The sequence below is a fragment of the Phocaeicola faecium genome (assembly GCF_014837055.1).
Classification (GTDB): domain Bacteria; phylum Bacteroidota; class Bacteroidia; order Bacteroidales; family Bacteroidaceae; genus Phocaeicola; species Phocaeicola gallinarum.
Window position 1 is genome coordinate 67,346 of the sequence record NZ_JACSPQ010000005.1, and the last position, 57,671, is coordinate 125,016.

Below are 57,671 nucleotides of genomic sequence, written 5' to 3' on the forward strand. Positions count from 1 at the left end.
AACCAAGTGAAGAGAAGCATTGCTTCTCTTTTTTTATTCCTACCCAATATACCCTAAAAAGGGTATTGCCGCAGTATCTGCTTTCCCGTACCTTTGCTTCCAGATAAATTAAAAATAAAAGTTATGGCAAACATTAAAAAACAACTGACCGAACTTATCGGTAATACTCCTTTGCTGGAGTTGCAGAATATGTCAAAGTTACATCAGGCTCAGGCCACGGTAATAGCTAAGTTAGAGTATTTCAATCCGGGCGGAAGTGTGAAAGACCGCATTGCATTTGCGATGATTGAAGATGCCGAACGCAGAGGTATCCTGAAACCCGGATCGGTGATAATCGAACCTACCAGCGGAAATACCGGAGTGGGATTGGCGTGGGTTTCTACCGTAAAAGGTTATAAAACCATACTGACCATGCCCGAAACGATGAGCCTCGAACGTCAAAACCTGTTGCGTGCAATGGGTGCACAGCTTGTTCTTACTCCCGGAGCGAAAGGCATGAAAGGAGCCATCGAAAAAGCCAACGAACTGCGTGATGCTACTCCCGGAGCGGTTATCTTGCAACAATTTGAGAATCCGGCAAATCCGGCGGCACACGTGCGTACCACAGCCGAAGAGATCTGGAGAGATACCGATGGGAAAGTAGATGTGTTCGTAGCCGGAGTAGGTACGGGCGGTACGCTGAGCGGCGTAGGCGAAGGGCTGAAGAAGCATAACCCGAATATCGAAATCGTAGGTGTAGAACCGGATGCTTCGGCAGTGCTTTCGGGAGAAGCTCCGGGATTACATAAGATACAAGGAATTGGAGCCGGATTTGTTCCGAAAACTTATAATGCCGGTGTGGTAGACCGTATTATTCGTGTGACGGACAATGATGCCATCCGTACGGGCCGCGAGCTTTCGTTGAACGAAGGACTGTTGGTGGGCATCTCGTCGGGAGCTGCAACTTATGCAACCTTGCAGTTGGCGCGCCAGCCCGAATACGCCGGAAAGAACATCGTAGTCTTACTGCCCGATACGGGAGAACGATACCTCTCTACGGTGCTTTACGCTTTTGAGGAATATCCACTTTAACCCCATAAAACAAATACAACTTATGAGAACGAATGATTTACATTTTGAGACATTGCAACTTCACGTAGGACAGGAGGCGGCAGACCCGACTACCGACGCGCGTGCCGTACCTATTTATCAGACTACTTCGTATGTGTTTCACAACTCGGAACACGCGGCGGCACGCTTTGCCTTACAAGACCCCGGCAATATTTACGGTCGTCTGACCAATCCCACGCAGGAGGTGTTCGAGAAACGAATGGCTGCGCTTGAGGGCGGGGTTGCCGCTCTTGCCGTGGCTTCGGGAGCAGCTGCCATAGCCTATACATTTCAGAACATTACACGTGCGGGAGACCATATCGTGGCGGCAAACACCATTTACGGCGGAACGTATAACCTGCTGGCGCATACCTTGCCGGTTTCGGGCGTAATCACCACGTTTGTCGACCCCTCGGCTCCGGCAAATTTCGAGGCAGCCATCCGTCCGGAGACCAAACTGATTTTCATCGAAACCCTCGGTAATCCGCATTCCAACATTGTGGATATGGAAGCCGTGGCGGAAATAGCGCATCGGCATCACATTCCCCTTGTGGTGGACAACACGTTCGGAACTCCGTACTTGATTCGTCCCATCGAACACGGTGCAGACATCGTGGTACACTCTGCCACGAAGTTTATCGGCGGACACGGAACCAGCCTCGGCGGAGTTATCGTAGACGGCGGTACGTTCGACTGGCAGGCTTCGGGCAAGTTTCCGCAACTCACCGAACCCGACCCCTGCTATCACGGCATCCGTTTTACGGAGGTGGCAGGAAAAGCAGCCTTTGTAGTCCGCGTGCGGGCCATCTTGCTGCGCGATACGGGGGCAGCCATCAGTCCGTTTAACGCCTTCCTGCTTTTGCAGGGATTAGAAACCCTTTCGCTCCGTGTGGAACGCCATGTGGAAAACGCACTGAAGATTGTTGATTTCCTGAAGAGTCACCCCCGGATAGAAGCCGTTCATCATCCCGTCCTGCCCGAACACCCCGACCACGCGCTCTACTTGCGCTATTTCCCCAAAGGGGCAGGTTCGATTTTTACAGTGGATGTAAAAGGCGGAATACGCGAGGCACAGAAGTTTATCGATGCGTTAGAAATCTTCTCGCTTTTGGCTAACGTAGCCGATATGAAGTCGCTGGTCATCCATCCCGCTACCACAACCCACTCGCAGCTTACCGAGCGTGAGATGGAAGAGCAACATATCAAGCCGGGAACGGTTCGCCTCTCCATCGGTACGGAGCACGTAGACGACCTGATAGCCGACCTCGACCGCGCGCTGTCTCAAATATAATACTCCATTGCATCGACAATGCCGGCACGAAGCGCGTAACGAACCGCTTCGTGCGCATTGTTTACTTGCAGTTTCCGGAAGATGTTCTTGCGGTGAGTCATTACCGTATATACACTCAAGAAACGTTCCGATGCTATCTCCTTCGTGGTCTTGCCCATTGCCATTGCTTTCAGTATCTCTTTTTCAGTGGCAGTAAGTGGTGAATCATCCTCTTGGGTTTTCGTCTCTTTCTCCAACAGGGCAGAGGCTTTGGCGCATATAAACGGAATGCCGTTTTTAGCCTTCTCTAAACACGATTCGATTTCATCGAGCGATGAATCCTTCATCAAGATGCTGAATTTCGGATTACTGAATACCATGCGCCGGATGAACTCCTCGCTCAGTGCGTCGCTGAAAAGAATAAACAGCGAGGCAGGAAAACGCTCTTTCACCACAAGCAGCTGTTCGGCAGTGCAGTCGAAAAGCGTATAGTCGATAACCGCAACCGCCCTTTCTTCCGTCAGCAGCTTTTTAGTCAGTACATGGATGTCGTCAGCTTCCAAAACCTTGTCGAAACGTGTTATAGCGATAGTCTTCATACCCATACGGGTTATAGCTTGATTGTCGGAGAGGATTAAAGTATTCATTTTGTTCTTTGTTACGGATTGGGAAACTCGTAATCTATTTCGCGGAGCAGGAAGAAACCTTTTATGTTGGTATTTTGCGGCAGAGGCTGTCCGTTTTCGCTCATCACATCCTCCAAAAGGCGGTAAGCCTCTTTGAGGTCTTGCAAATACATGGAATCCATTAAGTCCATATATCGTCCTAAATCAATGATTGCGCCTATCACGCTCGGATTTTTAACTGACGAATACTTACGCTTGGTCGTTTTTTCAGCATATTGCAAGGCTCGCGTTGCGTTATTCTTCCAGAAATAGACTCCGTGTCCTAACCAATCATAATCATTGGTGCTTGTAGTGAGGATGTCATCACCGGATAAAACTTTGTCTACAACGGACTTATCGCATCCGTGAAAGCCTATTATCAACCCCGGACGACGGGAATATATAGTATCTTTCATGGATAATAGACTTTGGAGAGCTGATTCTTATTATCCAGCAAACCGATTTCTCTCAAGAATTTAGCGGACTCTTCCTTTGAGGACAGAATCTTCTTTCTCGCTTTCCTCATGCGTTTTTCGCGCGGGGTGAGCGATTTGCGCGCCTTTTTTGAGGAGGTTCCTTTGATAGGAGTGGTTGTTGCTGTCATGCGTTATCGATTTCTTTTCACAAAGATACTAATTTCTATGTCACTATCAAATGATGGTAGAGATTATTTCATACGGAAAGACAAACAGAAATCCTTACTGATATTTCAATATCCGTTGAGATGTTTAATAATGAATGTGTGGAAAAACTTATATTAGGAAGTGGGCGTTGACGGATTCGAACCGCCGACCCTCTGCTTGTAAGGCAGATGCTCTGAACCAGCTGAGCTAAACGCCCGAAGGGGGAAATTTTTCAAATTTACTTTTGGACTGTGGGCGTTGACGGATTCGAACCGCCGACCCTCTGCTTGTAAGGCAGATGCTCTGAACCAGCTGAGCTAAACGCCCCAAAAGCTATGTGCTTCCGAGAACAAGTTTTCGTTTTTGAGTGGGCGTTGACGGATTCGAACCGCCGACCCTCTGCTTGTAAGGCAGATGCTCTGAACCAGCTGAGCTAAACGCCCGAAGGTCTTGTTCTCATTTGCGGTTGCAAAGGTACAGCTTTATTTTAAATCTCCAAACATTTGCGGTAATTTTTTTACGTTTTTGCTGCAATTTTTTCGCGAAGGCGGTTGCGGATGCCCGCTTTCCGGTGGGTATTTTACCGTTTTTGCCGAAGATTTTTATAACCCGGCTTGGTGGGTTGTACGACTCACCTTAGCGGGTTATATAACTCATCAGGGTGGGTTGTATAACTCTCCATGCCGGGTTATAGAATGGTTGAGAAAGAAATGAGGAACAGTTGCCGACAGGCGGAGGTTTTTATGGGGATGAAGAAGAAAGAGGTCGGTATAAATGTCTGGAAGCGAGTATAAAAAATACGGATTCTTATAGAGATGTGCCGGCTCTTTGGGGTAGAACCGGAGGTGTCTGTAAGAATCCGTATCGGTATATGAAGGCTTCCCGCAGCGGCGGGAGGCTTTGCGGGATTACTCGGCAAAACGTTTGGCTTGTTCGGCTATCAGCGCTTCGTCATCGAAATAGTTAATCTTCATTGCGCGGCGCACCTCACTCATGGTTTGTGCGGCAGCTTCGCGCGCCACTTCGCAGCCCTTCTTCAGCATATCGTAGATGGCAGGGATGTCTTTTTCGTAGGCTTTGCGGCGTTCGCGGATGGGCGTAAGCTCTTCCTGCATAATGGCGGCAAGGAATTTCTTTACCTTCATATCGCCCAGTCCGCCGCGCGTATAGTGAGCCTTCAGTTCGTCCAAGTTCGGATAGTCGGGCAGGTAACGCTCGAAGTGTTCGGGGCGGCAGAAAGCGTCGAGATACGTAAACACGGTGTTTCCTTCCAGTTTTCCGGGGTCGCTCACCTTGATGTGGGTGGGGTCGGTATACATGCTCTTTACCTTCTTTTCCACCTCGTCGGCAGTATCCGACAGGTAGATGCAGTTGCCCAATGACTTGCTCATCTTTGCCTTTCCGTCTGTTCCCGGTAGGCGCAGGCAGGCAGCGTTATCGGGCAGAAGGATTTCCGGTTCTACCAGCGTTTCGCCATAAATGTAGTTGAAGCGGCGCACGATTTCGCGCGTCTGCTCAATCATCGGCTCTTGGTCTTCACCAACGGGTACGGTGGTAGCCTTAAATGCCGTGATGTCTGCCGCTTGGCTGATGGGGTAGGTGAAGAAGCCCACGGGGATGCTTGATTCGAACTTGCGCATCTGTATTTCGGTCTTTACCGTAGGATTGCGCTGGAGGCGCGATACGCTAACCAAGTCCATGAAGTAAAAAGTCAGTTCGCAAAGTTCCGGAATCTGCGACTGGATGAAGATGGTAGACTTGGCGGGGTCGAGCCCTACGGCAAGATAATCCAACGCTACTTCGATTACGTTCTGACGTACCTTTTCGGGATTTTCTATATTGTCGGTCAACGCCTGTCCGTCGGCCTCAAAAATAAATATCTTATCATACAATCCTGAGTTTTGAAGTTCTACGCGACGGCGTAACGAACCTACGTAATGTCCGATATGTAGTTTGCCGGTCGGACGGTCGCCGGTCAAGATAATTTTTTCTTTTCCCATAGTCAAATATGTTGTTTACTTTTAAATTGCAGCAAAGATAACTAAATACTTTGTTTTCTTCAAAATAAATTGTTTCTTTGCATAAATGAGGAGATGACGAATCGGCAGTTGTCCGACGGGCTATCTACCGATAGATATTGGTAACCGGAAGAAAACTTGGTATCTTCATATCCTGAAAACATACCTTTGCAGAAACCATAACAAAACTATCTATAACGATGAAAAAAGAATTAAAGAAAGTCTTAGTCTTAGGTTCAGGGGCACTGAAAATCGGACAAGCAGGTGAATTTGATTATTCGGGTTCGCAAGCACTGAAAGCTTTGCGCGAAGAAGGTATCCGCTCTGTATTAATTAATCCCAATATTGCTACTATCCAAACCTCGGAAGGCATCGCCGACCAAGTTTATTTCCTTCCCGTTACTCCTTATTTCGTGACGGAAATTATCAAGAAAGAACGTCCGGACGGCATTTTGCTGGCGTTTGGCGGACAAACAGCGTTAAACTGCGGTACGGAGCTTTATCGTAACGGAGTGTTGAAAGAATATGGTGTAGAGGTGTTGGGAACATCGGTAGAAGCCATCATGTATACCGAAGACCGCGACTTGTTTGTGAAGAAGCTGGACGAAGTGGAACTGAAGACTCCGATAAGCCAAGCGGTGGAAAACATGGAGGATGCTTTGACGGCTGCCCGCCGCATCGGTTATCCGGTCATGATTCGTTCGGCGTATGCGTTGGGCGGTTTGGGTAGCGGTATCTGCCCGAATGAAGAAAAGTTTATCGAACTGGCGGAAAGCGCATTTACCTTCTCGCCGCAGATTTTGGTGGAAGAATCGCTGAAAGGATGGAAAGAAATAGAGTTTGAGGTGATTCGCGATGCGAACGACCACTGTTTTACGGTGGCAAGCATGGAGAACTTCGACCCGCTGGGTATCCATACGGGCGAATCCATCGTGGTGGCTCCCACCTGTTCGCTTACCGCAGCGCAGGTTACCATGCTGCAGGAACTCTCCAAACAGTGCATCCGTCACCTCGGAATCGTGGGAGAATGTAACATCCAGTATGCATTCAATGCCGATACCGACGATTACCGTATCATCGAGGTAAATGCCCGCTTGAGCCGTTCATCTGCATTGGCATCGAAAGCTACGGGGTATCCGTTGGCGTTTGTGGCGGCTAAGATTGCGTTGGGCTATACGCTGGACGAAATCGGCGAAATGGGTACGCCCAACTCGGCATACGTAGCTCCGTCGCTCGATTACCTGATTTGCAAGATTCCGCGCTGGGACTTGACGAAGTTCGTAGGCGTATCGCGCCGCATCGGTTCGAGCATGAAATCGGTGGGCGAAATCATGTCTATCGGGCGCACGTTCGAAGAAATTATTCAGAAAGGGTTGCGTATGGTAGGACAGGGTATGCACGGCTTTGTGGGTAACGACCATACGAGATTCGATAATCTGGACGATGAGCTGGCTAATCCTACCGACTTGCGTATTTTCGCCATCGCTCAGGCGTTGGAAGAAGGATACAGCATTGAGCGTATCTTTGAACTGACGAAGATTGACCCGTGGTTCATTGGCAAGCTGAAGAACATCGTCGACTATAAAGCCAAGTTACAGACTTATAACTCGCTGGAAGAACTTCCGGCAGATGTGCTTCGTGAGGCAAAGGTATTGGGCTTCTCCGACTTCCAGATAGCACGCTTCGTGCTGAAGCCGAAGAGCGGAAACATGGAGAAAGAAAACCTTGCCGTGCGCGAGTATCGTAAGAAATTAGGTATCCTTCCGGCTGTGAAGCGCATCAATACCGTGGCTTCGGAACATCCCGAACTGACGAATTACCTTTACATGACATACGCAGTAGAAGGGCATGACATTAATTTCTACAAACATGAGAAATCGGTAGTGGTACTCGGTTCAGGAGCATACCGCATCGGTTCGTCGGTTGAATTCGACTGGTGTTCGGTCAATGCCATCCAGACTGCCCGTAAGTTGGGCTATAAGTCCATCATGATTAATTACAATCCCGAAACCGTATCTACGGACTACGACATGTGCGACCGTCTGTATTTCGACGAACTCTCGTTCGAACGTGTGTTGGATGTAATTGATTTGGAACAGCCTCGCGGTGTCATCGTTTCGGTAGGCGGACAGATACCGAATAACCTCGCCATGAAACTCTACCGCCAGTCTGTACCTATCCTCGGAACCTCGCCCATCTCTATCGACCGTGCCGAAAACCGTAATAAGTTCTCTGCCATGCTCGACCAATTAGGCATCGATCAACCTGCTTGGCAAGAGCTGACCAGCCTTGACGATGTAAAAGAGTTCGTAAAGAAAGTAGGCTATCCGGTATTGGTACGTCCGTCGTACGTACTGAGCGGTGCGGCGATGAACGTCTGCTACGACCAAGAAGAGCTGGAACGCTTCTTGCAGATGGCGAGCGAAGTATCGAAGGAATATCCGGTAGTGGTATCGCAGTTCATGCAGGAGACAAAAGAAATAGAGTTCGACGCTGTGGCACAAAACGGTGAGGTAGTGGAATACGCCATCTCCGAACACATCGAATACGCCGGCGTACATTCGGGCGATGCAACCCTTGTATTCCCGGCACAGAAGATTTATTTCTCTACCGCCCGCGAAATCAAGCGCATCAGTCGCCGCATAGCTAAGGAACTGAACATCTCCGGTCCGTTTAACATCCAGTTCCTTGCCAAGAAGAATGAAGTGAAGGTAATCGAATGTAACCTCCGTGCTTCGCGCAGCTTCCCCTTCGTATCGAAGGTATTGAAACGCAATTTCATAGAAACGGCTACCCGTATCATGCTCGACGCTCCGTATGCTAAGCCCGACAAATCAGCCTTCGATATCGACCGCATCGGCGTAAAAGCCTCACAGTTCTCGTTCGCCCGCTTACAGAATGCCGACCCGGTATTGGGTGTCGACATGTCATCGACCGGTGAAGTAGGCTGTCTGGGTGATGACTTCAACGAAGCCCTGCTGAATGCGATGATTGCTACCGGTTACAAGATACCTCAAAAATCAGTATTGTTCTCTTCAGGTGCAACGAAATCGAAAGTCGACTTACTCGATGCCAGTCACATGCTGAGTCAAAAAGGATATACGCTTTACGCTACGGCGGGAACAGCCGCATTCCTTAACTCGCACGGCATTCCTACCACACCGGTATTCTGGCCCGATGAACGTCCGCACGCCGAAAACAATGTAATGAAAATGATAGCCGGTCATAAGTTCGACCTGATAGTAAACATCCCGAAAAATCATACCAAGCGCGAATTGACCAACGGTTATCGCATTCGTCGCGGTGCCATCGACCACAACATTCCGCTGATAACCAATGCCCGTTTGGCAAAAGCCTTCATCGAAGCCTTCTGTCAGATGAGTCAGGAAGATATCCAGATTAAGAGTTGGCAGGAATATAAATGAAAAGTTGATATAATGTAATAAAAAGTGAGAGACCGTTTCCGAATAGGGAGATGGTCTCTTTTGTTTTTATGGGAGTATTTAAATTTTTACTTCTTAATTCTTAAATACTTCCGCACCCCATTCACTAACTTTCTGAATGCTTTTTCACCTAACAAGTCGATTAACAGTTTTCTCAGCCGATACTGCCAAGTGTTGCTTGCCTCCATCCACGTGTATGAGAAATAATGGATGGCGACAGTGTTTGGGGTGAGGGTGATGAAGCGGGACTGAAAACTCATGGGGCAGAAGTAATCGTCAGGATAGATGGTGAGATCGGGCAGATAAAGGGGAGAGCCATCTATTGTAAAACCTTTCTGCCGCAGGTCGTCAGCTATCAGATGGCTGTTTATATACTCGGTAATTCGGTCAATATGGAATGTCATGCCATCGTATCCTTTCAGCCAAGACGCAACCCATGTACCGTGTGCTTCCGAGCCTATCAGTGCAGTTTGAATAACCTTTTTACCTTTTGCGTTTATGTCTTTTTCATACCCAATAAATGCCTGATGATGTAAAAACGGGGTTAATGGTTTTAGCAACTCCACATCGGTATCCAAATAGATGCCTCCTTCGGTGTACAAGGCGTAAAGGCGGATTACGTCGGCAACGAAGGCCCACTTTTTTTCTTCCAATGCTTGTTGGGCAAAGGGGAAAAGATGGAGCGGAGAGTTGGTTTCGTTCCATTCTTTTATCTCGAAGTCGGGGCAATGTTTCTTCCACGAACGGATGCACTGTTTGGTTAGTTTGGGAAGCGGAGCTTTGCCGAACCAGCAGTAATGGATAATTTTAGGAATCATGGCGGTAAAGTGTTTGGGGCTTGCCGTTTATATATAGGTAAAAGAAGAGTCATTCCGAGGACGAACCGGAACAACTCTTCTCTTTACTTGCTATTCAAAAAAATGTTTAATTAAAACTGTTTTAACTGCCTTATTGAGCCGGATGTTCATACCAGTCTTTGTTCGTTGTTTTGTCGCTTTCTACCCATTTTACGAAATCGGGATAGAATTGATCAATTGTCATTTGCTCGGTTACAATCTGGTAATTCTGCGTCGGGATGTCTGCTGCATACGGGTGTTTATCATCTGTTGCCAATACATAGTTCAAAGCCGCTTCATCCAGCCCGTCCAATTTGGCATTTTGAGAGGGTTTCTGTTTTGTCAAATGGATTTCATAACCTTTTTCGTTTGTGGTGATAAACGGATTGAACATAGCGCCTATCGTATGGTTTTCAGCATCAGCATCCAATTTTGTTCCTGAAGGCCGGCAATCCGTGGCATCTCCTTCTCCATAACGTTCCCATGTAAATCCTAAGTCTACCGTACCCGTAATGGTTTCTTCACTCAAGCCTCCCATCGTTTGGTTCGAAGCCAAGTCGTACACATGAACCGGAGTTTCATGTACATCGTTCAGCATGAAGTCGAATGAACAGCCGTACCATGCACCGTCCCATTTCGGAGTAAAGGCGTAATCTACTGCACCTAAGTAGAGAGGAGGTGTTGAAGTACCCGTATTCGGATCGAAGTGGATATATGTTACACGTCTTAATGCATAAGTAGCTACAAAGTCGTTCATATCGTAGTCTCCAGCTTCAGGGTAATTGTCTTCGAACAACAGCGTTCCAGTCACAGGATTTTCTGTGTTTTGCAAATAGTAAGGAGGTATAGGCAGAGGCGGAACATCCTCATGGTCTATTGCTTGTTGCGGGTCGGTGGTTACAACAAATGTGAAGTCGTTGAAGTCACTTTCGTTATATTCCCAATGGCCTTCTTCCCACCACGGCCAATATGGCCAGCCTTCTTCCCAAGTATAAACAGGCTGGTCTTCAAAGGTATACACAAGCGCTCTGTTTTCGTGTGTAAAGACTGCAGATTGGCCAAGTCTGTCTTCATAAGCCTCTTGGCTTGTAAAGTAATAGTTCACACCGTTGTCATTCTCACTTTTCAATACGAAACCGATGCGGTCTCCGCTTACGAAATCAATAGGAGTGCCGTCTGCATTGCATAATTCCTTTGTTTCGTTTATATGTGGGTTCGGATCGTATCGCTTATCGTTGGTTGAATAAGGACCAAACAACTTATGATCTTCATTTACAAAGTTGCTGCGAATCCAATCTTCTGTAATGTTGTTTTGTTCTCCGTCTTTGTAAGTATAATAATACAATGTGTTATAATTCCATCCTTGTGCGTCGACAAATGTTACGCTTACATGGGCTTTAGGATAATTTTCATTGGTCTTTATACGAGTATCAATATTTACACCGTTTGTATATTGTGCAAACTGTTCCCGGTTGTCCTGATTATCAGGAAGCGCTTCTAATATACCTCCTCGGATTATGGTCATTTCATTATCAGAGAAAGGAGACTCTGTTTTTACTCCTAAACGAGAGCCTTCTGCTTTCAGTTCCAACCCATTTTCAGTCAGTGTTGCTTCTTGCCAAAGCGGACAGTTGATACCTGTTGACTGTACATATACAGTCTTTCCGATGTAAGCGGAAGGGAACGTGCTGACAGTTTGCAACTTACCGTTAGCGCCGGTAAATGAACGGAACAATAAGCGTGCGCTATTTCCTTCGCTTGGCAATTGGTCGTACACGCTGACTTGGGCGAATGACGGATAATCAATTTTCACCGGAAGGTCAGTTGTCATCTTAAAGTCAAAAGCAGCTTCGATTTCCGGATTAGTCGGTTCGTCTGTACCCGGTGCAGGAATGTTTTCTTCATCCGAACATGAAGCAAACCAAAGAGGCATTGATGCCAATCCCATGAGCATTAATGCGTTTCTCAATTGAAAATTTTTTCTCATGATTCTTTTTTTAGTTAAACATAAAAATCTTTGTCCTTCTTACTATTATAGCGGAATGTTCCACTTGCTATTTTTAATGGGATTTGTTTTTTTTGTTTTCCATAGTCAAAATAGCTTTTTACACGTGTGAATTGTAACCTTAGATTCCAATCTGTTTCTCTACTACCCTGTTTAAGTGTTATCGTGTAAGCTAACCGTTAACCAGAATAAAGATTTGTTATAACAACGTCACAAAAATAGCGGATGATTTTTCATACCATATTGTATATTCGTACAAATTTTATTGTTTTTTTGTACATTCTCCGTATTTCGATTTTTACATGTAACCTGAAAGGGTGATGTGTATGCCTTTTGGTGCGCCAAAACGCTATGGGAAGCGTTGGTCAGTCCATGCGGTAGCGCAGGCAAGTTCTTCCGCAAGAACCGGGTGGTTCTACCGCATGTGTTTTGAGGGTTGTGCGTATGAGATGGCATTCTCCATCGTTTGTTGAATAGTTATAAATAATGGGATTTTGTTTTGAAAAACAGAATTTTATATTCATCTTTGTAGCATGATAACTGAGTGACCAATGAGAATATTTACAGAACAGGCATTAAAAGAATATGCAGAAGCACATCCGGATGTCAAGGTAGCACTGCAAGAGTGGACTACCGTTGTGAAGAATAGCAAATGGACATGCTTTGCCGATGTAAAGAGAACTTTTAACAGTGTGGACAATGTAGGCAACCAGCATTATGTGTTCAATATCAGAGGGAATAACTACAGGCTTGTTGTAGTGATAAAATTTACAATACAATTCGTTTATGTCCGCTTCATTGGCACTCATGCGGAATATGATAAAATAGCAGATTGCTCTAAAATTTAAACTTATGACCAAGATAGAAACAAAAGCTCAGTATGAATGGGCTGTGAAAAGAGTGGAGGAGTTGCTCCCGGCTGTGACGGATGAAACGCCTCTTGATGACCCGAACAGCATTGAGTTGGAATTGCTTTCTAACCTTGTAGCCGATTACTCGGAAGCACATTTCGCTTTGGGGAAGCCGACGCTTGTCGATGTGCTCAAGCTTCGGATGTATGAGATGGGTCTTAACCAAAAGGCATTGGCAAAATTAATCGGGGTGAGTTCTTCACGTTTAAGTGATTATATTTCGGGTAAGTGTGAGCCTACGTTGAAAGTGGCACGCACGATAAGCCAAAAACTGAACATCGATGCGAATATTGTGTTAGGGGTTTAGAGCCTGTTCATAAAAAATATGGCCTGCAGGGAGGATAAATCCAATTCCTGCAAGCCATGACAGATAAAATATGTTTTTGCAAATCGGCTGTTAGAGCTTGTTTATGCAAACATCCGGCTCACGCGCTCAATACCCGCAGCCAGTGCGTCGACTTCTTCTTTCGTGTTGTAAAGTCCGAACGAAGCCCGTACCGTTCCCTCGATGCCCATGCGGTGCATCAGCGGTTCGGCGCAGTGATGGCCTGTACGGACGGCAATGCCCAAGCGGTCGAGCAGCGTCCCCATATCGAAAGGATGAATGTTTCCTACAAGGAACGAGATGACTGCCCCGCGTTCTGCCGCTTCGCCGAAAATGCGCATTCCGGGGATGGCTTTCAGTCGGGCGAGGGCATACGTGGTGAGTTCATGCTCATGCCGGGCGATGGCATCAATGCCGAGAGCAGAGACGTAATCGAGCGCTTTAGCCAGCGCGGTAGTGCCGATGTAGTCAGGAGTTCCCGCTTCAAACTTGAAAGGAAGTTCGTTGAATGTGGTTTTCTCGAAACTTACGTTCTTAATCATTTCCCCGCCTCCCTGATAAGGAGGAAGACGGTCGAGCCATTCTTCTTTGCCGTAAAGCACGCCCACGCCTGTAGGTCCGTAAATCTTGTGTCCGCTGAATACATAAAAGTCGGCATCCAAATCCTGCACATCAACTTTTATATGCGGAATGCTTTGCGCTCCGTCAATCAGTACTGGCACACCGTGGGCATGAGCCGTGGCGATGATGTCTTTAACCGGATTTACCGTACCCAATACGTTTGAAACGTGGGTGACGGAAACCAGCTTCGTACGCTCGGAAAACAGTTTTTCGTATTCGTCGAGCAAGAGTTCGCCACGGTCGTTTATCGGGATTACGCGCAGCACGATGCCCTTACGTGCCGCCTGAAGCTGCCACGACACAATGTTGCTGTGATGCTCCATAGCCGATACAATCACCTCGTCGCCGGCTTTCATTTGGCTGTCGGCAAACGTAGATGCCACGAGGTTGATGCTTTCGGTTGTTCCCCTCGTAAAGACAATTTCTGCCGTGGAGCGGGCATTGATAAACTGCCGTACGGTTTCGCGCGAAGCTTCGTGGAGGTTGGTAGCCTGTTGTGACAAGAAGTGTACACCGCGATGTACGTTGGCGTTTACCGAATAATATTCGTCGGTAATAGCCTCTACCACACAGCGCGGTTTTTGGGTCGTGGCACCATTGTCTAAATAAATCAGCGGCTTGCCGTAAACCGTGCGCGACAGTATCGGGAAGTCTTCTCTTATCTTATTGATATCGTACATACTGTTCATGGTAATTATTTGCAGATGGCGCATCCCTGACACTTGTTCAGTTCGCCTCGGAAACGTTTTTCAACCAACAGGTGCAGACGGTCTTTGAGCGCATCCATGCGGATGTTGTCGATAACTTCGTTGACGAAAGCAAACATCAGCAGCAGACGGGCTTCTTTGAGACTGATGCCGCGCTGACGCATGTAAAACAGTGCTGCGTCGTCTAACTGTCCTACGGTAGCCCCGTGCGAACATTTCACGTCGTCGGCATAAATCTCAAGTTGAGGCTGCGTGTACATACGTGCTTCGCGCGTAGCGCAAATGTTGCGGTTGGTTTGCTGCGCCGAAGTATGTTGCGCACCCTCGCGTACCAGTATCTTTCCGGCAAAAGCTCCCACGGCTTGGTCGTCTAACACGTATTTAAACAATTCGTTGCTCGTACAGTCGGCTACTTTATGGTCGATGAACGTATGGTTATCCACCTGTTCGTTCTTGTCGGCAATCGCCATGCCGCACAGGTTCAGTTCGGCACCTCTGCCCGATAACGTTACTTCCGTAGTGTTGCGGGTAGTTCCGTTATGAAGCGTAATACCGTTCAGCAGCACATTGCTGTCTGCCTGCTGGTCGACGTACAAATTACTGAGGCGTACGGTGCTGTTATGCGTCTCCTCCAGTTCGTAAAGGTCGAACGAAGCATTGTTGCCAACAAACACCTCGATTACTTGTGTGGAAAGGAAGTTCACCTCATCCATAGCATGGTCGCAAATCAGCAGTTTGGCTTGCGCATCATCCTCCACTATAACCAAGATGCGGCGGTTTACCATCGAATTGACATCCGCGCGCAGAATGTTTACCAACTGAATAGGCTTGTCCATTACCGCGCCTTTGGGAATATACATCAGTACGCCGTCTTGCGCGAACATGGTGTTAAATGCCGTTATTGCATCTTTCGACGTATCCGCCAGTTTGCCATAATACCGTTTCACCAGTTCGGGATGTTGTTCCGCCATATCCTTCAGGCTGCCGAAGATAACCCCTTCGGGCAACTGTCCGGTGGGCTGCACCTGCTTGTAAAACGAATCGTTCACCACGAAGTAAAGCGAGGTACTCATGTTAGGCACATCGCACTTAAATACCTCGTAGGGATTAACCGGGAAAGTCAGCCGGTTGAGGTTCAACCCATAATCCGGAGCGAAATATTTGTCGACATCCGTGTATTTATACTTTTCCTGCTTACGTGTAGGGAAGCCCAACCGCTCAAAATCGGCAAAAGCCGTGGCGCGCGGGGCATTCAAAGCCTCGGCACTGTGTCGGCAAATCATGGCTTCACATTGCGTAAAAAGGTCGATATATTGTTGTTCTGCTTTCATTGTTAAATCTCTCCCAGTTCTTTCTTAATCCAGTCGTAACCCTTTTCTTCCAACTCCAGCGCCAATTCCGGTCCGGCAGTCTTTACGATTCGTCCTTTATAAAGCACGTGTACGACATCCGGTTTGATGTAATCGAGCAGTCGCTGGTAGTGCGTAATAACGATGCAGCTCGTTTCCGGCGTTTTCAGTTTGTTTACTCCCTCAGCCACGATGCGGAGCGCATCAATATCCAGTCCGGAGTCAGTCTCATCAAGGATACTCAACTTCGGTTCGAGCATTGCCATCTGAAAGATTTCATTCCGTTTTTTCTCTCCGCCGGAGAACCCCTCGTTTACCGAACGGTTAGCCAGCTTGCTGTCCAGTTCCACGATTTCGCGCTTCTGGCGCATCAGTTTCAAAAACTCGCTGGCGGTGAGGGCAGGTAGTCCCTTGTATTTGCGGTGTTCGTTCACTGCCGCACGCATGAAGTTCACCATGCTTACGCCCGGAATCTCTACCGGATATTGGAACGAAAGAAACAACCCCTCACGGCTGCGGTCTTCCGCCGAGAGCGACAGGAGATCTTTCCCGTCGAATGTAACCGAACCTTTAGTCACTTCGTAAGAAGGGTGTCCTACCAATACATTGCTTAATGTACTTTTACCGGAACCGTTCGGTCCCATGATGGCATGTACTTCGCCCGATTTTACGGTAAGGTTGATGCCTTTCAATATCTCTTTGCCATTGATGCTGGCATGTAAGTCTTTTATTTCTAACATAACAAATCAATTAAATATTTTATCCTACACTTCCTTCCAAAGAAATGCTGAGCAACTTCTGAGCTTCTACGGCAAACTCCATCGGTAGTTTGTTGAGTACCTCTTTGGCATAACCGTTCACAATCAACCCTACGGCATCTTCGGTAGAAATGCCTCGCTGGTTGCAATAAAACACTTGGTCTTCTGATATCTTAGAAGTAGTAGCTTCATGCTCTACTACAGCAGTTTCGTTGTGGATATCCATGTAAGGGAATGTATGTGCTCCGCAATGGCTTCCCAACAAGAGCGAGTCGCACTGGCTGAAATTGCGTGCATTGTCGGCTTTTTCTGCCACTCGAACCAATCCGCGGTAAGAGTTCTGGCTCCGTCCGGCACTGATACCTTTACTTACGATGGTAGAGCGCGTATTTTTGCCCAAATGAATCATCTTCGTACCCGTATCTGCCTGCTGGAAGTTGTTGGTTACGGCAACCGAATAAAACTCAGCCGTGGAATTGTCTCCACTCAAGATACAGCTTGGATATTTCCATGTGATGGCAGAACCGGTTTCAACCTGTGTCCACGATAATTTGCTGTCTACGCCTTTACAGTTACCACGTTTGGTAACAAAATTATATACACCGCCTTTACCTTCGGCATCGCCCGGATACCAGTTCTGCACGGTAGAATACTTTACTTCTGCACGGTTAAGCACCACGATTTCTACAATGGCAGCATGTAACTGGTTTTCATCGCGCATCGGAGCCGTACATCCTTCGAGATACGATACATAACTGTCATCGTCGGCAACGATAAGTGTGCGTTCGAACTGTCCGGTGTTGGCTGCATTGATACGGAAGTAAGTAGAAAGCTCCATCGGACAACGGACTCCTTTCGGAATATAAACGAACGAACCGTCGCTGAATACGGCAGAGTTAAGTGCGGCAAAGAAGTTATCGCGATAACCCACTACCGAGCCTAAATATTTCTTCACCAAATCAGGATGTTCGCGTACAGCCTCGCTGATGGAACAAAAGATGATACCTTTTTCCATTAATGTCTCCTTAAAGGTTGTCTTTACGGAAACCGAGTCCATGACGGCATCTACCGCCATACCGCTCAAAGCCATTTGTTCCTCCAGAGGGATACCTAACTTATTGAATGTTTTGATTAATTCAGGGTCTACCTCATCCATGCTTTTCGGACCTTCTTTCTTTTTGGTCGGATCGGCATAATAAGAGATGGCCTGATAATCAATTTCAGGAATGTTCAGATGTGCCCATGTAGGCATTTCCATTGTCAGCCAATGGCGATATGCTTTCAGGCGGAACTCCAACAGCCATTCCGGTTCGCCTTTCTTGGCAGAAATCAGTCGAACCACATCTTCGTTCAGTCCTTTTTCAATAATATCTGTATGAACATCAGTCGTGAAGCCATACTTGTACTTCTCTTGCGTCAGTTCTTTTACATATTTATTGGGTTCTTGCATAATCAGTATTTATTAAGTGTTGAGTAACGTCTTTTACGACGGGAATAAAAATTCCAGAAAATCTTTTCATAGGATAATATAACACCGACGCTTGCTTTTTTGTTGGTTGAATTAAGGTATTTTCCGTATCTACATATTCGATGAAATAGATAACGATACTTGCTAACAAGCCGTACTTAATGACTCCCAATCCGGCTCCTAACCAGCGGTTGACAAAACCCAAACGGATGACATCAAGCGCTTTGGTTAGCATACCTGCAATGATGCATAAACCAATCGGGACAAGCATCCAAATGATGACGAAGGCCAAAATTTGAGAAAAAGTGACAGAAGCCCCCATTTCTGCTGCTAACCGTTTGCCCACAGAAACGAATAAGGCACGTGCTACCAAAAGTCCGGCGATTAGCCCGACTATGGATGCCAATTGATTGAGGAAACCTTTCATGAAACCCAAAATGGCTCCGATGGCAATCACAGCTATTATTATCCAGTCAAGCGTTTCCATATTCAGGAAATTGAAAGTTGAGAATCGAAAGCCGTCAATGAACGGTATGTGAAACCCCATTCATTGACAACATTCAGTTCCCAACTTCCAACTATATTATAAACTTTGTTTTACTTCTATTTCTTCGTAAGTTTCAATAACATCGCCTACCTTCAAGTCATTGCAAGCCGTTAAACTGATACCGCATTCGAAGTTCGCTCCAACCTCTTTTACATCGTCTTTGAAGCGTTTCAGTGCATTGATATTTCCGGTAAATACTACGATACCGTCGCGGATAAGACGAGCCTTGTCGCTGCGTTTTACCTTACCTGTTTTCACCATTGCACCGGCAACCATACCCACTTTGCTGATGTTGAACACTTCGCGCACTTCAAGTGTAGCTGTAACTTGCTCTTTCAGCGTAGGAGCCAACATACCTTCCATTGCCGATTTTACTTCTTCGATGGCATCGTAAATAATAGAATACTTACGGATATCCACACCTTCTTGCTCAGCCAGTTTGGCAGCATTGTTTGACGGACGGACTTGGAAACCTACGATGATAGCATCTGAAGCGGCTGCCAAAGACACATCCGATTCGGAGATTTGACCTACGCCTTTGTGGATAACGTTTACCTGAATTTGTTCGGTAGAAAGTTTAATCAGCGAGTCGCTCAATGCTTCTACCGAGCCGTCTACGTCGCCTTTTACAATGACGTTCAGTTCGTGGAAATCTCCCAATGCCAAGCGGCGACCCACTTCATCCAGCGTAAGCATCTTCTGGGTACGCAGTCCTTGTTCGCGCTGTAACTGTTCGCGCTTGTTGGCTATTTCGCGGGCTTCTTGGTCAGTGTCGAATACATGGAATGTGTCGCCTGCTGCCGGAGCACCGTTCAATCCGAGGATTAATACCGGTTCTGACGGACCGGCTTCTTTCAACCGCTGATTACGCTCGTTGAACATCGCCTTCACCTTTCCGTACGAAGTACCTGCAAGCACGATGTCGCCCACGTGTAACGTACCGTTCGAAATCAATACCGTAGCCACATAACCACGTCCCTTATCCAGTGACGATTCGATGATAGATCCGGTTGCTTTGCGGTTCGGATTGGCTTTCAAGTCAAGCATTTCAGCTTCAAGCAATACTTTTTCCAACAACTCCTGTACACCGATACCTTTTTTAGCCGAAATATCTTGCGACTGATATTTACCTCCCCATTCTTCTACGAGGAAGTTCATCGAAGCCAATTCTTCTTTTATCTTGTCCGGGTTGGCATTCGGTTTATCTATTTTATTGATGGCAAATACGATAGGTACTCCGGCTGCCATTGCATGGTTGATAGCTTCTTTGGTTTGCGGCATGACATTATCGTCGGCTGCCACAATGATAATAACCACATCGGTAACCTTTGCACCACGCGCACGCATGGCTGTAAACGCTTCGTGTCCCGGTGTATCGAGGAATGTGATGCGGCGTCCGTCTTCCAGCTTGACGTTATAAGCTCCGATGTGCTGTGTGATACCACCGGCTTCACCGGCGATTACATTTGCCTTGCGGATATAATCAAGCAAAGACGTCTTACCGTGGTCAACGTGACCCATTACGGTAACAATCGGAGCGCGAGGTTGCAAATCTTCCTCGGCATCTTCTTCTTCCTCTATTGCCTGAGCCACTTCGGCACTTACATATTCTGTTTTGTAACCAAATTCTTCCGCAACCAAGTTAATAGCTTCTGCATCCAAACGCTGGTTGATAGACACCATGATACCCACGCTCATACACGTAGAGATAACTTGCGTAACAGGAATATTCATCATGCTTGCCAGTTCGTTTGCCGTTACAAACTCGGTAAGTTTCAATACCTTGCTTTCTTCCTGTTCCAGTTCCTCCTGTTCCATTTGGCGGTTCTGGATATTTTCACGTTTTTCTTTACGGTATTTGGCAGCTTTGTTCTTTCCTTTGTTTGTCAGGCGGGCCAATGTCTCTTTTACCTGCTTGGCAACGTCTTCATCGCTCACTTCCTGTTTGATAATCGGCTTCTTGAAACGGTCTTTGCCATGTTTTCCGCCTCCTTGTTGCTGCGAGCCTTTGTTCGATTTTTCTGAGCGTGACGAAGCACCGTTTCCCGAAGCATTAACCGGATTGTTTATATCAATCCGTTCTTTGTTAATGCGGTTACGTTTTTTCTTTTTGTTAGTTGCATCGTCAGCATTTGCCTTGTCGGCTTTTTCGTCCGTTTTACGTATTTCCTTGATGATGGCATCTTTCATTTGCTTGCGCTGTTCTTGGCGCAATTTGTCTTTCTCTTCGCGTTCTTTCCGCTTTTCTTCTTTTGATTTTTTCTTCGGACGGGTAGACTGGTTCAATGCTGCAAGGTCAATTTGCCCTACTACATTGATTTTAGATTTAAACTCAGTCGGTCGGATTTTAAAAATCTCTTCTTCCTGTTTCTCAGAAGTCGGTTGGGCTTCTTGTTGAGGTGTTTCTTTCTTTTCTTCTTCCATCGGCTTTGATTTCAATTCTTCCGTTTCTGTTTTCGTCGGTATCTGTTCTTCAGTGTTATTGTTTTCCGGTTGTGCTGCGGGTACTTCTTCCACTGCTGCCGGTGTGGGCGCAGTTTCTTCTTTTTGAGGTTCGGCCGCAATTTCAGTATCTTTCGGTTCGGTAGTTTCCGCTTTGTTCTTTTTGTTAAGATTATCCAAGTCTATCTTGCCTACCTGTTTGAATTTAGGACGCACCTCTTCGGGCACGACGGTTTCTATTACCTCCGGCTTTTTCATTTCCGGATGTAAATCTTCGATAGACACGGAGGCTTTATTGCGGTCTTTGTTTTGCCGTTCTTGAAAAATCTTCTCCGACTTTATTTTCAAATCCTTGTCTTTGCTGAACTCTTTTACGAGCGCAGCATACTGTTCGTCTGTAATCTTGGTATTGGGATTCGCCTCAATGGTGTAGCCTTTTTTCTGCAAAAAATCTACTACCGTAGTAATCCCTACATTTAAGTCTCTTGTTACTTTATTTAATCTAATCGTCATACGCTTTGTTAAATTGAAAAATTGAAAAATGAAAATTTTAAAAGTCGGAGAAGAACAAACAGATTATTCTTCGAATTCGGCTTTCAAAATTCTCAATACGTCGTCTACCGTATTTTCTTCCAAGTCTGCTTTTTCAACCAACATTTCACGCGGAGCGTTCAGTACGCCTTTGGCAGTATCAATGCCGATACTCTTGATGGCGTTGATAACCCATTCGTCGATTTCGTCTTTAAATTCGTCCAAATAGATATCTTCGTCGGTTGCATCTTCGTTCAGTTCACGATATACATCGATGGTATATTCGGTAAGCATACTTGCCAGTTTGATGTTCAACCCGCCTTTACCGATAGCCAGCGAAACCTCTTCGGGTTTCAGGTAGACTTCTGCTTTTCTGTCTTCTTCGTGCATTACGATAGAAGAAATCTTAGCAGGACTCAAGGCACGCTGGATAAACAGTTGGATGTTTGACGTGTAGTTGATTACATCAATATTTTCGTTACGAAGTTCGCGTACGATTCCGTGAATACGCGAGCCTTTTACACCCACACATGCACCTACTGGGTCGATACGTTCGTCGTATGATTCGACGGCAATCTTTGCGCGTTCGCCGGGGATACGGGCGATGCGTTTGATAGTAATCAGTCCGTCGTTGATTTCCGGTACTTCCTGTTCGAACAGACGCTGCAAGAACACGGGCGAGGTGCGGCTCAAAATAATCTTCGGGTTGTTATTTTTGTTGTCAACACGTGCTACGACAGCGCGCACCGTTTCTCCCTTGCGGTAAAAGTCGCTCGGAATCTGTTCCGTTTTGGGCAGCAGCAACTCATTGCCTTCGTCGTCCAGCAAAAGGATTTCTTTTTTCCACGTCTGGTATACTTCGGCGCTGATGATTGTTCCCACCTTATCTATATATTTATTATATAAACTGTCTTTTTCCAGTTCCAGTATTTTCGAAGCCAACGTCTGGCGCAGGTTCAGGATGGCACGGCGTCCGAACTTTTCAAAGATAACCTCGTCGGTAACCTCTTCGCCGATTTCGTACGATGTGTCTATTTTGCGGGCTTCCGTCAGCGAAATCTGCATGTTGGGATTGGTCAGCTCATCGTCTGCCACCACCTCGCGGTTACGCCATATTTCGAAGTCTCCTTTGTCGGGGTTTACGATAACGTCGTAATTCTCGTCCGTACCAAACATTTTTGCAATAACGCTACGGAACGATTCTTCCAACACGCTCACCATTGTGGTGCGGTCGATATTCTTTAGTTCTTTAAATTCCGAGAATGTGTCAATCAAGCTGACTGTTTCTTCTTTCTTCGCCATGATTATTTAAAGCTAATTAAGTATTTGGTATATTTTATTTCCTCGTAAGTAAATGTCAGGTTCTGTTCTACCAATTTCGGGCGTTTCGCTCCCTCCGGTTTCACTTTAACCTCGATGGTTATCGTAAAGTTTTCCTCGTTGGCATCCGCCAGTACGCCGGTATACTTTTTACCGTCTTTAGCCAATACTTCCACGTCTTTTCCGATGTGAATCTGGTACTGCTTCAAAACCTTAAACGGTTGTCCGATACCTGCCGAGCCTACTTCCAGCTCGTAATCCTCTTCTTCGCGGTTCAGTTTCGATTCGATGTAACGGCTCAGTTCCACACAATCGTCAATCCATACTCCTTCGGCATGGTCGATTTCCACTACGATTTTGTCATCCGGATTAACGGTTACGTCTACCAGAAAATAATCTTTATCTTCCAGCCATTCTTCTACTATCCGGGTTACAATGTTTTTATCTATCATGTATAAACTATTAAGAATAAAAAAAGGAGCTTGACCGCCCCTCCACCTTTCATCCATTTCGGACGCAAAGATATAAATAATATAATGTATTGCAAAATAATGGGATAAATATTTTTTGAAACACAGCGCTCTGCAGCGCTTGAGAAATAATGTGTTGTGTGATGCGTTCTATGGGTTCGGAAATAATTGTTACCCGTAAAGATTCGTTTTTATGGCAGGGTAAAACGCTTCCGCATGTGTTCATCAACTCATCCCGAAAGACCGGATAACTTATCGGCTTGCGTTACTTGGTTTGTCGGGATGAATTTTTTGACGGTTTGCAGTTGTAAAAATCTCTTTCGTGAGAGGGTGTTTATTTCTTGATTTTCGTTATCTTTGAGCCTTACTTTAATTTACATGAGTTACTATGAAAAAAGAAGCATTGATTTTATCTGCATTTATGGCTACTGCTACGGGAGTTTTCTCACAACAACGGCAGACTCCTAATATTATATTTATATTGTGTGACGACATGGGGTATGGCGATTTGGGCTGTTACGGCCAGCGGCTGATCGAGACTCCGAATATCGACCGCATGGCGTCAGAAGGGATGCGCTTTACGCAGGCATACGCCGGCAGTCCGGTGAGTGCTCCTTCGCGTGCTACGCTGATGACGGGGCAGCACAGCGGGCATACTCATGTCCGCGGAAATAAGGAATATTGGACGCAGGCGGATAAAGTGATGTATGGCGAGAATCCGGATTTTGCAGTGGTGGGACAAGAACCTTACGATTCGGCCCACGTGATATTGCCCGAAGTGATGAAGCGTAACGGGTATACGACCGGTATGTTTGGTAAATGGGCGGGAGGTTACGAAGGCTCGTGGTCTACTCCTGACAAGCGGGGAGTGGATGAATATTACGGATATATCTGTCAGTTTCAAGCCCACTTGTATTATCCGAATTTCCTGAACCGGTATAGCCGTTCGAAAGGCGATAAAGAGGTTAAGCGCGTGGTGTTGGAAGAAAATATCAAGTATCCGATGTATGGCGATGATTATTTCAAGCGTCCCCAGTATTCGGCAGACCTGATTCACCAAGAGGCTTTGAAATGGCTGGACGCCCAGACGGACGAGCAACCGTTTTGCGGCATTTTTACCTATACGCTTCCTCACGCCGAACTGGCTCAGCCGAATGATTCGATTCTGAATGGTTACAAGAAACGCTTTTTCGAAGACAAAACATGGGGAGGTTCGGAAGGCTCGCGCTATAATCCCGTAACGTATACCCACGCTCAGTTTGCTGCCATGATTACCCGCTTGGATGCTTACGTGGGAGAAATCCTTGATAAGCTGAAAGAAAAAGGGCTGGATGAGAATACGATTGTATTTTTCAGCAGCGATAACGGTCCGCATGAAGAAGGAGGCGCAGACCCGGCATTTTTCGGACGCGACGGGAAGTTGAGAGGACTGAAACGCCAATGTACCGAAGGCGGTATCCGTGTTCCGTTTATCGTGCGCTGGCCGGGACATGTGAAGCGTGGAAGCACGAACGATTTGCAGTTGGCTTTTTATGATGTAATGCCTACGTTTTGCGAGCTGATAGGCGACGAAGGTTTTCCCGCAGCATACAAAGGAGGTTTTGATGGTATTTCTTTTGCTCCGACCTTGTTAGGAAACGACGATAAGCAGAAAAAGCATGAGTATCTGTATTGGGAGTTTCATGAAACCGACCAGATAGCGGTGCGCATGGGCGATTGGAAGTTGTTGGTGAAGAAAGGCACTCCTTTGTTGTATAATTTGAAAGAAGACATTCACGAAGACCATGATGTGGCTGCACAACATCCGTCGGTGGTTCGCCGTATGCTCCAAGTAATCCGGACCGAACACCGCCCCAGCGAGCTGTTTAAAGTTACTTTGCCTGCCTTCTGACCCTTCGGGGAAACAGAAACAGTGGGGAATCAGATGCGGTTATCCATTCCCCACATCATCTTTTCGCGCAGGGTGTTGAAGAACGAATGGTGGCAACGTTTCACGATGCGTACATGATAATCGGCGCGGCGGATGGTTAGTTGCGTACCTTCGCGACAACTTTCGCTGCGTCCGTCTACTGCCACGAGGAAATTATGGCTGCGGCTTTCTACGTTAAGTGTGATTTCCCAATCGTCGCGGATTACTATCGGGCGTATGTTGAGGCTGTGGGCAGCAACGGCTGTCAGGCTGATGGTTCCGCTTTGAGGGACCAAGATGGGGCCGCCCACACTGAGCGAATATCCCGTAGAGCCGGTAGGTGTGGCGATAATCAGTCCGTCTGCCCGGTAAGTGTTCAGCGGTTCGCCGTTAACCAATACTTCGATGGTTATCATCGAAGAACTGTCTCGCTTCAGAATGGCTATTTCGTTCAGTCCGTAAGGATATCCTTTCAGAACTTGTCCGTGAGAGGTGAGTTTCAACACGCGGCGGGGTTCGGCAAGATACATTCCACGGTGGATTTCTTCGAAAGTCTCCTCCATTTGGTCGGGCGATATGTCGGCAAGAAACCCCAGCCTGCCTGTATTGATGCCCAATATCGGAATTTCTTTATCTCCTACCCGGCTGGCAGCTTTCAGAAAAGTGCCGTCGCCTCCTATGCTCAGCGCCATGTCGGCTGTAAAGTTATTCCCTTCAAATACTTCAAGTCCCGTTAAGTTGGTATTCGTATGGTGGTGTAAGAAATCGTAAAACTCGCTACTGATGCAGATTTGTGCTTCTTTTTTTCGTAAAATATCCAATAAGTGAGCCACATGCGCCGACTTGTGTGCTTGGTAAGTATTTCCGAAAAGGGCAAATTTCATTCTCTGTTGCATAGACTTTATAGCTTTTTTATCAATCTTTTTCAGGATTATTGTTACAAATTTCTCGTAAATCCTGCTAACTTTGCACGTTGTTGATGCAAATATACGAAAAAACAAATAAACGATATGACTAAATTAAGTGTTAATATAAACAAGGTGGCTACCCTGCGCAACGCGCGTGGCGGAAATAATCCCAACGTGGCACAGGTAGCGGTTGATTGCGAGGCTTATGGTGCCGAGGGAATTACGGTTCATCCGCGTCCCGACGAGCGACACATTCGCTATGCCGATGTATATACGCTTCGCCCGCTGGTGAAAACAGAGTTCAACATCGAGGGCTATCCTTCGAAAGAGTTTGTTGATTTGGTCTTGAAAGTAAAGCCACATCAGGTTACGCTGGTACCCGATGCTCCCGACCAAATCACATCAAACGCAGGTTGGGATACCAAGACGAATCTCGCCTTCCTTACAGAACTGATGGATGTGTTTGATGAGGCAGGTATCCGTACTTCTATTTTTGTAGGAACGGATATCCCGATGATAGAATATGCCGCCAAAGCCGGAGCCGACCGGGTAGAGCTGTACACAGAACCTTATGCTTCGCTTTATCCGAAGAACCCCGAAGCAGCAGTGGCTCCGTTTGTAGAAGCTGCCAAAGTGGTTCGCAAGTTGGGGATGGGGCTGAACGCCGGACACGACTTGAGTTTGGCGAATTTGAAGTATTTCCACGACAATATCCCGTGGGTAGACGAAGTGTCAATCGGTCATGCACTGATATGCGACGCACTGTATTTAGGATTAAAGAAAACGATTGAAGAATATAAAAAATGCCTTCATTAATTATGGTAACATTGACTTTGCTGGCTGCTGCACAGACGGTGGCCGAAACTGTAACCGGTGAAAATCCGGTATTGACTCCTCTTGCTTCGGGCGAACCCCAGATGAATCTTTGGGATATGGCTTGTAAGGGAGGATGGATTATGATTGTTCTGGCTGTAATGTCGGTTATAGCCTTTTACATATTTTTCGAGCGGGCTGTGGTAATCCGTAAGGCGGGTAAAGAAGATCCGTTGTTTATGGAACGCATCCGCGACTATGTAAAATCGGGCGAAATCAAATCGGCAATCAACTATTGCAGAATGGCTAATACGCCATCGGCACGTATGATAGAGAAAGGAATTATGCGTATGAATCGCCCTACCGCAGACGTACAGGCAGCCATTGAGAATACCGGAAACATTGAGGTAGCTAAGCTGGAGAACGGACTGTCTATTATCGCAACGGTTTCCAGCGGTGCGCCGATGCTGGGATTTCTGGGTACGGTAACAGGTATGGTCAAGGCGTTCTGGAACATGGCAAACGCCGGAAACAACATTGACATCACGTTGCTGTCAAGTGGTATTTACGAGGCTATGATTACCACCGTAGGAGGATTGGTTGTAGGTATTGCTGCCATGTTTGCTTATAATCATTTGGTTTATCGGGTAGATAAGGTAGTCAGCCAAATGGAAGCACGTACGATTGCTTTTATGGATTTGCTGAATGAACCGACCGAAAAATAATTGCTTATGCCACTTAAACGAAGACAAAAAATATCGCCCAGCTTCAGTATGTCGTCAATGACAGACCTTATATTCTTGTTGCTGATATTTTTTATGATAACCTCAACAATGGTGTCGCCGAACGCCATTAAAGTTTTATTGCCGCAAGGCTCCGAACAAACCTCAGCGAAGCCTATGGCACGGGTAATTATAGATAAGAACTTGAATTATTACGGCGCGTTCGGAAAAGAAGACGAAATGCCGCTTAGTATTGATGAAGTGCCGGCTTTTTTGCAAGAATGTGCGCAGAAAGAACCCGAAATGTATGTGGCTCTGTATGCTGATGAATCAATTCCTTACCGAGAGGTGGTTCGTGTATTGAACATCGCCAACGAGAATCATTTTAAAATGGTGCTTGCCACTCGCCGTCCGGATAAAAAACAATAACTGTTGAGTCTATGAGGAAAAGTAAGGTAACAGGAATAATAGGTACAACCGTGCTTCACGTGTTGATACTGGTTCTGCTTTTTGTCCTGACGCTGGTAAAACCCGAGCCGCAGGAAGAAGGTGGTGTGCCGGTTATGCTGGGAGAGGCTGAAGAAGCGACAGGGGATGCCGATCCTTATACGCTTACGGAAGTTGATGTTATGCCTCAGCAGGAAGCGGTTCAGCCGGAGCCTTCAATACCTGAGCCGGAAGTTGAACAACCGATGATAACCCAAGCAGAAGAATCACCCATTCAAGTTAAAAAGGAAAAGCCCAAGAAAGAAGAAACCAAGCCTCAAAAGGAAGTTGCAGTTAAGCCAAAAGAGAAAACCGAAGCTGAAAAACGCGCCGAGGCTGAGCGTGCTGCGGCAGAAGCTGCTGCCAGCAAAATAGCCGGTGCGTTCGGTAAAGGTTCTAAAATGGGGAGCAAAGGAACGGCTGCATCGGGGACGGGCTTGCAAGGAAGTCCGTCCGGAAATTCCGATACGGGGAAAACCGATGGGGTTGGTGGATATGGAACATTCGACTTAAACGGGCGTTCGTTGGGGAAAGGCGGTCTGCCGGTTCCTGTCTATAATGTACAGGATGAAGGGCGTGTGGTAGTAACCATCGTTGTTAATCCTGCCGGAGAAGTTATTAGTACAAGTATTAATAAACGTACCAATACGGTTAATCCCGCTTTACGCCGTGCTGCCGAAGAAGCTGCAAGAAAAGCACGCTTTAATATGGTGGAAGGAGTAAATAACCAAAGCGGAACGATAACATATTATTTTAAACTAAAATGATTTATGCTTATGAAAACGATTTGTATTTTTTTAGCAGAAGGTTTTGAAGAAACAGAAGCACTGACTCCGTTAGACATCATGCGCCGGGGTGGATTGGAAGTAAAAACCGTATCTGTGACAGGAAATAAAGTGGTAATGGGAGCGCATCAAGTACCTGTTGTTGCTGATATATTGTTTGAAGAGCTGAAAGAGGAAGATGTTGAAATGATAGTTCTGCCGGGTGGACTTCCGGGAGCAACCAATTTGGACGCACACGCAGGTTTGGATAAACTGATTATGAATTTCGCTGCTGCCGGTAAACCGTTGGCTGCTATTTGTGCTGCTCCGATGGTGTATGGAAAGCGTGGATTGTTGAAGGGTAAGAAGGCAACCTGCTATCCGGGATTCGATAAGTATCTGGACGGAGCGGAATATACAGGTAACATGGTGGAAGTAGTGGATAATTTCGTATTGGGAAAAGGTCCGGCTGCTGCTGCGATGTTCGGCTTTGCCCTTCTTGAGAAACTTGCTGGCGCAGCGAAAGCGCAAGAGGTAAAAAACGGCATGTTATTTGCCTGATGAAAAAATATGTCATAGTCGTTGCAGGCGGAAAGGGCTTGCGGATGGGAGGCGATATTCCCAAGCAATTCATTCCGATAAAAGGCAAACCGGTATTGATGCGCACGCTGGAGGCTTTTCATGCTTACGACGATAAGATAGAACTGATAGTGGTACTTCCGGTAGAGCAGCAAGCCTACTGGAAGCGCCTTTGTGCAGATTACGGTTTTACGCTTCCGCACACCGTAGCCGATGGCGGAGAGACCCGTTTTCATTCGGTGCGGAACGGATTGGCGCAAGTGAAGGAAGACGGACTGGTTGGTGTGCATGACGGGGTTCGTCCGTTTGTATCACGTGAGGTGATAGCGGCCTGTTACGATGCGGCGGCAGAGCAGGAAGCTGTGGTTCCGGTTACGGATGTGGTAGAGACCATACGTCGTGTGGAGCCGGACGGACAGAGTGAAACTGTTCCGCGTGACTGTTATAAACTGGTGCAGACTCCCCAAGTTTTTACCGTCGGTCTGCTGAAACAGGCTTACAGGCAGGTGTATGTTCCCCGGTTTACTGACGATGCTTCGGTGGTGGAGGCGTTGGGACATCCGGTTTATTTGGTTAAGGGGAATCGTGAAAACATCAAACTTACCACTCCTTTCGATTTAAGGGTAGCCGAAGTCTTGGCTGATGCCGAGTAGCGTGTGTTTAATCTCTCATTTATTATTTTCAAAGTGCTCGATTTATCTTCGCGTGATATAAAGTATTTGCAGGGAGTAGGTCCTCAGCGGGCGGCTATTCTGAATAAAGAATTGAATGTTTGTTCGTTCCGGGATTTGCTGTATTATTTCCCTTATAAGTATGTTGACCGCAGTCGCCTTTATTACATTCATGAGATAGACGGCAACATGCCTTATATTCAGTTGCGAGGAAAAATATTAAGTTTTGAAACTTTCGGTGAAGGACGCCAGCGCAGGCTGGTGGGGCACTTCTCCGATGGAACGGGCGTAGTAGACCTGATTTGGTTTCAAGGACTTAAATACGTCATGGGGCGGTATAAGGCGAACGAAGAGTATATTGTGTTCGGTAAACCTACTGTCTTTAACGGGCGCATCAACATCCCTCACCCCGATATCGACCCTGCCGAGGAATTGACACTTTCTTCAATGGGGCTTCAACCGTATTATAACACTACGGAGAAGATGAAGCGGAGCAACCTTAATTCGCACGCCATTGAAAAATTGATGAAGAACCTCTTCAATGCTTTACAGCGCGAGGTTATCGACGAAACGTTGAGCGTTTCGCTGATAGAGTCTCACCATCTGATGCCGCTTACCGAGGCACTTTATAATATCCATTTCCCTCAGAATCCCGAACTGCTTCGCCGCGCACAATATCGCTTGAAGTTCGAGGAACTTTTCTACGTCCAACTGAATATTCTCCGTTATACGAAGGAACGTCGCAATAAATTCCGCGGACTGGTGTTCGGGCGGGTGGGAGAGATTTTCAATACTTTTTATTCACAGAATCTGCCGTTCGAGCTTACCGGTGCGCAGAAACGGGTTATAAAGGAGATGCGGCGCGACATGAAGAGCGGCAGGCAGATGAATCGCCTCTTGCAGGGCGACGTAGGAAGCGGGAAAACTTTGGTGGCGCTCATGACCATGCTTATCGCTTTAGACAATGGTTATCAGGCATGTATGATGGCGCCTACCGAAATTCTTGCCACGCAGCATTACGAAACCATTTCGCGATTCCTGCAAGGTATGGAAGTCCGTGTGGAACTGCTTACGGGGGCGGTAAAGGGAAAGAAGCGAGAAACAATCCTCCGCGATTTGCTGACGGGCGACGTGCATATCCTGATAGGTACGCACGCCGTAATCGAAGATACGGTTAATTTTTCTTCGCTTGGCTTGGTGGTTATCGATGAGCAACACCGGTTCGGGGTGGCACAGCGTGCCAAGTTATGGGCGAAAAACGTATCTCCGCCTCACGTGTTGGTAATGACGGCTACCCCCATTCCCCGTACGCTGGCGATGACGCTGTATGGCGACCTCGACGTGTCGGTTATCGACGAGCTTCCGCCGGGGCGTAAACCCATCCAGACTGTTCATCAGTTTGATAATCGCCGCCCGTCAATGTATGCGTTTATCAGAAAACAGATACAGGAGGGCAGACAGGTTTATATCGTTTATCCGCTGATACAAGAGAGCGAGAAAATGGATATCAAAAATCTGGAGGACGGATACCTGCACATCTGCGAGGAGTTTCCTGAATATAAGGTAAGCAAAGTGCATGGCAAGATGAAGCCTGCCGAAAAGGAAGAGGAGATGCAACGCTTCTTACGCAACGAAACACAGATTATGGTGGCCACTACGGTTATTGAGGTGGGAGTTAATGTGCCGAACGCTTCGGTAATGGTCATCGAAAATGCCGAACGCTTTGGGTTGTCGCAGTTGCATCAGTTGCGCGGACGAGTGGGACGCGGTGCCGACCAGTCGTATTGCATTCTCGTGACCGGTTATAAGCTGACGGAAGAGACACGCAAGCGCATCGAAATCATGGTGCAGACGAACGACGGGTTCGAGATTGCCGAAGCCGACTTGAAGTTGCGCGGACCGGGCGACTTGGAAGGAACGCAGCAAAGCGGTGTGGCGTTCGATTTGAAGATAGCCGATATAGCCCGCGATGGTCAGCTCTTGCAGTATGTGCGCGATATAGCCGAGCGTTTGCTCGACGAAGACCCCAACTGTGTCCGTCCCGAAAATGCCGTTATCTGGCAACAGCTAAAAGAATTGCGTAAAAAGAATGTGAATTGGGCTGTAATTTCTTAACTCAACAGCCTCCTGAACAGGGCATAAAATTCTACCCGTAGCGTTGATGAACGCTACCGCTTGCGTCGGTTGTTTCTACCGCTAAGACTGCCTTACGCTACCGCTTGCGTTTTGGGGGTGTTTATAAAACCAATCCAATGGTAAGCAATATGCCGAATATGAGCATGTTACGCGATGTTTCCCCCAAGATGCGGTTCAACTCTTTCCCCCGGTGAATCTTTGCCATCTTTTGAGTAGTCAGAATATGGGGTATCAGATAGATTTGCGGCAGGAGTGTGGCATAAACCTTTCCGATGAAAAGAAAGTAGAAGCAACACCAGCACGCAGCCATCCCCAACAAGAAGTAGAGTATCAGTCCTGTGCGTGCTCCGAAGCGTACCACTAACGTTTTCTTTCCGCTTATGGCGTCTTGTTCGCGGTCGCGGAAGTTGTTGACCATCAGCAGCGTGTCGATAACCAGTCCGCAGGCAAGCGATACAAACGTAACCGAACTGTTCCACCCGTGCGCCATGACATAGTATGTGCAGCCCACGGGGATGAATCCGAAGAAGATAAGTACCAGCACATCTCCCCACCCGTGATAAGCCAGCGGGTAAGGTCCTGTGGTATAGAGGAAAGCGAAAACGATGCACAGCAGTCCCACGGGAATCATTTCCCACCCCCCGTAATACAGCAGGCAGAGTCCGTCTATCCCCGATGCCACCGTCATCACGCCGATGCCCGCTTTCATGGCGCGTGGAGTAATCCAGCCCTGAGCGCAAGCACGTTCAGGCCCCAAACGGTCTTCGCGGTCGCTTCCCTTCAAGAAATCGTATAAATCATTGATAAAGTTGGCGTTGATTTGCATCAGAAATGCAAAAAGGAAACACAGCACGGCAGGTGTCCATTGGAATTGCCCGTAGATGTATGCGGTGGCACATCCCAGCATTACGGGGATGGCTGCGGCGGTCAGCGTCTTGGGGCGGCTTGCCAGCAACCATGCATTTATCGAATTTGTTTTAACGGCATTCATGTCTTTCGGTTTTATTAATCAGACGGGCAAAGTTAGTTAAATTAGGCTAATGTTACGCGGATTATTTGTTACTATTTCTTATCTTTCGCTCAACTAAAATCGAAATTTTATGATAAAACATGTATGTGCGGGGCTTATCGCCCTCTTTTTCGCTGCGCTTTCCTTGCAGGCGGAAAACAAAGTTGTCAAGCTGCCTCGTGTGGTTGCTACAAACACGGCTTCAGTGGAAATCAAACAAATAGAGTTGTCCGATACGGCTACCGTGCTCGACATGGGAGCGTGGTATCGTCCCCATTACTGGATTCGCATCAGCAAGGATACGTACCTGCGCGGAGACGACGGAAAGAAATATCCGGTGCGTTTCGGTTCGGGCATCAAGCTGGATACCGAGTTCTGGATGCCGGACAGCGGTACGGCTTCGTTCAAACTCCATTTTCCGGCGTTGCCCAAGAGCGTAAAGTCGTTTGATTTTATAGAAAGCGATTGTGAGGATTGTTTCAAGATTTATGGCGTTTCGCTGCAAGGAGACACCCCTGTTTCCGTGCCTGAAGATTACCGTTCGGCAGAAACCGGTAAACCGGAAGCCTTGCCTGAGCCGCGCATTGAAGGCGGAAACGTAACCGTAGTCGGAAAGCTGTTGGAATACCAACCGTTCTATGACTTAAAGCCCATGTTCCGAATCCCGGAATTATGGCGGGGGAGCTTTGCCGAGCATCCGGTAACGGTTAATGAAGACGGTTCGTTCACTGCTACGTTTGAAGTCGCTTCAGCCACGCAGGTTGCGTTGGTAATCGGTACGATGAACCGCATGACCATGAATCTGTTTGTCTGCCCCGGTGATACGCTGTATGCGGCTGTCAATCTGCCTGAACTTACCCGCCGGAACAGCCATTTGCGCAAAGATGCGCCTACTTTAGGTCAACTTTGTTACTTCCGTGGAAAAATGGCGGCAATCAACAACGAGATGACCACCCGTTTTCCCACGCTTCCCAAAATGCCCGAAGGTCAGGAGTTCATGCTGGATATAGCCGGAATGTCTCCCAACCAATATAAAGCATATTGCTTGGAGAAAGAACGTGCTATCGAAGAAGCCGTGCAGTCGGACGCAACACTCAGCGAAGCCTGCCGCACACTGTATTTGAACAATATCCGTCTGAATTGTATAGACATGTTGAACATGCTTCAGCCTATGTTAGCAGAGGCATTGATAACGCGCGATAAAATCTCGTGGGAAGACGCTTATGCAAAGGTCAGAACCAATCTTCCGGATGTATCTTATTTTGATTACTTGAAAACTTTGCCTGTACTGAATGACCCGCAAGCTATATTTTCGTTAAGTTATCCTCAAAATGTATTATACAGTCGGTATCTGCCCATTGACCCTTCGGAAGGAAAAACAATGTTCCGCCGTTTGCTGGAGAGCGGAAAAGTTGAGGCGGCAGACGTTCCGGTACTGGAGAAATACGATGCTATGCAGAAAGAAAACCAGAAACTGGATGAGGAAGCAGCAAGAAACTTGGCTCAGAAGTACATGGAGGTGCTTCAGGAAATAAGTAATGCAGACCGCAGTTTCATTCTTGATAACATCATTAAGCCGAACTTGAGTGAGGGGAAAGGCTACTATTTCGATTTGCTTGATGTAATGACGTATGCAGGTAAGCTGCAAGATTTCATGCCTTTTACGGAGAGCGACAAAGAGGCTGTCCGTAACATCCGGATTCCATACTTCGTAAACAAGTTGGAGGAGATGAACAACCAGCTGTTGGTAACGATAGAAGAAAACAAGAAGAAAAGCGGTTACACGGTGAACGAAGTAGGAGAAGTAAGCAACGAAGATTTGTTCTACTCAATGGTATCGAAGTTTAAAGGTAAGGTGGTGTTAGTCGACTTCTGGGCAACGTGGTGCGGTCCTTGTCGCATGGCAATGAAGCAGATGCTCCCCATGAAAGAACAGTTGAAAGATAAAGACATTATTTATTTGTTCATAGCAGGCGAAAACTCTCCGAAACAAACGTGGGAAAATATGATACCGGACATTCACGGCGAGCATTACCGCGTAACAGACGAACAATGGAACTTCTTGAGCCAAAAGTTTGCCATCGAGGGCGTGCCCACTTACATTCTGTTGGATAAGGAGGGAGCGATAGCACAGAAATACACAGGCTTCCCCGGCGTAGACACCATGAAGAACCGGCTTTTGGAGTTATGTAAGTAAAAGATTGGGATGTATAAATCTTACCTTATCGTTTTAATGGCGGCGATGGCACTGTTATCTTCTTGTGCCACCGCCTCTTTTTCGCACTACAAAGGAGTAGGGCGCATCAAGCAGTACGACTTTTACAGCGAACAGTTACCCGATTCGTTCGACGGTTTTCGCGTAGCCTTTGCCTCCGATTTCCATTATGAAAGCCGCTTTACATCCAAACGCCTGCCCGGAGCTATCCGCGCCTTGCAGTCGCTCGATGCCGATGTCTTGTTGCTCGGAGGGGATTATCGGGGACGGAACGGCGGGGATGTCGACGAACTTTTCCGCGCACTGGAGCAAGTCCGCACCCCTTACGGAACATACGCCGTGATGGGAAACCACGAGCGCGGCGAAGCAGACCGGATGGTGCGTGAAGCAATGCAGTACACGGGTGTGCATTTGCTTGAACACCGAGTCGATACGCTTCGGAAAGGAGATGCGTACATCCTGTTGTGCGGAATCCGTAACCCCTTCGACTTAAAAACAAACGGGGTTTCGCCCACGCTGAAGCTACACCCCGAAGATTTTGTTCTGATGCTGACTCATACGCCCGACTATGTGGAAGATGTGGACGTATCGAATACCGACCTTGCGTTGGCGGGACATACACACGGCGGTCAGGTAAGCCTTTTTAAAAAATGGACTCCCGCTCATTTTTCGAAGTACGGGAATCGCTTTCTTACCGGACTGCGGCACAACAGTCGGGGGATTCCCGTTATCATTACCAACGGATTAGGAACTTCCCGGCGAGACATCCGGCTGTTCACGCCAAGCGAAGTCGTTTTAATCGTACTTCATAAGAAATAATATCCCGATATGAGTGCTTTGATAAAAAGACAGAATAAACAGGTCATCAGAAACGGCTTCCGGCTCCTCCGCCTCCGAAGTCTCCACCTCCGAAGCTGCCTCCGCTGAAACCACCGCCTCCGCCGTGACCTCCTCCACCTCCGAAGAACGGACCGCCCATAAACGGACCTCCCCATCCACCCGGATGATGGTGGTTATCATTGTCTCTTGATTTGCGTTGCTGCCGCTTGATATGTCCGCAATTCGTACAGCGGTAAACCACTTCTTCGGTACGGATTCCGTTTTCTCGCGATACTGTACGCACAGAAAGTTGGCGTAGTGTGTGCTTATGACACTGTGGGCAACGGTTACGCTGGCGGACGCTGTACCATAAAGCTGCAGGAGCGAGTACGAAGCAAGATATAAATATCATCAAAATCAGCATGTCGTCTTCTTCATTGCCTGCCGATGGCTGGCGCTCCATGCTGCCATCAAGTATGCCCCGTACCGCCTGTACGCCGGCAACCATCCCCGCATCCCAGTTTCCCTCAGCCAGCTCCGGATTCATGTAACGCTGTTGAATTTGTTTGCAGAGTGCGTCGGGCAAATCACCTTCCAGCCCGTATCCGGTAACAAACTGGATACACCGCTCCGAAGTAACGAGCAAGATGACCAACCCGTTGTCGCGTTCCTTTTCACCTACACCGGCGTGTCTGCCCAGTCGGTAAGCGAAATCAAAACAGTCGCCTCCCTCTATCTGTTCCACAGCTGCCACAAGCACCTGTATGCCTGTCTGTTTCTCCAGCGCATAGAGTGTGGTATCCATCACCGATACAGCCGCCGATGAGAGAATACCGTCGGGATTGGTGACATAAACATTACCCTGCGAGCGGGGCATGGGCAGGTTTTCCACCGTATATTCTCGCGCTACCAGCGAGATACAGGCAGAGATGAACAGCAACAGGAGCAGCTTGCGCTTCATACCGCTTAGAATTTAACTTCGGGAGCTTTCTCCGAACCCTCTTCTGCTTCAAAGTACGGATGTTTCTCGAATCCGAACATCGAAGCAATGATGTTAGCCGGAAAGCGGCGGATGCTTGTATTATACTGGCGCGCTTCGTCGTTGAATTTACGGCGCTCTACGCTGATGCGGTTTTCTGTTCCTTCAAGCTGGGCTTGCAGTGTCTGGAAATTCTGGTTAGCCTTTAAGTCGGGATAACGCTCTACGGTTACCAACAGTCGGCTCAGTGCGCTGCTCAGTTCTCCCTGCGCTTTTTGGAAAGCCGCCATCCGTTCCGGGGTCAGTTCGTCAAGACTTACCGATGTCTGCGTAGCTTTGGCACGTGCCGATACCACCGCATCGAGTGTTTCTTTTTCATGGTCGGCATATCCTTTTACCGTATTAACCAGATTAGGAATCAGGTCGGCGCGTCGCTGATACTGGTTTTCTACGTTACTCCAAGCCGTTTCAACTGCTTCTTCTTTTGAAACAAGCGAGTTATAAGAGGTTACACAGAATATCACCACAAGGGCGAGTATGGCAACTACAATGATCCAAGTTTTTTTCATAACAGATGTGTTTGATTGATTTGTAAATAGTTTCGCCGACAAACATACGGAAAAATCTGAGTTTTTTGCGTATCTTTGCCCCACAATTTTTTTTGATGACATATAGTTTATGAAGAATATACGGAATTTTTGTATTATAGCCCACATTGACCACGGCAAATCAACGTTGGCAGACCGCCTGCTGGAGTACACAAACACCATAAAAGTAACCGAAGGGCAGATGCTGGACGATATGGATTTGGAGCGAGAACGAGGCATTACGATTAAGAGCCATGCCATACAGATGGAATACATGTATAAAGGAGAGAAATACGTGTTGAACCTGATTGACACTCCGGGACACGTGGACTTTTCATACGAAGTTTCTCGTTCGATAGCAGCGTGCGAGGGAGCATTGCTGGTGGTAGACGCTTCGCAGGGTGTGCAGGCGCAAACCATCTCAAACCTCTATATGGCGCTGGAACATGATTTGGAGATTATTCCGGTGATGAATAAATGTGACATGGCGAGCGCTATGCCCGAAGAGGTGGAAGACGAAATCATAGACCTTATCGGCTGTAAGCGTGAAGACATTATCCGTGCTTCGGGAAAGACCGGAATGGGCGTGGAAAACATTCTTCAGGCTGTGGTAGAACGCATCCCTGCTCCGGTAGGCGACGAAAACGCTCCGCTTCAGGCGTTGATTTTCGACTCGGTATTCAACTCCTTCCGTGGTATTATCGCTTACTTCAAAGTGGTAAACGGGGTGATTCGCACGGGCGACAAGGTGAAATTCTTTAATACCGGAAAAGAATACGATGCCGATGAAGTGGGAGTTTTGAAGATGGACATGGTGCCGCGCAAAGAGTTGCGTACGGGAGACGTAGGCTATATCATTTCGGGTATCAAAACGTCGCGTGAGGTAAAAGTAGGGGATACGATTACCCACATAGCCCGTCCGTGCGACAAGGCTATCGAAGGATTTGAAGAAGTCAAACCGATGGTCTTTGCCGGAGTTTACCCCATCGAGGCGGAAGATTACGAAAACCTGCGTGCGTCGTTGGAGAAGTTGCAGTTGAACGATGCTTCACTGACCTTCCAGCCTGAGTCATCGCTTGCATTGGGCTTCGGTTTCCGCTGCGGATTCTTGGGCTTGCTCCACATGGAGATAATCCAAGAACGCCTCGACCGTGAGTTTGACATGAGCGTGATTACCACCGTGCCCAACGTATCGTATATGGTGTACGACAAGCAGGGCGGCGTACAAGAGGTGCATAACCCCGGCGGAATGCCCGACCCGACGCTTATCGACCACATCGAGGAACCCTATATCGACGCTTCTATTATTACGGCTACCGATTACATCGGACCCATCATGACTCTTTGTTTGGGCAAGCGGGGCGAACTGATTCGGCAGGATTATATTTCGGGCAATCGTGTGGAACTGCATTACAAGATGCCGCTCGGCGAAATCGTTATCGACTTTTACGATAAGTTGAAAAGTATATCGAAAGGATATGCTTCGTTCGACTATCACCAATCAGGCTTCCGTCCGTCGAAGCTGGTAAAGCTCGACATTCTGCTTAACGGAGAGTCGGTTGACGCACTTTCTACATTGACACACTTCGACAATGCTTACGATTTAGGGCGGCGCATGTGTGAAAAGTTGAAAGAACTCATCCCGCGTCAGCAGTTTGAGATTGCCATCCAAGCAGCTATCGGTGCGAAAATTATAGCCCGCGAAACAATTAAGGCCGTGCGTAAAGACGTAACAGCAAAATGTTACGGAGGTGACGTGAGCCGTAAGCGTAAGTTGCTTGAAAAACAGAAGAAAGGAAAGAAGCGTATGAAACAAATCGGAACGGTGGAAGTTCCTCAAAAGGCTTTCCTTGCCGTACTGAAGTTAGACTAAATCTTTGTCCTGAAAATAGTCTTATAATCAGTGATTTAATTCTACCGCTTATGTTCATGGATTCTACCGTATATGTTGCCTTGTTTATCGGCATGAATTCATGAACATAAGCGGTAGAATTTTTTTTGTCATTCAAACCAGTTTTTAAGGCTTGTTTGGAGATTGTTTGCCCATCTATTTTGTAGTTTTCTTTTAAAAAGTTTGTACCATTCTTTTTAATTGGTTACATTTGCTCCACTAAAATTTTAATATTATGAATTGGCTACAAGATTTATTGACGAATCCTAACTCGATAGCCCATATCGTTGCACTTTATGCCTTTGTTATATCGGTAGGTGTCTTGTTGGGAAAAATTAAGTTCTTCGGCATTTCGCTGGGGGTTACTTTTGTCTTGTTTGTCGGGATTTTGGTTGGACACTTCGGATTTACCGGAAACACGTCTATCCTCTCGTTCATACAAGACTTCGGGTTGATTTTGTTTGTATTCTGTATCGGTTTGCAAGTTGGCCCCTCATTTTTTTCTTCCTTTAAGAAAGGAGGTATAACCCTAAACCTGCTTGCGGTGGGGATTGTAACGTTAAACATTGCTGTAGCACTGGCGTTGTATTTTGCTTTACAGGGCCGTGTGGAAATACCGATGATGGTGGGTATTCTTTGCGGTGCGGTAACAAACACTCCGGGGCTTGGTGCTGCCAACGAAGCTTTGCAGCAGTTGCATTACGACGGACCGGAAATAGCAACGGGGTATGCGTGTGCTTATCCGCTCGGTGTAATGGGAATTATTCTGTCAATGATTTTAATCCGTTACATTTGCCGTATCAACCTGAATCGGGAGGCGGAAGAAATTCAGCGCGAAGAAGATGAGAATCCACATTTGAAACCTTATACTATTTCATTGAAGGTGCAGAATGAAGCCCTCGATGGAAAGAGTTTGTTACAGGTTCAGAATTTCCTCGCTCGTAATTTTGTATGTTCGCGTATCTATCAAAACGGACATATCCATATCCCGAACGCAAATACCTTGCTTCATGTGGGCGACCGAATGTTCATCGTTTGCGCGGAAGACGACTCGGAAGCTATTTCTGCTTTCATCGGTCCGAAGATAGATGATGTGGATTGGCAGGCAACGGATAAACAGGATAAGCCGATGGTTTCGCGCCGTATTTTGGTAACGCAGCCCAGCATTAACGGTAAGACGTTGGGTGAAATGCACTTCAGCAGCATGTATGGTGTAAACGTGACGCGCGTTAACCGTTCGGGTATGGACCTCTTTGCTGCCCGTAACCTGCGCCTTCAGGTGGGCGACCGTGTGATGATGGTAGGTCCGCAAGATGCTATCGAACGTGTGGCAGGCGTATTGGGTAATCAGTTGAAGCGACTCGACCATCCGAATATCGTAACCATCTTCGTCGGTATTCTTTGTGGTATTATTTTCGGAAGCCTTCCGATAGCAGTTCCGGGTATGCCTACCCCGGTGAAGTTAGGTTTGGCTGGTGGTCCGTTAATCATATCTATCCTGATAGGACGGTTCGGTTATAAAGTAAAATTGGTTACTTATACTACCATGAGTGCCAACTTGATGTTGCGCGAAGTGGGATTGGTTTTGTTCCTTGCCAGTGTAGGTATCAAGGCCGGCGGAAACTTTGTTCAGACAGTAGTGGGCGGCGATGGATTACTTTACGTGCTTATCGGTTTCCTGATAACGTTTATTCCGTTGATAATTATCGGAGTTGTAGCCCGCTGGCATCATAGAGTTAATTATTATACGTTGATAGGTCTTATTGCCGGTAGTACAACCGACCCCCCTGCATTGGCATATTCCAATCAGATTTCCGGAAACGATGCTCCGGCGGTAGGTTATTCTACGGTTTACCCGTTGGCAATGTTCCTCCGCATATTGACTGCCCAGTTGCTCATATTGCTGATGGCAGGATAAAGACAGAAAGAAAGTTATAACTGAAATATTCTTATAAGGTGTGGATTGATGAGGTAATTCTTTTGGGTGAGAATCTTACAATCCACACCTTTTTATTTTGATACATATTTTAATGCTGGTGTTTATGAATTTTCTTGAATTAGTGAAAGCGCGTCATTCTGTACGTAGTTACAAGCAATGCCCGGTTGAACCGGCCAAATTAGATTACATTTTAGAGTGTGTGCGGTTGGCTCCCTCGGCAGTAAACTGTCAGCCGTGGCGTTTTTCTGTGGTAACCGAACCAGACAAACTGGCTCGCCTGAAAGAAACATACGCCCGCGAATGGATTCAGAACGTACCTTGTATAATCGTTGCGTGTGGAAACCATGCCGAGGCATGGCATCGGAAATCAGATGGAAAAGACCATACGGATGTCGATGTGTCTATCGCTGTGGAGCATCTGTGTTTGGCTGCCACTGAACAAGGGTTAGGTACATGCTGGGTATGTAATTTTGATACTGAGCGATGCCGACAGGTGATGCAATTGCCCGAAGAACTTGAACCGATAGCTTTGATTCCGATAGGTTATCCTTCAGAAGAGGTTATAGCGGAAAAGAAACGAAAACCGTTGGATGACATTTTATTTTAAAAGAAAAACAGATTCGCGTAAACACAGCCATGCTGGGCAGTATGCGAATCTGTTTTGTTTTTATACGGTTATTTACTTCTGGTTACGGTGTAAATAACCTTTCCGTTTTTATCAATCAAGTGTAATTTCAGCTCTTTTTTATCTGCTGTGATAAGCGAGAAGCCTGATGTGTCACTGCAAAACTGAGTTCCTTCGATGGGTTGAACCTTGCGGCTGAGCGACCCCGAAGTATTAACCACATAGTCGATGTCGCTGCCCGGCTTGCGGATATGCTGGAAGTTATGAATGTGTCCGCATAAATACATGTCTACGTTTTTATGTTTGCGCAGAATACTGTCTAAACGTTTCTGTAAATCGGTGCGTTCCGAGTCGTTCTTATCCGTGTCGGCATAAATAGGATGATGCCCTACCACCAAAACCCAATCTTCTTTCGAGGCAGTCAGTACCGAGTCAATCCATGCCAGTTGTTTGTCTATATTCTGTTTGCAAGCGTCGGGATATTTGTCGGTATCCTTGCGGTACTTGTCGAGTAGCGGAGCCGTGTCTACCATAACGAGCCGGATAGTTATGTCATCGTTTTCTTCTACACGTGTATAGTAGCGTGCAGGCATCCTCCAACGCGCACTGACGTTACTGTAATCAATTACCGCCTGTGTGTTGCCCCGGTATTCATGGTTACCAAGTATCGGATACCACGGTAACATCAAGTCAGGATGACTGTAAATCAGTTCATAGTTGGTCAGCCACAGCGGGTCGTTCACGCTGCGTACACCTTCAAAGTGGTGCACATCTCCGGCAGCCACAACGAACTCTATGTCGATGTTCTCTGCCATCTTGCCCATCATTTCGGCTATCGGTTTCTGGTCGTAATACCCGTTTCTTCCCAAGTCGTTGGCTAAGTAAAAGTTCAACGGCTTTTCCAATCCCGACCAGTCTTGAGGTGTTTGTGCAAAACCGGCGATGAAAAACAATCCCAAACAGAGTGAGATTATAAATCTTTTAATAGTAGTCATAAGAGTTTAAAATGATTAGTTTGTTAATAAATGCGTTACAAAGATGAATACTGATTCTGAAAAGATATTGAAATCGTTTTCGAGCCTGCTTAAAATATTCGGTTAAGCCGAAGAATCAAAAAAACAAGCCTTTGTGTTACCCTGAAAAATGCTATGGGTAGTGTTCCTTGTTCCATGCGGAAGAATTGCCTTGTTCTATTCGAAAGACTTGTCTACTCTATGGGTAGAATTTTCCGGGTTTCAGACATCAGGAAATTTATATTCAGAAAGCTCTCCATCCTGAAATAAAAAAGTCCGGGATAAAAGCGCGTTCCCGGACTTCCTAATCAGATATAATCACTATATCTGAACTTGGAATTTAGAAAAGGATTATTCAATTCCGTAAGCTCCGAAATGATTTGCCACAGCCGGAGAGGTATAAGTTTCTCCGTTGACGGTCAAACCCGAAGTTTGGAAGAAAGGAGCCATTGTAGCATCGGTTCCGTCATACGCACCGGTAAGAACCGGAGAACCGCTTTGTACATGGAAGTCCCAACTGTCGTTATAAGTATAGCTGGTCAGTGAAACTCCGTTGATGTCGAAGTTTACAAACATCGGGTCTTTGCCATCTTCTTGCGTAGCGATGAGGCTGTGAGCATCTACCACTCCTTGATTATAATCTTCGTGAGCGTAGTTGTATCCTTCCCAAGCGTAAGCCACACCCGATTCGTCTTCGAATACGATTTCACTTTCCTGACTTCCTGAAGCGTAGTAGTTATAGTCGATCACCGAAGCGTCGGCATAACCTTCTTCAGGGTCGTTGGCAAGTGTATAGCTCGGAGTCATGGCTCTGAACTTGCAGTTTACCATTAGGTTATTGAATACATGTACAAGTGCATTCTTTTCTACATAGATGCAGCCGCCTTTTTCTCCGTCTCTGCGCCATCCTGAGTTGATGATGGTATTGTTATAGGCTTGGATGAGCGCCTGTCCGCGTGTTTCGCTCTGTCCGGAACTTGACAGTTTCAATCCGTTTGTGTTGGGGCTGAACATGATGTTTCCGGCAACGTCTACCTTACATCCGGCTTTTACGTTAACGGCTTCGGCACCGTCGTAACCGTTGGCAGCAAACGTGTTGTTGGCAATGATGGCATTACCTCCCATCAGATAAATACCGTCGCTCCATCCGTTGCGGATAATTGAGTTGGTGATGACATAATTACCGTTGATATTGTTTGTCGTGATTTGCGGGTAAGCATCATCTCCGGCAGTATAGATGCCGGCAGAAGCAGCGGGCGAACCGTCGGTTACTTGTCCGCCGGTATATTCGATGATGGTATGGTCGATAAGCATTTCGTCGCATGACTCTGTAGCTACTATACCGCCCCACATACCTTTCAGCGTGTTGTCTTCCGTACGTTCTGCTTCAGGGATGGAAAGAAGAACCGGATTGGCTTCTGTACCCTCGCAATACAAATTACCTTCTACGGTAAACTCGATGGGCACATGATTCGTACCTACACCCGATGTGCTGAATATAACCTGTACACCTTCTTCGATAGTCAAAGATTTTCCTTCGGGGACAGTGATGTGTCCGCTTACGTTGACAACAGAGTTTGCCGTCCATGTACCTTCTACCTCGCCCGATACGGTTTCAGTCTGTTCAGGTTCGTCACCTCCGGGTTCACTACCACCGTTATTTACCGGTTGGTCATCGTCACTACAAGCAGCGAAAAATGACATAGCCATCATCGCCGTTCCTGCTAATAAATACTTCTTAAAGTTCATGTGAATATAAAATTAGTATGTAAAGTTAGTTATTGTCAGATGCTGTTTTATAGTTTATATCTCACTCCGATCATGAAAGACTGTCCGTGCCACTCTTTGCGTTCAATAACATTTCCGCCCGTACGTTCCGAGTCAACGTTTTCCGTACGCGAACTGCTGTGAATGTAGCGCAGCACCGGCATGTTGAGCAAATTAGATGCTTTGGCAAAAATGGCTATCCCGTTTTTGAAGCTCTTTTCCACCGATGCGTCTAACTGTGCATAACCTTTCTCCCATATATCGTCTTCGTACCAGTTTGAAATATCGCTCAAACGTTTTCCCGTATAGCTTCCGGCTATCTGTCCTTCCCATCCGTATTTGGTACTCTTGAAGAGGAGAGACAGGTTGGCTACATGGGCAGCCTGACCGAACAAGGGGCGCGACTGGCGGATGGATTTCACCTCTGAGCCGTCCATGATTCGCTTGTCGGTAGTAATCTTTGAGTGCGTATAGGTATAGTTCGCCTTAATGCCAAACCAGTTGAAATACTTCATGATATCAACTTCCACCCCTAAGTTCTTGGCGTTACCGAAGTTCATCGGTTTGTAGTATGTATCTTGTCCTTCGTTTATCAGTCCGTACTCAATCGGGTTTTTCAGCTTTTTATAGAAAAGCCCCACCATGAACTGTTCAGACGATTTGGGGAAGAACTCATAACGCAGGTCGATATTGTCAGCCACCGTATGCAGCAAGTCTGGATTACCTTTCTCCTTGTAATCTTCATTGATGATGGTATAAGGTACGATTTCGAAGAAACTCGGACGGTTGATGGAACGTGCGTAAGAGAAACGCAGGTTCGCATTGCGATGCACATTGTACTTGGCATGGAAGCTGGGTAGTACGTCCGTGTACTTCTGGTTGCCTTCCGGGTCAGCGTTGTCTGTCGGGAACTTCAATACATATCCCTGATTGGTGTGCTCCATGCGGACACCGGCTATAAGTTCCCATTTGTTCCATGTATATTTCACCATACCGTAAGCCGCACCGATTTTCTCCGTGGCATCATAGTTCAACGGGTCACTGATGTTTCCATACGTACGTGGAGTAAATAATATTTCATCGTAGTTGTTCCAGTCGTCTCCTTTATATTGCAAATCTCCGAGACCGGTAGCCGAATCGAAAGTATATTCGTTGAAGAAACTGTCGCGCTTTTTGTCACGGTACATACCACCGATAGAAAAATCGAATACAGAACCGCCGTCTAATTTCAATTTGTACATCAAGTCTATGTATCCCGCCTTGTCTTTATCCGAGTTATGTTCCCAACGCCGGGTAGCCGAATCGGTGTTTCGTAGGTGGCTTCCCTGCATGAAGATTTCGGCACGGTCGGGTGTTTCACTGTACGCTTTCGATAGTACCGCCGACCAGTTCAGTCGTAAAGCATCATCGTCGAGAAAAGCATGTTCGCCTTTCAGCGTTGAGTTGATGATGTATTGATGCTCCCACATCATGCGTACCGAACCTTCTTGGTCATCGTGTGCATCTTTTACCTCCACTTCACGCATATCCATGTAACCGTTATACCACGTCAGTTTATGATGCGGGTTGATATGATAATCCAGCTTGGCGTGAGCGCCGATACGTGTCTGCTGCGATGAATAATTGCGGTATTCAATGCCGTTATGACTTGTACCGGGCTGGTAATACAGATTGCTTTCCTTACCGCGATACGTGTTTAAGAAACTTCCGGCAAGCATTACTCCCAACTTATTATCGAAAAAGCGGTCGCCGTACGAAAGCCCAGCCGTAAGGTCGGGAAGCGGTTTCTGCCATTTCATGCGTAAGTTATCTGTCTTAAAGTTATCCATTGTCACACGGTTATCTTCGGGCATCCCCATCGCTTCGTAGGGAGATTTCTTTACGATGGCACCGTGGTTGAACGATTGGAAATCGCGGTCGAAATACATGGCGTTATATCCGGTTGAAATGTTGGCCGTAAACTGGCGTTCCGTTGGGGCATCTTTCATGATTAAGTTCACAGCCCCGCCAATACCGTCGCCTTCCATGTTGGCAGTGAGCGATTTGGTGACCTCTAAGCGGTCAAGCATTTCCGACGGGAATATATCCAGCGGCACAAAACGGTTTTTGTTATCCGGACTCGGTATCTTTACGCCATTCACCAGCGTGTAGTTGTATCGCTTGTCCATGCCTCGCAGGATGGCGTACTGACCTTCTCCGCTGCTGTTCCGCTCTACCGTTACGCCCGACATACGCTGAATCACGTTGGCAACCGTGATGTCGGGCGACAGTTCGATGGCTTTCGCACTCATCACATTTACTACGTTCATGGCAGCCCGTTCGATGCTTCGTGCACCCGCTTCGGTACGTCCGGGATTGGTAGCCACCACCGTAACGCTTTCCAGTAATACATCGTCGCTCTTCATCGGGATAATTACTTCCGAATCTTTAGAGCCGATTTCAATCTCGTATTTCTTATATCCTACATACGAACACACCAGCGTATATTTAGGACGGTTTACCGTCAGGTTAAAACTACCGTCCAGTCCGGTTACAGTGCCTTTCGAGGGGTCTTCCTTTACGATGACGGAAGCTCCGATGATTTCCTCTCCCGTTTGGGCATCTTTGATTTTTCCTTTGATGTCTCCCGCATACAGATTACTGCTTGCCAGAAACAATGTACATAACACTAAATTTAATTTCATCCTTTTCTTTTTTGATGTTGCAAAGGTAGAGGGGGCGTTTTACATGATGATTTCGTTCATATTTCAAAAAGAATACAGAATAGATACAGAATAAATACAAAATTTAACCAAAATTGCTTTGTATGGGCGAGATGGTCTGTGCGGACTGTTGGTGAACAGACCTCTGAGCTTTTTTAACTTTTCTGTCCGGCGAAAGAAGGGGAGAAATTCTTTGGTTACATACTCGGAAAACGCAACCGTTAGTGTTGCTCATCCCATGCGGATAAGTTGGTCGGTTCTACCCATAGAGTTACCCCGTTCTATGGGTAGCGTTTTTCAGGCTCTATATAAGGTAATATAAGCCGTAAAAAGAAAAATCCATGCGGATGTTTTTAGAGGAAGCATCCGCATGGATTAAAGAATGATTCGAATGAAACTTCGGCCCGTCAAGGAAATGTTGGGGATTAGTTGTTACTGTGTGCCGACGGCAAAGAGATAGCCGAAGTAACTTGCTGCCAATACCGCCGCACGTCTTTCCAGTGGTAATACGGAGCCTTGTCTGTCTTTACGGGCAACGTAACTTCTCGTTCGTTTAAAAGAAGTTTCACCAAAATGTCTTCGCTTCCGGCTTTGCGGTAAAAAATGAGTTGTACGTTGCCACACATGGGAATAATCCGGTATGTACGATAAGTATCGGCTATTTTTTGCCAGTCGGATGTAGCTTCGGTCAGCCGGTTGATACCCATCAGCGCAGCGAGCGGCGCCAAATTCGTATCGTGTCCGTAGCGCAGGCTGACAGCGTTTCTTTTTGAGGCAATCACCGTATCTGCCGTTTCAATAAAGTTGTCAAGCAGATTTTTTTCCAGCTTATACATACACGAACCGCTCAGCGGAGAAGCCCCCTTTTCATAATACCACTCAAAGTTGTTCCGTTGCCATAAGTCGTATCGTTCGTCATCGGTAAACAGGAAAGAAAGATTCTCCTGCCCGTAACTGCTTTGACTGATGCCATCCAGTTCAAATAAATCGGCCATCAGTTTTGAAGGCTCTTTTACATACTTGCTGTCGGTGAATAATTGTTTCATCAGCCGGTCGGGATGAATATATATGCAATCCGCCGCACGATATACACTATCAGCATTCGCTAAGTGAATAGCCTCGTAAGCCTCGTTCTTATATTTAATGTAATAAGCATCGTGTTCACTGGCATCGGTTGTAATGTTGAGTTGAGGATTTAAGCCTTTCAGCTCCACACAAGCTGCCGCCATCGACAAAAAAGCACGTGTCTTATATGTAGAGCGTGCATCGACATGCGTTCCGTTTGTAAATACCTGCGGGTAGTTTTCATACATGCGGCGTATTAACTCCCGGTGTTGCTGAGCCCCTTTCGGTGTCAGCTCGCCATACCTACCCTCCGCCTCTTTAGCTAAGGCTTCTACTATTCGTAAGGCATGTTTCCCGTCATCGGTTAATATCCCCTTGTTTGCCGCTTCCTTTAAAATGGCAAGCGGTTCATCGTATTTCTTCTTTTTGGTAAGATAACGCGACCCGTGACGTGCAAAGGCAGAGATATAAAACGGTTTGTATCCGTCGGGAGCAGCAGTGAGAGACGTTTTTGGCGCTTGATAAGCATAATACTTTCCTGCGGAGAATGCAGGATTTGCTTGAATTTCCTCTGATGCACTTTGTCCGGCAGCCGGCAAGAACGTTCCGGCAATCAACATTGAAATAATAAATCTTTTCATCCTTCTTTTAATTTTTGCGGGTGTAAAGGTAGGTATCTTTTCGGGAGTGTCCGATGAAAAAATCGGGCTGATTGACTTGGAACAGGCAAATGAAATAATGTTGTAATGTGTTTGTAATACAAAAGGATGTCACCGAAAAATAATGTTTGATTTTGTAATTAAGGGGAAAAGATATTAGAGTGGGAGAAAGATTTGTTTGTTAAAATGTGTTTAGATGAAAGTAAATATTTTCATAAAATACAATAACTTCAATATAATTTTATATATTAGCGGCACTGTTAATTGAAAGAAATCGCTTTATCGTATAAATAAATAAAATCATACATAAATTTGTATGAATATAGATTATAGATATATTAACCTTAAATTTGTTAGTTATGCAGAAACGATCATTTCTTGTAGTTGTAATGTTCCTGATAGGAACGTTGTTTACGAGTTTGTATGCGCAGACGCATACAGTTACCGGTAAGGTAACGGATAAAGAAATGGGAGAACCATTGATTGGTGTGAATGTTTTGATTAAAGGGACATCCACAGGTACTATTACCGATTTCGATGGTAATTACACGCTCGAAGCATCTGCTTCTGATGTTTTGGTATTCTCGTATGTCAGTATGAAATCGATTGAAGAACCGGTAGGCAACCGGAGCACAATCAACGTAGTCATGTCGTCTGATTCGGAAGTCTTGGGCGAAGTGGTGGTAACTGCGATGGGTATCAAACGTCAATCGGAAACCTTGACCTACTCGGCACAGACAGTGGGTGGTAAAGATGTGAACGACATCAAGAGCGTTAATATGATTAATTCGCTGCAAGGTAAAAGTGCCGGTCTTACCATTACTCCGAACTCAACCGGTGCCGGAGGTTCTTCTAAAATCCTGTTCCGTGGAAGTAAGTCTATCAGCGGAAGCAACCAGCCTTTGATTGTTGTTGACGGAGTTCCGGTTATGAACAGTGTCAGCGATGATCAGGTTGACAGTAACTATGGTGGTCAGCGAGATGGTGGCGATGTGATGTCGACTATCAATCCCGACGACATCGCTTCAATCACTTTGCTGAAAGGTGCATCGGCAGCAGCATTGTACGGTGCGGTGGCAGCCAACGGTGCAATAATGATTACCACCAAGTCTGCACAATCGGGCAAAGTAGCAATAAGCGTGTCAAGCAACACCACGATGGAAACTCCGATGATACTTCCCGAATTCCAGAACCAGTATGGTGTGAGCGACAGCGGTATGTATAGTTGGGGAGAGAAACTGTCTGCCGAAGCTCCCAACTATGCGAAAGAGTTTTATCGCGTAGGGTTCACCACTAATAACTCTATTTCGCTTTCGGGAGGTGGTGAAAATATTCGTTCTTACTTCTCTTACGGTAATGTTTATTCGCAAGGCATTACTCCTACCAACGATTACCGGAGCCATAATTTGAACTCTAAAGTGGGCTTTGATTTGTTCGAGAAAAAAGTGCATGTTGACTTTAGTGCAAAATTCACTAATCAGCATATCAAGAACCAAGCGGCTGCGGGTTATTTGTTTAATCCGCTGACGGGTGTTTACCTTTTCCCGCGTGGTGAGGATTGGAATTACTATAAAGAAAACTTCGAAGTGTACGACCCGGCTCGCGGCATTAACGTACAAAACTGGACCAATACGTTGCAGGAACAGTTTGGTAATCCTTACTGGATGTTGAACCGTCAGGCTTCCGTAGTAGACCGTAACCGTTATGAATTTGGCGGAAGCATCAAATGGGATATCAACGAAGACTGGAACATTCAAGGACGTATGCGTTATGAAAGAGGCGAAGAACATTGGGTAAACAATCTGTATGCTTCCAGTGCCGGCGATAAATACAAGATGGGACGTATGAAAGATAACCGTTACTTCAGCGATCAGCTTTATGGTGACGTATTGATTAATTATAGCCATACATTCGGCGATTTCTTTGTGACAGCTACAGCTGGTTCCAGCTTTACGAAGAGTAAAACCTCTCATGTTGATATGAATGCTGAAGGTGAAGTCTTTACATCTCCGGGTTCGGGCAACGTATATTACCCCAACATCTTTGCGCCGGGAAACTATTATAAAAACATGTTCGTACTTGGCAATAATGATTTCTGGAATACGGAGAAACGTTTGAATGCTGTGTTTGCTACGGCTCAGGTAGGTTGGAAAGACGGTTTGTTTATTGATGTTTCGGCTCGTAACGACTGGTCTTCAGCCTTGTCATTTACTGAAAGCTGCTCGTTCTTCTATCCGTCAATAGGCGGTAGTTTCCTGATGAACAAGTTTGTTGATATGGGTAAGAATGTCGATTTGTTTAAGTTCCGTGCCAGCTACTCTATCGTAGGTAACGACGTGCCTGTATTTATGACCAATTTGCTTTACCACTTCGTTAAGGATGGTAACGGAGCAATAGCAGCTCCCGATAACGCACCGTTCCGTACGTTGAAGCCGGAAAAGACCCATTCTATCGAAGTCGGTTTTGACGGTACGTTCTTCCAAAACCGCTTGACATTGGGATTAACTTACTACAAAACCAACACCAAGAACCAGTTCTTCTCTGTAGCTGCTCCTTATCAGTCCGGTTTGCGTAACCGTTATGTAAATGCCGGTAATGTTCAGAATCAAGGTTTTGAAATCTCCGCAGGATGGTATCAGCAGTTTAATAACAACTTTAGTTGGAGTACGAATTTCAACCTTTCTTATAATGATAACCAAATTAAAGAGTTGGTTGATGACCTGCCGAATGGTTTGACTTTGACTGACTTTGGCGGTGCGAAGATTATCTTGAAAGAAGGAGGTGAATACGGTGATTTGTATGTACGTCACATTATACGCAATGAAGACGGTACGCCGGTGAAGGATGCTGCCACAGGTAAACCGCAAATAAGCGGCGACAGTACTGAAGAAATGATTTATGCAGGCAACATGAATTCTAAAGTAAATGCCGGATGGACAAATACATTCCATTACAAAGATTTCACTTTGTCGTTCTTGATTGATGCGCGTTTTGGTGGCAAAGTTCTGTCAATGACTGAAGCTACATTAGACGGTTGGGGCGTTTCCAAACGTTCAGGCGATGCACGTAATGCAGGAAAAGTAGTGGTAGACGGCGTGGAATTTGATCCGAAGGCATGGTATACCACAACGGGTAGTACCAGTTACAATACTCCGTATGCGAATGAAAACTATGTTTACGATGCTACTAACGTTCGTTTGCGTGAATTAAGTTTCGGTTATACATTCCGTAATCTTTTCGGTATCGGAAAGAATCTGACAGCTTCTATCATCGGACGTAACTTGTTCTTCTTCTATAAAGACGCTCCGGTAGACCCGGATGTATCTCCCGGAACTGGAAACGGTGTTCAAGGTATAGATATGTTCGGATTACCAACTTCACGTAGTTTTGGTTTGAACTTAAAACTTAACTTCTAAATCTTTGTAACTATGAAACGAAATAAACTTTTTACATACGCTTTAATAATGGCATTGCCTGTGCTGGGCGGTAGTATCGTGACGTCTTGTACGGATAGTTTTGAAAGTTTGAATACGAGCGATGCACAAGTTAATCCGGACGATCTTCCTTTTTCTTCCCAATGGTTGGAGCCTATGACGTATTGTTATCCGCCTCAACAGAATATGTTCCAGTTCTGGACCAACTTGACCATCGACTGGTATAGCGGTTACTTTATGACTCCTAACGGAGGCTTTACGAACTGTAAAATGGCTGTTAACCGTGGACATAGCGGCGGTATGCACGAGAATTACTATTTGCATATTTTCAATAATACACGCCGTATCATTGCCAACTGCGAGGAACAAGAAGAAAATATCTTGGCAGCTGTGATGCGGATTGTACAGGCTTATGGTACGCTGATGACTACCGATGCTTACGGTCCGCTGGCTTATACGTCAGTAATAGAAGCCGACGATTATACCACTTCTTACTACTTCGACAGCCAGCAAACCATCTACACCTCTATGTTGAACGATTTGGGAAATGCTGTGAAAACACTTGAATCTATTAATGAAACCAATGATGCTACCGAACTTCAGAATTTGGCGAGTGCGGATGTATGGTGTGGAGGTGACATCGGATCATGGATTCAGATAGCCAATACGATGCGTTTGCGTATGGCACTTCGTTTGTCAAAGCGTGTTGACGAAATGAGTGCGGCAGGAGTCGACCTGAAAGCCATTGCCAAAGAAGCTGCTCGCAATACATTGGCAGCTTCCGGAGGTAAGGATATTTTAATTAATAAAGGGCTTGAAAACGAAATGTGGCTGATGTTCAACTGGGGTGACTGTGGATTTAATGCCAACTTGGTTACTTTGATGAGTGGAATGAAAGACCCTCGCCAACCGCTGTATATGACGAAAAATACCGATGAAATTTTGCATAAAGGGTATACGAAAGAATCGAAAGACGGTACTACCACCTATTACAAAGGTACGGGCGATAGCAAAACTCAGGTAGAACAAAGCGAAGCTGTGGCAGCTCCGACCAACTCAGGTTATTACGGAATCCGTTTTGCATTTGATGTTCCTAACAAACCGAACAGCTGGAGTACGCTTTCCGGATGGATTCAAGGCGATAATGGTTCTTCATACTCTATGCCGTTGCCTATATTCAAAGGAGCAGAAAGCTATTTCTTGTTGGCTGAAGCTGAACTCCGTGGATGGATTACAGCGCAAGAAGCAGGTGGCTCTGTACAGGAATTGTATGAAAGAGGTGTAAGAGCTTCCATCCAAAACGAGGTGGATTACCGTGGTCCGTATGCTAATTTAACTACTCCCATCAACGCTTCTGCCGCAGCCGATGAATACCTGAACCAAACTTCGGGTCAGGCAGATTTGGATGACCCCATTGACGATTCCCTTGACCATGAGGCTATGAATCATTTGGGTGCAAAATGGGTAGGTGGCGACCAAGAACAGCAACTGGAACAAATTATCATCCAGAAGTATTTGGCTTTGTTCCCCTTATCTACCGAGGCATGGGCTGAACAGCGTCGTACTGGATATCCAAGACTATTCCCTGCTCTTATTAATCAGGGAGGAGCCAGCTACGTAAATATGGAAGAAGGTCTGCGAAGAGTGATTTACAGTTCGAACGAATATGATACAAACGCGGCAGAACTGAATAATTCCGGACTAAAATTGTTGAACGAAGAAAATACAAGTAAAACAGGCATAACTGGCGATAACGGAGGTACTCGTGTATGGTGGGATAACGCCAATAAGGGCAACTTCTGATAACGCCGGGGAAGCTGATGGCGTTTAGCTCCCCTTTTGAATTTCTCTATTACTATAAGTCCCATGACCGGAAAAAACGTTTTTCGGTCGTGGGATTTTTTGTAGAATGAAGTTTTGTTTTATTTGCATCAATATTGTCATTTATCCGCATAAATTCATAAGTATTGCCTGTTGTATAATTTTATTGACTAATTTTTTTACATTTCTGCCCGATTTTTAAAATAGGGTTGATTGTCTACTTTTTAAATTTGCAGAGAAAATCAAACATCTACAAATAAACAAAGTAATATTATGAAATTCATTATGAGGGCCTTTGCGCTGTGTTTGTTGGTTTTTTTATCGAATGCAGCGTTGTCGGCTAAAAAGACAGAAGCCGAAACGGTGAGGGAGATAATAGATAAGGTTAACCGCCATTGGCAGAAAGAAAATGTTCCCGAAGTTCGTTCATTTTGGGATAATGCTGCTTATCATACCGGGAATATGGAGGCTTATTTTCTTACTGGCAACGAAGAATATCGGGCTTATTCGGAAGCATGGGCAGAACACAACCACTGGAAAGGGGCGAAAAGTAATCGTCGTTCGGAATGGAAATATTCTTACGGTGAGACTGATGAATATGTTTTATTCGGCGACTGGCAAGTATGTTTCCAAACCTATATTGATTTATATAATATAGCTCCCGAAGATTATAAAATACGCCGTGCCCGTGAGGTTATGGAATACGAGATGAGTACGCCTAATCAAGATTATTGGTGGTGGAGCGACGGGCTGTATATGGTAATGCCTGTGATGACAAAACTTTACAAGCTGACACATAATGAATTATATCTGAAGAAACTGTATGAGTATATCGTATATTCAGACAGTATTATGTTCGATAAAGATGAAAATCTGTATTATCGCGATGCGAAATATGTATTCCCCAATCATAAAAGCGTAAACGGGAAAAAGGATTTCTGGGCGCGGGGAGACGGATGGGTACTTGCAGGCTTGGCTAAAGTCTTGAAGGACTTGCCTGCCGATTATGAACACCGTCAGTTTTTTATCGACAAATACAAGAAAATGGCAAAGGCGGTTGCCGCTGTTCAGCAGCCGGAAGGTTATTGGACGCGCAGCATGTTAGACCCTGAATATGCTCCCGGACCGGAAACCAGCGGAACGGCATTTTTCATGTATGGTTTTATGTGGGGAATCAACAATGGTTATTTGGATAAGGCATCTTATTTGCCCGTAGTGCGTAAAGCGTGGAAATATTTGTCTGAAACAGCGCTTCAGAAAGACGGAACGGTAGGTTACGTTCAGCCTATCGGGGAAAAAGCAATTCCCGGCCAGATTTTAGATGCTCATTCTACGGCAAACTTTGGGGTGGGGGCGTTTTTGCTGGCGGCTTGTGAGTATGTACGTTACCTCGAAGCTCCCGCTACGGCTGACCGTGCTTATTGGTGTGGCTTGGCTTATCAGTTGGCTGCACCCGTATTGAGCAACATGGCAAAAGGCGAATTACAGAAAAACATGCAGGTAGAGGTTAGTCCCACATGGGACGGACGCGATAAGCGGGTGACTTACATGGAGGCATTCGGACGTTTGATGGCGGGCATTGCACCGTGGTTAACTTTACCGGATGATGATACGGAAGAAGGTAAAATGCGCAAACAGCTCCGCGGATGGGCGTTGAAGAGCTACGCCAATGCCGTCGACCCTCAAAGCCCTGATTATCTGTTGTGGAGGAAAGAAGGACAACCGCTGGTTGATGCGGCATACATAGCCGAAAGTTTTCTTCGTGCATACGAACAGCTCTGGCTTCCTCTCGATGAAACGACCAAGAAACGCTACATCGAAGAGTTTACTTTATTGCGCCGGATAGACCCTCCTTATACGAACTGGTTGCTCTTCTCGTCTACGATAGAGAGTTTTTTGGCAAAAGCCGGAGCGCCTTACGATGCTTATCGTGTCAATTCTGCCATTCGGAAGGTAGAAGAATGGTATACAGGCGATGGCTGGTATTCTGACGGACCTGCTTTTGCTTTCGATTATTACAGCAGTTATGTGTTTCATCCCATGTATTTGGAAACTTTACAAGACATGAAGGATGCCAATGCCTATACTCGTCTGCATTATGCTAAATATTACACCCGTGCCTTGCGCCGTGCGCAAAAGTACAGTTTGATACTGGAGCGTTTCATCTCGCCCGAAGGAACTTTCCCCGTATTCGGACGCTCTATTCCTTACCGGATGGCAACCATGCAGCCATTGGCGCTTATGGCGTGGTATCAGGAATTGCCCGCCGGAGTGAGCAACGCCCAAGTACGTAGCGCACTGACGGCTGTGATGAAGCGTATGTTTGCCACCGGGAAGAACTTCAATGAAGGAGGATTTCTGACCATCGGTTTTACAGGGCGTCAGCCTAACGTAGCCGACTGGTATACGAATAACGGAAGTCTTTATATGACTTCACTTTCTCTGCTTCCGTTAGGGCTTCCCGCATCACATCCGTTTTGGACGGATGCTCCGCAAGACTGGACGAGCAAACGGGCATGGGGAGAAAAACCTTTCCCGAAAGACCATCAGTGGAAAGATGAAATTCGTACTTCGGATCTGTTCTGATTATTGAGTGTTATAAAGCAAAAGCGCAGATTTTCAGCGGAAATACTCCAATGAAAATCTGTGCTTATTATGTTATTATCCCAAGAAAGCATAGGCAGAATCCTCTGCCTTTGTATCTCTGGAAACGCTACCGTTAGTGTTGGTCATTTCTAACGGTAGCGTTGCCCGGTTCTA

General features: G+C 46.4%; 43 protein-coding genes and 3 tRNA genes. 21 read left to right on the forward strand and 25 right to left on the reverse strand.

Going from position 1 to position 57,671, the window contains the following annotated elements:
* Positions 1-123: 123 nt before the first annotated feature.
* Both cysK and H9626_RS07060 read left to right on the forward strand, forming a co-directional pair.
* Positions 124-1,071, forward strand: a complete 948-nt coding sequence (gene cysK / locus H9626_RS07055) for a cysteine synthase A (protein WP_191710046.1) — start codon at positions 124-126, stop codon at positions 1,069-1,071.
* Positions 1,072-1,093: 22 nt separating this feature from the next.
* Positions 1,094-2,380, forward strand: a complete 1,287-nt coding sequence (locus tag H9626_RS07060; RefSeq protein ID WP_191710047.1) for an O-acetylhomoserine aminocarboxypropyltransferase/cysteine synthase family protein — start codon at positions 1,094-1,096, stop codon at positions 2,378-2,380.
* Here the strand turns inward: H9626_RS07060 and H9626_RS07065 are convergent.
* The 7 genes from H9626_RS07065 to trpS all read right to left on the reverse strand — a co-directional run bounded on the left by H9626_RS07065 (position 2,371) and on the right by trpS (position 5,647).
* Positions 2,371-3,006: a helix-turn-helix transcriptional regulator gene (locus H9626_RS07065; protein ID WP_191710048.1), complete on the reverse strand. Its 636-nt coding sequence runs from the start codon at positions 3,004-3,006 to the stop codon at positions 2,371-2,373. The genes H9626_RS07060 and H9626_RS07065 overlap by 10 nt on opposite strands.
* Positions 3,007-3,017: 11 nt before the next feature.
* On the reverse strand, positions 3,018-3,440 hold the full coding sequence (locus H9626_RS07070) for a hypothetical protein (RefSeq protein ID WP_191710049.1): 423 nt from the start codon (positions 3,438-3,440) through the stop codon (positions 3,018-3,020).
* The gene (locus tag H9626_RS07075) at positions 3,437-3,628 is read right to left on the reverse strand and encodes a hypothetical protein (RefSeq protein ID WP_191710050.1); all 192 of its coding nucleotides are present in this window, start codon (positions 3,626-3,628) and stop codon (positions 3,437-3,439) included. Before H9626_RS07075 ends, H9626_RS07070 begins: the two co-directional genes overlap by 4 nt.
* A gap of 161 nt (positions 3,629-3,789) precedes the next feature.
* A tRNA-Val gene (locus tag H9626_RS07080) sits at positions 3,790-3,864 on the reverse strand.
* Positions 3,865-3,899: 35 nt separating this feature from the next.
* A tRNA-Val gene (locus tag H9626_RS07085) sits at positions 3,900-3,974 on the reverse strand.
* 41 nt (positions 3,975-4,015) lie between these two features.
* Positions 4,016-4,090, reverse strand: a tRNA-Val gene (locus tag H9626_RS07090).
* A 465-nt stretch (positions 4,091-4,555) separates the two neighbouring features.
* Positions 4,556-5,647, reverse strand: a complete 1,092-nt coding sequence (trpS, locus tag H9626_RS07095) for a tryptophan--tRNA ligase (protein ID WP_178256728.1) — start codon at positions 5,645-5,647, stop codon at positions 4,556-4,558.
* A gap of 218 nt (positions 5,648-5,865) precedes the next feature.
* On the opposite strand from trpS, the gene carB reads away from it, so the two are divergent.
* Positions 5,866-9,090, forward strand: a complete 3,225-nt coding sequence (carB, locus tag H9626_RS07100; protein ID WP_178256727.1) for a carbamoyl-phosphate synthase (glutamine-hydrolyzing) large subunit — start codon at positions 5,866-5,868, stop codon at positions 9,088-9,090.
* Positions 9,091-9,176: 86 nt separating this feature from the next.
* Here the strand turns inward: carB and H9626_RS07105 are convergent, their stop codons facing one another.
* Together H9626_RS07105 and H9626_RS07110 are read right to left on the reverse strand one after the other, a co-directional pair.
* The gene (locus H9626_RS07105; RefSeq protein ID WP_191710051.1) at positions 9,177-9,926 is read right to left on the reverse strand and encodes a glycosyltransferase family 32 protein; all 750 of its coding nucleotides are present in this window, start codon (positions 9,924-9,926) and stop codon (positions 9,177-9,179) included.
* A 130-nt stretch (positions 9,927-10,056) separates the two neighbouring features.
* Complete coding sequence (locus H9626_RS07110; RefSeq protein ID WP_225230914.1) at positions 10,057-11,913, reverse strand: LruC domain-containing protein; 1,857 nt, start codon at positions 11,911-11,913, stop codon at positions 10,057-10,059.
* Positions 11,914-12,500: 587 nt separating this feature from the next.
* Between H9626_RS07110 and H9626_RS07115 the strand changes: the two genes are divergently transcribed.
* Together H9626_RS07115 and H9626_RS07120 are read left to right on the forward strand one after the other, a co-directional pair.
* Positions 12,501-12,797, forward strand: a complete 297-nt coding sequence (locus tag H9626_RS07115) for a type II toxin-antitoxin system HigB family toxin (RefSeq protein WP_191710053.1) — start codon at positions 12,501-12,503, stop codon at positions 12,795-12,797.
* A gap of 4 nt (positions 12,798-12,801) precedes the next feature.
* Positions 12,802-13,167 (forward strand): helix-turn-helix domain-containing protein, encoded by a 366-nt coding sequence (locus tag H9626_RS07120; RefSeq protein ID WP_178256723.1) that lies wholly within the window; start codon positions 12,802-12,804, stop codon positions 13,165-13,167.
* Between the two features lie 101 nt (positions 13,168-13,268).
* Here H9626_RS07120 and H9626_RS07125 read toward each other — a convergent pair whose 3' ends face one another.
* From H9626_RS07125 to rimP, 8 genes are all read right to left on the reverse strand, one after another.
* Entirely contained in the window at positions 13,269-14,486 is a 1,218-nt protein-coding gene (locus H9626_RS07125) for an aminotransferase class V-fold PLP-dependent enzyme (protein ID WP_191710054.1), read from the reverse strand.
* Positions 14,487-14,500: 14 nt separating this feature from the next.
* The gene (gene sufD, locus H9626_RS07130) at positions 14,501-15,844 is read right to left on the reverse strand and encodes a Fe-S cluster assembly protein SufD (RefSeq protein WP_191710055.1); all 1,344 of its coding nucleotides are present in this window, start codon (positions 15,842-15,844) and stop codon (positions 14,501-14,503) included.
* Between the two features lie 2 nt (positions 15,845-15,846).
* Positions 15,847-16,602 (reverse strand): Fe-S cluster assembly ATPase SufC, encoded by a 756-nt coding sequence (gene sufC / locus H9626_RS07135; protein ID WP_178256720.1) that lies wholly within the window; start codon positions 16,600-16,602, stop codon positions 15,847-15,849.
* Positions 16,603-16,621: 19 nt separating this feature from the next.
* Complete coding sequence (gene sufB, locus H9626_RS07140; protein ID WP_178256733.1) at positions 16,622-18,076, reverse strand: Fe-S cluster assembly protein SufB; 1,455 nt, start codon at positions 18,074-18,076, stop codon at positions 16,622-16,624.
* On the reverse strand, positions 18,054-18,575 hold the full coding sequence (locus H9626_RS07145) for a CvpA family protein (protein ID WP_178256719.1): 522 nt from the start codon (positions 18,573-18,575) through the stop codon (positions 18,054-18,056). Before H9626_RS07145 ends, sufB begins: the two co-directional genes overlap by 23 nt.
* A gap of 96 nt (positions 18,576-18,671) precedes the next feature.
* The gene (infB, locus tag H9626_RS07150) at positions 18,672-21,590 is read right to left on the reverse strand and encodes a translation initiation factor IF-2 (protein WP_178256718.1); all 2,919 of its coding nucleotides are present in this window, start codon (positions 21,588-21,590) and stop codon (positions 18,672-18,674) included.
* Between the two features lie 63 nt (positions 21,591-21,653).
* The gene (gene nusA, locus H9626_RS07155) at positions 21,654-22,910 is read right to left on the reverse strand and encodes a transcription termination factor NusA (protein ID WP_178256717.1); all 1,257 of its coding nucleotides are present in this window, start codon (positions 22,908-22,910) and stop codon (positions 21,654-21,656) included.
* Between the two features lie 2 nt (positions 22,911-22,912).
* Positions 22,913-23,380, reverse strand: a complete 468-nt coding sequence (gene rimP, locus H9626_RS07160) for a ribosome assembly cofactor RimP (RefSeq protein WP_178256716.1) — start codon at positions 23,378-23,380, stop codon at positions 22,913-22,915.
* Positions 23,381-23,786: 406 nt separating this feature from the next.
* On the opposite strand from rimP, the gene H9626_RS07165 reads away from it, so the two are divergent.
* Positions 23,787-25,289 (forward strand): arylsulfatase, encoded by a 1,503-nt coding sequence (locus tag H9626_RS07165; protein ID WP_191710056.1) that lies wholly within the window; start codon positions 23,787-23,789, stop codon positions 25,287-25,289.
* A gap of 29 nt (positions 25,290-25,318) precedes the next feature.
* On the opposite strand, the gene H9626_RS07170 is transcribed toward H9626_RS07165, so the two are convergent.
* The gene (locus tag H9626_RS07170) at positions 25,319-26,203 is read right to left on the reverse strand and encodes an NAD kinase (protein ID WP_178256714.1); all 885 of its coding nucleotides are present in this window, start codon (positions 26,201-26,203) and stop codon (positions 25,319-25,321) included.
* 114 nt (positions 26,204-26,317) lie between these two features.
* Between H9626_RS07170 and H9626_RS07175 the strand changes: the two genes are divergently transcribed.
* The 7 genes from H9626_RS07175 to recG are packed head-to-tail and all read left to right on the forward strand — an operon-like array spanning position 26,318 to position 32,365.
* The gene (locus H9626_RS07175) at positions 26,318-27,031 is read left to right on the forward strand and encodes a pyridoxine 5'-phosphate synthase (protein ID WP_178256713.1); all 714 of its coding nucleotides are present in this window, start codon (positions 26,318-26,320) and stop codon (positions 27,029-27,031) included.
* A 2-nt stretch (positions 27,032-27,033) separates the two neighbouring features.
* A complete protein-coding gene (locus H9626_RS07180) occupies positions 27,034-27,753 on the forward strand; it encodes a MotA/TolQ/ExbB proton channel family protein (RefSeq protein ID WP_178256712.1) in 720 nt (239 codons plus the stop codon).
* Between the two features lie 6 nt (positions 27,754-27,759).
* Entirely contained in the window at positions 27,760-28,179 is a 420-nt protein-coding gene (locus H9626_RS07185) for an ExbD/TolR family protein (protein WP_178256711.1), read from the forward strand.
* An 11-nt stretch (positions 28,180-28,190) separates the two neighbouring features.
* Positions 28,191-29,003, forward strand: a complete 813-nt coding sequence (locus H9626_RS07190) for a TonB family protein (RefSeq protein WP_191710057.1) — start codon at positions 28,191-28,193, stop codon at positions 29,001-29,003.
* A gap of 9 nt (positions 29,004-29,012) precedes the next feature.
* The gene (locus H9626_RS07195; RefSeq protein WP_178256709.1) at positions 29,013-29,561 is read left to right on the forward strand and encodes a DJ-1 family glyoxalase III; all 549 of its coding nucleotides are present in this window, start codon (positions 29,013-29,015) and stop codon (positions 29,559-29,561) included.
* Positions 29,561-30,232, forward strand: a complete 672-nt coding sequence (locus tag H9626_RS07200; protein ID WP_191710058.1) for a 2-C-methyl-D-erythritol 4-phosphate cytidylyltransferase — start codon at positions 29,561-29,563, stop codon at positions 30,230-30,232. Before H9626_RS07195 ends, H9626_RS07200 begins: the two co-directional genes overlap by 1 nt.
* A gap of 33 nt (positions 30,233-30,265) precedes the next feature.
* Positions 30,266-32,365 (forward strand): ATP-dependent DNA helicase RecG, encoded by a 2,100-nt coding sequence (gene recG / locus H9626_RS07205; protein WP_191710059.1) that lies wholly within the window; start codon positions 30,266-30,268, stop codon positions 32,363-32,365.
* 121 nt (positions 32,366-32,486) lie between these two features.
* Here recG and H9626_RS07210 read toward each other — a convergent pair whose 3' ends face one another.
* Positions 32,487-33,377, reverse strand: coding sequence for a 1,4-dihydroxy-2-naphthoate polyprenyltransferase (locus H9626_RS07210; RefSeq protein WP_191710060.1), 891 nt, complete (start codon positions 33,375-33,377; stop codon positions 32,487-32,489).
* A gap of 109 nt (positions 33,378-33,486) precedes the next feature.
* On the opposite strand from H9626_RS07210, the gene H9626_RS07215 reads away from it, so the two are divergent.
* Together H9626_RS07215 and H9626_RS07220 are read left to right on the forward strand one after the other, a co-directional pair.
* Positions 33,487-35,592, forward strand: a complete 2,106-nt coding sequence (locus H9626_RS07215; protein ID WP_225230916.1) for a TlpA family protein disulfide reductase — start codon at positions 33,487-33,489, stop codon at positions 35,590-35,592.
* 9 nt (positions 35,593-35,601) lie between these two features.
* Complete coding sequence (locus tag H9626_RS07220) at positions 35,602-36,429, forward strand: metallophosphoesterase (protein ID WP_191710061.1); 828 nt, start codon at positions 35,602-35,604, stop codon at positions 36,427-36,429.
* 46 nt (positions 36,430-36,475) lie between these two features.
* On the opposite strand, the gene H9626_RS07225 is transcribed toward H9626_RS07220, so the two are convergent.
* Together H9626_RS07225 and H9626_RS07230 are read right to left on the reverse strand one after the other, a co-directional pair.
* Positions 36,476-37,390: a TPM domain-containing protein gene (locus H9626_RS07225; RefSeq protein WP_191710062.1), complete on the reverse strand. Its 915-nt coding sequence runs from the start codon at positions 37,388-37,390 to the stop codon at positions 36,476-36,478.
* A gap of 5 nt (positions 37,391-37,395) precedes the next feature.
* Positions 37,396-37,977 carry a LemA family protein gene (locus H9626_RS07230; RefSeq protein ID WP_178256704.1) on the reverse strand — a complete coding sequence of 194 codons (582 nt, stop codon included), beginning with the start codon at positions 37,975-37,977 and terminating at the stop codon, positions 37,396-37,398.
* A gap of 109 nt (positions 37,978-38,086) precedes the next feature.
* Between H9626_RS07230 and lepA the strand changes: the two genes are divergently transcribed.
* The 3 genes from lepA to H9626_RS07245 all read left to right on the forward strand — a co-directional run bounded on the left by lepA (position 38,087) and on the right by H9626_RS07245 (position 42,432).
* Positions 38,087-39,868, forward strand: a complete 1,782-nt coding sequence (gene lepA / locus H9626_RS07235; RefSeq protein WP_191710063.1) for a translation elongation factor 4 — start codon at positions 38,087-38,089, stop codon at positions 39,866-39,868.
* A 253-nt stretch (positions 39,869-40,121) separates the two neighbouring features.
* The gene (locus H9626_RS07240) at positions 40,122-41,804 is read left to right on the forward strand and encodes a putative transporter (protein WP_191710064.1); all 1,683 of its coding nucleotides are present in this window, start codon (positions 40,122-40,124) and stop codon (positions 41,802-41,804) included.
* A gap of 124 nt (positions 41,805-41,928) precedes the next feature.
* Positions 41,929-42,432, forward strand: coding sequence for a nitroreductase family protein (locus H9626_RS07245; protein ID WP_191710065.1), 504 nt, complete (start codon positions 41,929-41,931; stop codon positions 42,430-42,432).
* A gap of 68 nt (positions 42,433-42,500) precedes the next feature.
* On the opposite strand, the gene H9626_RS07250 is transcribed toward H9626_RS07245, so the two are convergent.
* The 4 genes from H9626_RS07250 to H9626_RS07265 all read right to left on the reverse strand — a co-directional run bounded on the left by H9626_RS07250 (position 42,501) and on the right by H9626_RS07265 (position 49,638).
* Positions 42,501-43,445, reverse strand: a complete 945-nt coding sequence (locus H9626_RS07250) for a metallophosphoesterase (protein ID WP_191710066.1) — start codon at positions 43,443-43,445, stop codon at positions 42,501-42,503.
* 369 nt (positions 43,446-43,814) lie between these two features.
* The gene (locus tag H9626_RS07255) at positions 43,815-45,212 is read right to left on the reverse strand and encodes a right-handed parallel beta-helix repeat-containing protein (RefSeq protein WP_191710067.1); all 1,398 of its coding nucleotides are present in this window, start codon (positions 45,210-45,212) and stop codon (positions 43,815-43,817) included.
* A 47-nt stretch (positions 45,213-45,259) separates the two neighbouring features.
* On the reverse strand, positions 45,260-47,914 hold the full coding sequence (locus H9626_RS07260) for a TonB-dependent receptor (protein ID WP_191710068.1): 2,655 nt from the start codon (positions 47,912-47,914) through the stop codon (positions 45,260-45,262).
* Positions 47,915-48,357: 443 nt separating this feature from the next.
* On the reverse strand, positions 48,358-49,638 hold the full coding sequence (locus H9626_RS07265; protein ID WP_191710069.1) for a histidine-type phosphatase: 1,281 nt from the start codon (positions 49,636-49,638) through the stop codon (positions 48,358-48,360).
* Positions 49,639-50,015: 377 nt separating this feature from the next.
* Between H9626_RS07265 and H9626_RS07270 the strand changes: the two genes are divergently transcribed.
* From H9626_RS07270 to H9626_RS07280, 3 genes are all read left to right on the forward strand, one after another.
* Positions 50,016-53,072: a SusC/RagA family TonB-linked outer membrane protein gene (locus tag H9626_RS07270; RefSeq protein WP_191710070.1), complete on the forward strand. Its 3,057-nt coding sequence runs from the start codon at positions 50,016-50,018 to the stop codon at positions 53,070-53,072.
* A 12-nt stretch (positions 53,073-53,084) separates the two neighbouring features.
* On the forward strand, positions 53,085-54,893 hold the full coding sequence (locus H9626_RS07275; protein ID WP_225230917.1) for a SusD/RagB family nutrient-binding outer membrane lipoprotein: 1,809 nt from the start codon (positions 53,085-53,087) through the stop codon (positions 54,891-54,893).
* Positions 54,894-55,184: 291 nt separating this feature from the next.
* Positions 55,185-57,497 carry a DUF2264 domain-containing protein gene (locus H9626_RS07280; RefSeq protein ID WP_225230918.1) on the forward strand — a complete coding sequence of 771 codons (2,313 nt, stop codon included), beginning with the start codon at positions 55,185-55,187 and terminating at the stop codon, positions 57,495-57,497.
* Positions 57,498-57,671 lie beyond the last annotated feature (174 nt).

What these genes read in the sequence shown, in the direction of transcription:
- H9626_RS07105 (WP_191710051.1), bottom strand. Translation starts at nt 9,926, where the DNA reads ATGATTCCTAAAATTATCCATTACTGCTGGTTCGGCAAAGCTCCGCTT.
- H9626_RS07165 (WP_191710056.1), top strand. Translation starts at nt 23,787, where the DNA reads ATGAAAAAAGAAGCATTGATTTTATCTGCATTTATGGCTACTGCTACG.
- H9626_RS07120 (WP_178256723.1), top strand. Translation starts at nt 12,802, where the DNA reads ATGACCAAGATAGAAACAAAAGCTCAGTATGAATGGGCTGTGAAAAGA.
- sufC (WP_178256720.1), bottom strand. Translation starts at nt 16,602, where the DNA reads ATGTTAGAAATAAAAGACTTACATGCCAGCATCAATGGCAAAGAGATA.
- H9626_RS07245 (WP_191710065.1), top strand. Translation starts at nt 41,929, where the DNA reads ATGAATTTTCTTGAATTAGTGAAAGCGCGTCATTCTGTACGTAGTTAC.
- H9626_RS07265 (WP_191710069.1), bottom strand. Translation starts at nt 49,638, where the DNA reads ATGAAAAGATTTATTATTTCAATGTTGATTGCCGGAACGTTCTTGCCG.
- H9626_RS07190 (WP_191710057.1), top strand. Translation starts at nt 28,191, where the DNA reads ATGAGGAAAAGTAAGGTAACAGGAATAATAGGTACAACCGTGCTTCAC.
- cysK (WP_191710046.1), top strand. Translation starts at nt 124, where the DNA reads ATGGCAAACATTAAAAAACAACTGACCGAACTTATCGGTAATACTCCT.
- H9626_RS07275 (WP_225230917.1), top strand. Translation starts at nt 53,085, where the DNA reads ATGAAACGAAATAAACTTTTTACATACGCTTTAATAATGGCATTGCCT.
- H9626_RS07225 (WP_191710062.1), bottom strand. Translation starts at nt 37,390, where the DNA reads ATGAAGCGCAAGCTGCTCCTGTTGCTGTTCATCTCTGCCTGTATCTCG.
- H9626_RS07170 (WP_178256714.1), bottom strand. Translation starts at nt 26,203, where the DNA reads ATGCAACAGAGAATGAAATTTGCCCTTTTCGGAAATACTTACCAAGCA.
- H9626_RS07145 (WP_178256719.1), bottom strand. Translation starts at nt 18,575, where the DNA reads ATGGAAACGCTTGACTGGATAATAATAGCTGTGATTGCCATCGGAGCC.
- H9626_RS07240 (WP_191710064.1), top strand. Translation starts at nt 40,122, where the DNA reads ATGAATTGGCTACAAGATTTATTGACGAATCCTAACTCGATAGCCCAT.
- H9626_RS07070 (WP_191710049.1), bottom strand. Translation starts at nt 3,440, where the DNA reads ATGAAAGATACTATATATTCCCGTCGTCCGGGGTTGATAATAGGCTTT.
- H9626_RS07125 (WP_191710054.1), bottom strand. Translation starts at nt 14,486, where the DNA reads ATGTACGATATCAATAAGATAAGAGAAGACTTCCCGATACTGTCGCGC.
- sufD (WP_191710055.1), bottom strand. Translation starts at nt 15,844, where the DNA reads ATGAAAGCAGAACAACAATATATCGACCTTTTTACGCAATGTGAAGCC.
- infB (WP_178256718.1), bottom strand. Translation starts at nt 21,590, where the DNA reads ATGACGATTAGATTAAATAAAGTAACAAGAGACTTAAATGTAGGGATT.
- H9626_RS07215 (WP_225230916.1), top strand. Translation starts at nt 33,487, where the DNA reads ATGATAAAACATGTATGTGCGGGGCTTATCGCCCTCTTTTTCGCTGCG.
- H9626_RS07200 (WP_191710058.1), top strand. Translation starts at nt 29,561, where the DNA reads ATGAAAAAATATGTCATAGTCGTTGCAGGCGGAAAGGGCTTGCGGATG.
- H9626_RS07115 (WP_191710053.1), top strand. Translation starts at nt 12,501, where the DNA reads ATGAGAATATTTACAGAACAGGCATTAAAAGAATATGCAGAAGCACAT.
- H9626_RS07180 (WP_178256712.1), top strand. Translation starts at nt 27,034, where the DNA reads ATGGTAACATTGACTTTGCTGGCTGCTGCACAGACGGTGGCCGAAACT.
- H9626_RS07175 (WP_178256713.1), top strand. Translation starts at nt 26,318, where the DNA reads ATGACTAAATTAAGTGTTAATATAAACAAGGTGGCTACCCTGCGCAAC.
- H9626_RS07280 (WP_225230918.1), top strand. Translation starts at nt 55,185, where the DNA reads ATGAAATTCATTATGAGGGCCTTTGCGCTGTGTTTGTTGGTTTTTTTA.
- H9626_RS07195 (WP_178256709.1), top strand. Translation starts at nt 29,013, where the DNA reads ATGAAAACGATTTGTATTTTTTTAGCAGAAGGTTTTGAAGAAACAGAA.
- H9626_RS07185 (WP_178256711.1), top strand. Translation starts at nt 27,760, where the DNA reads ATGCCACTTAAACGAAGACAAAAAATATCGCCCAGCTTCAGTATGTCG.
- nusA (WP_178256717.1), bottom strand. Translation starts at nt 22,910, where the DNA reads ATGGCGAAGAAAGAAGAAACAGTCAGCTTGATTGACACATTCTCGGAA.
- H9626_RS07260 (WP_191710068.1), bottom strand. Translation starts at nt 47,914, where the DNA reads ATGAAATTAAATTTAGTGTTATGTACATTGTTTCTGGCAAGCAGTAAT.
- H9626_RS07255 (WP_191710067.1), bottom strand. Translation starts at nt 45,212, where the DNA reads ATGAACTTTAAGAAGTATTTATTAGCAGGAACGGCGATGATGGCTATG.
- H9626_RS07270 (WP_191710070.1), top strand. Translation starts at nt 50,016, where the DNA reads ATGCAGAAACGATCATTTCTTGTAGTTGTAATGTTCCTGATAGGAACG.
- H9626_RS07220 (WP_191710061.1), top strand. Translation starts at nt 35,602, where the DNA reads ATGTATAAATCTTACCTTATCGTTTTAATGGCGGCGATGGCACTGTTA.
- H9626_RS07075 (WP_191710050.1), bottom strand. Translation starts at nt 3,628, where the DNA reads ATGACAGCAACAACCACTCCTATCAAAGGAACCTCCTCAAAAAAGGCG.
- H9626_RS07230 (WP_178256704.1), bottom strand. Translation starts at nt 37,977, where the DNA reads ATGAAAAAAACTTGGATCATTGTAGTTGCCATACTCGCCCTTGTGGTG.
- H9626_RS07210 (WP_191710060.1), bottom strand. Translation starts at nt 33,377, where the DNA reads ATGAATGCCGTTAAAACAAATTCGATAAATGCATGGTTGCTGGCAAGC.
- lepA (WP_191710063.1), top strand. Translation starts at nt 38,087, where the DNA reads ATGAAGAATATACGGAATTTTTGTATTATAGCCCACATTGACCACGGC.
- carB (WP_178256727.1), top strand. Translation starts at nt 5,866, where the DNA reads ATGAAAAAAGAATTAAAGAAAGTCTTAGTCTTAGGTTCAGGGGCACTG.
- rimP (WP_178256716.1), bottom strand. Translation starts at nt 23,380, where the DNA reads ATGATAGATAAAAACATTGTAACCCGGATAGTAGAAGAATGGCTGGAA.
- trpS (WP_178256728.1), bottom strand. Translation starts at nt 5,647, where the DNA reads ATGGGAAAAGAAAAAATTATCTTGACCGGCGACCGTCCGACCGGCAAA.
- H9626_RS07250 (WP_191710066.1), bottom strand. Translation starts at nt 43,445, where the DNA reads ATGACTACTATTAAAAGATTTATAATCTCACTCTGTTTGGGATTGTTT.
- H9626_RS07065 (WP_191710048.1), bottom strand. Translation starts at nt 3,006, where the DNA reads ATGAATACTTTAATCCTCTCCGACAATCAAGCTATAACCCGTATGGGT.
- H9626_RS07060 (WP_191710047.1), top strand. Translation starts at nt 1,094, where the DNA reads ATGAGAACGAATGATTTACATTTTGAGACATTGCAACTTCACGTAGGA.